54 protein-coding genes and 1 tRNA gene (1 of these 55 cut by a window edge) are annotated in these 57671 nt (G+C 36.0%); 41 read left to right on the top strand and 14 right to left on the bottom strand.

Going from position 1 to position 57671, the window contains the following annotated elements; genetic code table 11:
* From FGL66_RS01700 to FGL66_RS01710, 3 genes are all read right to left on the bottom strand, one after another.
* Positions 1-1263, bottom strand: partial view of a peptide MFS transporter gene (locus tag FGL66_RS01700; protein WP_180809898.1) — the 5' portion only. Its footprint begins 249 nt before the window's first position; the window shows 1263 of its 1512 coding nt (coding positions 1-1263); it begins with the start codon at positions 1261-1263; its stop codon lies beyond the left edge, outside the window.
* Between the two features lie 384 nt (positions 1264-1647).
* Positions 1648-2148 carry a preQ(1) synthase gene (gene queF / locus FGL66_RS01705; protein WP_180809899.1) on the bottom strand — a complete coding sequence of 167 codons (501 nt, stop codon included), beginning with the start codon at positions 2146-2148 and terminating at the stop codon, positions 1648-1650.
* A 27-nt stretch (positions 2149-2175) separates the two neighbouring features.
* On the bottom strand, positions 2176-3057 hold the full coding sequence (locus FGL66_RS01710) for a DMT family transporter (protein ID WP_180809900.1): 882 nt from the start codon (positions 3055-3057) through the stop codon (positions 2176-2178).
* A gap of 788 nt (positions 3058-3845) precedes the next feature.
* On the opposite strand from FGL66_RS01710, the gene nrdI reads away from it, so the two are divergent.
* From nrdI to nrdF, 3 genes are all read left to right on the top strand, one after another.
* Positions 3846-4244 (top strand): class Ib ribonucleoside-diphosphate reductase assembly flavoprotein NrdI, encoded by a 399-nt coding sequence (gene nrdI / locus FGL66_RS01715; protein WP_180809901.1) that lies wholly within the window; start codon positions 3846-3848, stop codon positions 4242-4244.
* The gene (gene nrdE / locus FGL66_RS01720; protein WP_180809902.1) at positions 4207-6312 is read left to right on the top strand and encodes a class 1b ribonucleoside-diphosphate reductase subunit alpha; all 2106 of its coding nucleotides are present in this window, start codon (positions 4207-4209) and stop codon (positions 6310-6312) included. The genes nrdI and nrdE overlap by 38 nt, the downstream gene beginning before the upstream one ends.
* 180 nt (positions 6313-6492) lie before the next feature.
* Entirely contained in the window at positions 6493-7455 is a 963-nt protein-coding gene (gene nrdF, locus FGL66_RS01725; protein ID WP_180810447.1) for a class 1b ribonucleoside-diphosphate reductase subunit beta, read from the top strand.
* 55 nt (positions 7456-7510) lie between these two features.
* Here nrdF and FGL66_RS01730 read toward each other — a convergent pair whose 3' ends face one another.
* The 3 genes from FGL66_RS01730 to FGL66_RS01740 form a co-directional block, all read right to left on the bottom strand.
* A complete protein-coding gene (locus FGL66_RS01730) occupies positions 7511-7825 on the bottom strand; it encodes a CHY zinc finger protein (RefSeq protein WP_180809903.1) in 315 nt (104 codons plus the stop codon).
* 6 nt (positions 7826-7831) lie between these two features.
* On the bottom strand, positions 7832-8755 hold the full coding sequence (gene murB / locus FGL66_RS01735; RefSeq protein WP_180809904.1) for a UDP-N-acetylmuramate dehydrogenase: 924 nt from the start codon (positions 8753-8755) through the stop codon (positions 7832-7834).
* Between the two features lie 81 nt (positions 8756-8836).
* Positions 8837-9352 (bottom strand): GrpB family protein, encoded by a 516-nt coding sequence (locus FGL66_RS01740; protein ID WP_180809905.1) that lies wholly within the window; start codon positions 9350-9352, stop codon positions 8837-8839.
* Positions 9353-9469: 117 nt separating this feature from the next.
* Between FGL66_RS01740 and FGL66_RS01745 the strand changes: the two genes are divergently transcribed.
* The 3 genes from FGL66_RS01745 to FGL66_RS01755 all read left to right on the top strand — a co-directional run bounded on the left by FGL66_RS01745 (position 9470) and on the right by FGL66_RS01755 (position 12160).
* Complete coding sequence (locus FGL66_RS01745; RefSeq protein WP_180809906.1) at positions 9470-10360, top strand: EMYY motif lipoprotein; 891 nt, start codon at positions 9470-9472, stop codon at positions 10358-10360.
* Positions 10361-10511: 151 nt separating this feature from the next.
* Positions 10512-10832, top strand: a complete 321-nt coding sequence (gene ytxJ, locus FGL66_RS01750) for a bacillithiol system redox-active protein YtxJ (protein ID WP_180809907.1) — start codon at positions 10512-10514, stop codon at positions 10830-10832.
* A gap of 209 nt (positions 10833-11041) precedes the next feature.
* Positions 11042-12160 carry a glycerate kinase gene (locus FGL66_RS01755; protein WP_180809908.1) on the top strand — a complete coding sequence of 373 codons (1119 nt, stop codon included), beginning with the start codon at positions 11042-11044 and terminating at the stop codon, positions 12158-12160.
* A gap of 54 nt (positions 12161-12214) precedes the next feature.
* On the opposite strand, the gene pepT is transcribed toward FGL66_RS01755, so the two are convergent.
* The 4 genes from pepT to gdpS all read right to left on the bottom strand — a co-directional run bounded on the left by pepT (position 12215) and on the right by gdpS (position 16032).
* Positions 12215-13438, bottom strand: a complete 1224-nt coding sequence (gene pepT / locus FGL66_RS01760) for a peptidase T (protein WP_180810448.1) — start codon at positions 13436-13438, stop codon at positions 12215-12217.
* A 15-nt stretch (positions 13439-13453) separates the two neighbouring features.
* Positions 13454-13957, bottom strand: coding sequence for a threonine/serine exporter family protein (locus FGL66_RS01765; RefSeq protein ID WP_180809909.1), 504 nt, complete (start codon positions 13955-13957; stop codon positions 13454-13456).
* Between the two features lie 15 nt (positions 13958-13972).
* Entirely contained in the window at positions 13973-14734 is a 762-nt protein-coding gene (locus FGL66_RS01770) for a threonine/serine exporter family protein (RefSeq protein WP_180809910.1), read from the bottom strand.
* A gap of 227 nt (positions 14735-14961) precedes the next feature.
* Positions 14962-16032, bottom strand: a complete 1071-nt coding sequence (gene gdpS / locus FGL66_RS01775; RefSeq protein WP_180809911.1) for a GGDEF domain-containing protein GdpS — start codon at positions 16030-16032, stop codon at positions 14962-14964.
* Between the two features lie 261 nt (positions 16033-16293).
* On the opposite strand from gdpS, the gene FGL66_RS01780 reads away from it, so the two are divergent.
* A complete protein-coding gene (locus FGL66_RS01780; protein WP_180809912.1) occupies positions 16294-17340 on the top strand; it encodes a glycosyltransferase family 4 protein in 1047 nt (348 codons plus the stop codon).
* 180 nt (positions 17341-17520) lie between these two features.
* On the opposite strand, the gene FGL66_RS01785 is transcribed toward FGL66_RS01780, so the two are convergent.
* Entirely contained in the window at positions 17521-18156 is a 636-nt protein-coding gene (locus FGL66_RS01785) for a YigZ family protein (protein ID WP_180809913.1), read from the bottom strand.
* 353 nt (positions 18157-18509) lie between these two features.
* On the opposite strand from FGL66_RS01785, the gene fakB1 reads away from it, so the two are divergent.
* From fakB1 to FGL66_RS01890, 21 genes are all read left to right on the top strand, one after another.
* Positions 18510-19388, top strand: a complete 879-nt coding sequence (gene fakB1 / locus FGL66_RS01790) for a fatty acid kinase binding subunit FakB1 (RefSeq protein WP_180809914.1) — start codon at positions 18510-18512, stop codon at positions 19386-19388.
* A 168-nt stretch (positions 19389-19556) separates the two neighbouring features.
* Positions 19557-20840, top strand: a complete 1284-nt coding sequence (locus FGL66_RS01795) for a DEAD/DEAH box helicase family protein (protein WP_180809915.1) — start codon at positions 19557-19559, stop codon at positions 20838-20840.
* 185 nt (positions 20841-21025) lie between these two features.
* Positions 21026-21502: a ComF family protein gene (locus tag FGL66_RS01800; protein WP_180809916.1), complete on the top strand. Its 477-nt coding sequence runs from the start codon at positions 21026-21028 to the stop codon at positions 21500-21502.
* Positions 21503-21565: 63 nt separating this feature from the next.
* Positions 21566-22126, top strand: a complete 561-nt coding sequence (hpf, locus tag FGL66_RS01805) for a ribosome hibernation-promoting factor, HPF/YfiA family (protein ID WP_180809917.1) — start codon at positions 21566-21568, stop codon at positions 22124-22126.
* Positions 22127-22346: 220 nt separating this feature from the next.
* A complete protein-coding gene (gene secA / locus FGL66_RS01810) occupies positions 22347-24875 on the top strand; it encodes a preprotein translocase subunit SecA (protein ID WP_180809918.1) in 2529 nt (842 codons plus the stop codon).
* A gap of 32 nt (positions 24876-24907) precedes the next feature.
* Positions 24908-26015, top strand: a protein-coding gene (gene prfB / locus FGL66_RS01815; RefSeq protein WP_180809919.1) for a peptide chain release factor 2 whose coding sequence is annotated in 2 segments (ribosomal slippage) — positions 24908-24979 and positions 24981-26015 — 1107 coding nt in all. Because the reading frame shifts where the segments join, the coding sequence is not laid out codon by codon here.
* A 796-nt stretch (positions 26016-26811) separates the two neighbouring features.
* Positions 26812-27567 (top strand): CHAP domain-containing protein, encoded by a 756-nt coding sequence (locus FGL66_RS01820; RefSeq protein WP_180809920.1) that lies wholly within the window; start codon positions 26812-26814, stop codon positions 27565-27567.
* Between the two features lie 88 nt (positions 27568-27655).
* On the top strand, positions 27656-28297 hold the full coding sequence (locus FGL66_RS01825; protein ID WP_180809921.1) for a YfbR-like 5'-deoxynucleotidase: 642 nt from the start codon (positions 27656-27658) through the stop codon (positions 28295-28297).
* Positions 28298-28302: 5 nt separating this feature from the next.
* The gene (locus FGL66_RS01830) at positions 28303-28542 is read left to right on the top strand and encodes a DUF2198 family protein (RefSeq protein WP_180810449.1); all 240 of its coding nucleotides are present in this window, start codon (positions 28303-28305) and stop codon (positions 28540-28542) included.
* A 174-nt stretch (positions 28543-28716) separates the two neighbouring features.
* Positions 28717-30699: an excinuclease ABC subunit UvrB gene (uvrB, locus tag FGL66_RS01835; RefSeq protein ID WP_180809922.1), complete on the top strand. Its 1983-nt coding sequence runs from the start codon at positions 28717-28719 to the stop codon at positions 30697-30699.
* Positions 30700-30704: 5 nt separating this feature from the next.
* Complete coding sequence (gene uvrA, locus FGL66_RS01840) at positions 30705-33548, top strand: excinuclease ABC subunit UvrA (RefSeq protein ID WP_180809923.1); 2844 nt, start codon at positions 30705-30707, stop codon at positions 33546-33548.
* Between the two features lie 2 nt (positions 33549-33550).
* Positions 33551-34399 carry a hypothetical protein gene (locus tag FGL66_RS01845; RefSeq protein WP_180809924.1) on the top strand — a complete coding sequence of 283 codons (849 nt, stop codon included), beginning with the start codon at positions 33551-33553 and terminating at the stop codon, positions 34397-34399.
* A 202-nt stretch (positions 34400-34601) separates the two neighbouring features.
* Entirely contained in the window at positions 34602-35543 is a 942-nt protein-coding gene (gene hprK / locus FGL66_RS01850; RefSeq protein ID WP_180809925.1) for an HPr(Ser) kinase/phosphatase, read from the top strand.
* Positions 35540-36385, top strand: a complete 846-nt coding sequence (gene lgt, locus FGL66_RS01855; RefSeq protein ID WP_180809926.1) for a prolipoprotein diacylglyceryl transferase — start codon at positions 35540-35542, stop codon at positions 36383-36385. The genes hprK and lgt overlap by 4 nt, the downstream gene beginning before the upstream one ends.
* A gap of 1 nt (position 36386) precedes the next feature.
* Entirely contained in the window at positions 36387-36872 is a 486-nt protein-coding gene (locus tag FGL66_RS01860) for an acyltransferase (protein ID WP_258007295.1), read from the top strand.
* A gap of 15 nt (positions 36873-36887) precedes the next feature.
* Entirely contained in the window at positions 36888-38327 is a 1440-nt protein-coding gene (locus FGL66_RS01865; RefSeq protein WP_180809928.1) for a tetratricopeptide repeat protein, read from the top strand.
* Positions 38328-38390: 63 nt separating this feature from the next.
* Complete coding sequence (gene trxB, locus FGL66_RS01870; protein ID WP_180809929.1) at positions 38391-39323, top strand: thioredoxin-disulfide reductase; 933 nt, start codon at positions 38391-38393, stop codon at positions 39321-39323.
* A 190-nt stretch (positions 39324-39513) separates the two neighbouring features.
* Positions 39514-40428, top strand: coding sequence for an RNase adapter RapZ (gene rapZ, locus FGL66_RS01875; RefSeq protein WP_180809930.1), 915 nt, complete (start codon positions 39514-39516; stop codon positions 40426-40428).
* Entirely contained in the window at positions 40425-41417 is a 993-nt protein-coding gene (mgfK, locus tag FGL66_RS01880) for a gluconeogenesis morphogenetic factor MgfK (protein WP_180809931.1), read from the top strand. Before rapZ ends, mgfK begins: the two co-directional genes overlap by 4 nt.
* 27 nt (positions 41418-41444) lie before the next feature.
* A complete protein-coding gene (gene whiA, locus FGL66_RS01885; protein ID WP_180809932.1) occupies positions 41445-42389 on the top strand; it encodes a DNA-binding protein WhiA in 945 nt (314 codons plus the stop codon).
* Between the two features lie 230 nt (positions 42390-42619).
* Entirely contained in the window at positions 42620-42979 is a 360-nt protein-coding gene (locus tag FGL66_RS01890; RefSeq protein ID WP_180809933.1) for a DUF1304 domain-containing protein, read from the top strand.
* Between the two features lie 55 nt (positions 42980-43034).
* Here FGL66_RS01890 and FGL66_RS01895 read toward each other — a convergent pair whose 3' ends face one another.
* Positions 43035-43235, bottom strand: a complete 201-nt coding sequence (locus FGL66_RS01895; RefSeq protein WP_180809934.1) for a cold-shock protein — start codon at positions 43233-43235, stop codon at positions 43035-43037.
* Positions 43236-43606: 371 nt separating this feature from the next.
* Positions 43607-43678, bottom strand: a tRNA-Arg gene (locus tag FGL66_RS01900).
* Positions 43679-43803: 125 nt separating this feature from the next.
* Here FGL66_RS01900 and clpP point away from each other — a divergent pair.
* Together clpP and FGL66_RS01910 are read left to right on the top strand one after the other, a co-directional pair.
* Positions 43804-44388, top strand: a complete 585-nt coding sequence (gene clpP / locus FGL66_RS01905) for an ATP-dependent Clp endopeptidase proteolytic subunit ClpP (protein ID WP_180809935.1) — start codon at positions 43804-43806, stop codon at positions 44386-44388.
* Positions 44389-44662: 274 nt separating this feature from the next.
* Positions 44663-45151, top strand: a complete 489-nt coding sequence (locus FGL66_RS01910; RefSeq protein ID WP_180809936.1) for a GNAT family N-acetyltransferase — start codon at positions 44663-44665, stop codon at positions 45149-45151.
* 42 nt (positions 45152-45193) lie between these two features.
* On the opposite strand, the gene FGL66_RS01915 is transcribed toward FGL66_RS01910, so the two are convergent.
* Positions 45194-46096, bottom strand: a complete 903-nt coding sequence (locus FGL66_RS01915) for a TIGR01777 family oxidoreductase (RefSeq protein WP_180809937.1) — start codon at positions 46094-46096, stop codon at positions 45194-45196.
* A gap of 448 nt (positions 46097-46544) precedes the next feature.
* On the opposite strand from FGL66_RS01915, the gene FGL66_RS01920 reads away from it, so the two are divergent.
* From FGL66_RS01920 to FGL66_RS01970, 11 genes are all read left to right on the top strand, one after another.
* On the top strand, positions 46545-47213 hold the full coding sequence (locus FGL66_RS01920) for a hypothetical protein (protein ID WP_180809938.1): 669 nt from the start codon (positions 46545-46547) through the stop codon (positions 47211-47213).
* Positions 47214-47660: 447 nt separating this feature from the next.
* The gene (locus FGL66_RS01925) at positions 47661-48689 is read left to right on the top strand and encodes a sugar-binding transcriptional regulator (RefSeq protein WP_180809939.1); all 1029 of its coding nucleotides are present in this window, start codon (positions 47661-47663) and stop codon (positions 48687-48689) included.
* Positions 48690-48721: 32 nt separating this feature from the next.
* The gene (gap, locus tag FGL66_RS01930) at positions 48722-49729 is read left to right on the top strand and encodes a type I glyceraldehyde-3-phosphate dehydrogenase (RefSeq protein ID WP_180809940.1); all 1008 of its coding nucleotides are present in this window, start codon (positions 48722-48724) and stop codon (positions 49727-49729) included.
* A 200-nt stretch (positions 49730-49929) separates the two neighbouring features.
* A complete protein-coding gene (locus FGL66_RS01935; RefSeq protein ID WP_180809941.1) occupies positions 49930-51120 on the top strand; it encodes a phosphoglycerate kinase in 1191 nt (396 codons plus the stop codon).
* 49 nt (positions 51121-51169) lie between these two features.
* Positions 51170-51931: a triose-phosphate isomerase gene (gene tpiA, locus FGL66_RS01940; RefSeq protein ID WP_180809942.1), complete on the top strand. Its 762-nt coding sequence runs from the start codon at positions 51170-51172 to the stop codon at positions 51929-51931.
* Positions 51932-53449, top strand: a complete 1518-nt coding sequence (gene gpmI, locus FGL66_RS01945; RefSeq protein WP_180809943.1) for a 2,3-bisphosphoglycerate-independent phosphoglycerate mutase — start codon at positions 51932-51934, stop codon at positions 53447-53449.
* Between the two features lie 123 nt (positions 53450-53572).
* A complete protein-coding gene (gene eno, locus FGL66_RS01950) occupies positions 53573-54877 on the top strand; it encodes a surface-displayed alpha-enolase (RefSeq protein WP_180809944.1) in 1305 nt (434 codons plus the stop codon).
* Between the two features lie 199 nt (positions 54878-55076).
* Positions 55077-55814, top strand: coding sequence for an NUDIX hydrolase (locus FGL66_RS01955; RefSeq protein WP_180809945.1), 738 nt, complete (start codon positions 55077-55079; stop codon positions 55812-55814).
* 76 nt (positions 55815-55890) lie between these two features.
* The gene (locus FGL66_RS01960) at positions 55891-56358 is read left to right on the top strand and encodes a hypothetical protein (RefSeq protein ID WP_180809946.1); all 468 of its coding nucleotides are present in this window, start codon (positions 55891-55893) and stop codon (positions 56356-56358) included.
* 68 nt (positions 56359-56426) lie between these two features.
* Positions 56427-56660 carry a preprotein translocase subunit SecG gene (secG, locus tag FGL66_RS01965; RefSeq protein ID WP_180809947.1) on the top strand — a complete coding sequence of 78 codons (234 nt, stop codon included), beginning with the start codon at positions 56427-56429 and terminating at the stop codon, positions 56658-56660.
* 237 nt (positions 56661-56897) lie between these two features.
* On the top strand, positions 56898-57638 hold the full coding sequence (locus FGL66_RS01970; protein WP_180809948.1) for an alpha/beta hydrolase: 741 nt from the start codon (positions 56898-56900) through the stop codon (positions 57636-57638).
* Positions 57639-57671 lie beyond the last annotated feature (33 nt).

Raw genomic sequence — 57671 nt, forward strand, 5'->3', positions numbered from 1 at the left:
AAGTTCACCTAATGTTACAATGAGGAAACTTGCAACTAACCAGAATGGATTAATTAATTCTACACCACTTGATAGTGGGATAACCATAATCAGATAAGATACACCTGCAAGTAAAACACCAATCGCAAACTTAATAACAGTCGGTGGATTGTAGCGCCCCAGTTTTACCCATAATATTGAGAATACAGGCGCTAGTGCTACGATGAATAATGGATTCAATGATTGAAACCAAGCAGGTGGGATGTGGAAATCGATAAGCCCTCCTGTAACTTTAGCAAGATTTAACTGTGTTTTAGTATCTGCAAATTGTGCAAGAACAGTTGAGCCTTGTTCTTGGATCATCCAGAAAGCAACAGACGCGATAAATAAAGGAATATAGGCAAAAACACGTTTGCGCTCAAAATCAGCTGTTTTTTTACTTAAAATAATTTTAACAAAATAGAATAACGGTAAACCAACGCCTAAAAAAGTAACAAAGTTTGCAAAGTTTGCGATTGTGAGTTGACCGTTCATGTTTAGAATGACACAAACTATGATAATAATTGCAGTGACAGTAGCAAGAATTTTAATGAATTTTGTGCGTTCTTCTTTTGATAATGGATCAGGAACTTCCAATCCAGCTAAACCTAAATATTTTTTGTTTGTAATGAAATATGTAAGTAAACCTACGAACATACCAACCGCTGCAATTGAAAAGCCAGCATGGAAGCCAACATTAATTTGTGTCCATCCAATAATTAAAGGTGAGATTAATGCACCTAAGTTGATTGACATGTAAAAAATGGTGAAAGCTGAGTCCATACGAGGGTCATTCTTATCATACAGTAAACCAACAGTTGAAGAGATGTTCGGTTTAAGTAGTCCTGTCCCGATAATTAAAAAGAGTAAAGCAAGTAATAACAATGCAAAATTATTTGGTAATGAGAGTAGAATATGACCAATCATTATTAAAATACCACCGTAGAATAATGCATGGCGTGTTCCAATAAGACGGTCGGCGATCCATCCACCAATAACACCACTCATATAAATCAAAGCACCGTACATAGATACGATTTGTAGTGCGACACCTTGATCAAGACCAAAGCCACCCTTTGCGACAGAGTAGTAAATATAATACGCTAATATAGCTTTCATGCCATAATAGCTAAATCGCTCCCAAAACTCTGTGAAGAATAGGGTGCTTAGCCCTTTAGGATGTCCGAAGAAACCAGTACGTGGTGTACTGTTTAATATTTCTTCCCTTGTGTAATGTTTGCTCATAAAACTTCCCCTTTCCTTTCGTTGAGTTAAAACTATTTTATAACTATTACTTATTTTAAACAAGAAAATTCTGAAAATAGTTGTGTCAGTTTTATAGCAGTTTTAAGAGTCTAAGTTGAAAATGAGGACTAGAAGTGAGGGGAATGCACTCAAAGTGATAAATTACAAAAATGGAGTAGGGCGGAAAGCTTATTTTTGCAAAGCGCTTTCTGTCTACTCCTGTTCAGCTAGTGAGATTAAAACTAAAAAAGGCGTTAAAACATATTTCACTTCAACCATTTACGAACATTACAGATATTTGTGCGCTGATTCAGGTCAAAATTCTGATGTCTGTTTCGCCTTAGTAGTAGCTAAAGCAAAACTCTTGATTAAATGATTATACTACTAGCGATTATCGATTGTTTCTGGATAAAGGTCATGGTTCATCATGCGGTATTCAGCCATTTGTTCATATTTTGTATTAGGGCGACCATAATTGGTATATGGATCAATAGAAATACCACCTCGTGGCGTAAATTTGCCCCAAACTTCGATATAATGAGGATCCATCAAGTTAATCAGATCGTTCATTATAATATTCATGCAGTCTTCATGAAAATCTCCATGATTACGGAAACTGAATAGATAAAGCTTTAAAGATTTAGATTCTACCATTTTAATGTTTGGAATGTAGGAAATATAGATTGTTGCAAAGTCAGGTTGACCTGTAATAGGGCAGAGTGAGGTGAACTCTGGACAATTAAATTTCACGAAATAATCACGACCTTGATGCTTATTATCAAAAGTTTCTAAAACATCAGGGCGATAGTCAAAATGATAAGTGTTGTCTTGATTACCAAGCAGTGTGATATCTTTTAAGTTTTCTTTTGAGCGTCCTTCAGACATAATTAAGTTCTCCTTTGATATGTAGAATTAAGAATGATTGTTGTTTGTGTTAGACAAAGATGTCGTACGTCGTGCACGTTCGAACATGTAGTAACTTGCGCCTAAAATAATGACATACCCGATGAGTGCATAACGATCGGGCGTTTCTCCAAATAATATAAAACCAATCAAAGCAGTAAATAAGATTGAAGCGTAAGTAAAAATGGAAATGTCTTTGGCAGGCGCATAACTATATGCTACGGTAATACCAATTTGCCCAACTGCTGCCGAAAGTCCAGCTAAGATAAGATAAATAATTTGTGTACTTGTCATGGGTTCATAAGTCATCAGTACGATAGGTAATAATGCAACAACAGAAAAGAATGAGAAGTAAAACACAATAGTGTAAGGTGCTTCACGTGTACTCAATGCACGAACAGCTGTATAAGCAGCAGCGGCAAAAACCCCTGAAAGTAACCCCATGATTGCTGGAAGTATATCCGATGAGAATTCAGGCTGAACAACAAATAGCATCCCTATGATTGCGATCACCATAGCTGTAAGTTGGTATTTTTGAATATATTCTTTTAAGATAATTAAACTGAGCAGTATTGTCCAAAAAGGGTTAAGCTTCATTAAAATATCTGCGTCACTCAGAACCATATGGTCAATTGCATAAATATTGAGCAGCACACCTGTTAAACCCAATAGAGAGCGTGTTAACAGTAAGGGCTGACTGCTTAATTTACCAAAAAAGGGTTGTTTAAATTTAAGTATGAAAAAAAGTGGAATAAACATCGCTACTAGATTTCGTGCCAATGATTTTTGGAAGACAGGTAAGTCTCCGGCAAGGCGAAAAAAAACTGCCATAAAGCTGAAACCAATAGCAGAAATCAAGATTGCGATAATGCCTTTCATTTTTGCATTCATTCAATCGCCTCTAAATATTAAAATTTTAACGTATCTATCGTAGCATAAAAAAAATAGATGTGCTAGATAACAAATTTTTGAGTTTATAATGATAAGCATGATAATCTTAAAGCATTGGTTTTTGATAGAATATATAGAGCTAAGAACATATGTTCTCTTTTGTTGTCATTTTACAGACAGGTAGAGGACAAAAAACCTTTGGCATTTTGTGTTCAAATAAATTTCTTAAATGTTGTAAGTATTGTCGCTATCACTGTTGTATCTATTACAGTACGACAGTTTAATATTTTCTTCTTTCTTTTCAATAATTTGTTATGTATAATGAAACACATAATATGGTAGTAAAAATCAGAAAAGTATACTATATATTGTGTTTTTTCCTAGTTATAGAAATGACGAATATACAAAATCAATAGAGGATTACACAATAAAACACATTCTATGTTAAATGTATTTTGAAAAGTAGTCCATTTTATATATCGACAAGTAGTAAATGTTCACAATCAACATTTTAATACTTGTCGATATATGTGTGAGTTAAAACGAAATGTATGTTCGTATTGATAAGAAACATCCATACATTGTATTTCAATCTATCACGTTGAGTTGTAAGAAAAACAGTAGATGACTCAGTTCAAATAGGTCGTCTGTCTTTTTATCTTCGTCTACGGTATCAGAGTAGTCGTGAAATCTTTGTTTAATGGTTGGGCGTTCGTTTTATTTCTATACAGCTTTTAAGAGATTTGTGGTAGGTTGCTACAATACAAGTGCGAAGGGTGGTTATTCTAATGAAAGTCGTTTTTTATTCTTTTACAGGTAACGTTAGACGGTTTATTAAACGTACAGAGTTAGAAAACATATATGAAATTACCGAAGCAGACGCAACAATGCACATGACAGAACCATTTATTTTAGTGACAGGAACGATTGGGTTTGGAGAAGTGCCTGCACCTGTCGAACAGTTTTTAGCGGTAAATCATACACTTTTAAGAGGTGTAGCTGCAAGCGGAAATCGTAATTGGGGAAATAACTTTGCTAAAGCAGGGGTTACCATTTCAGAAAAGTACCACGTGCCATTATTATTGAAGTTTGAATTGCACGGTACATCAAGTGATACGTTGGAGTTTAAAGAGAAGGTGGTTAATTTTGATGAAAGCTATGGAAGAAAAGCATTACAATCATATTGAATTAAACAATGAAGTCACAAAGCGTAAAGAAAATGGCTTTTTTAATTTAGAAAAAGACCAAGAAGCATTGCGTGTTTATATGGAAGAGGTTCAAGATAAGACAGTATATTTTGATAGTGAACTGGCACGTCTTCGCTTCTTAGTCGAACATCAATTTTATTATAATGTATTTGATGATTACACAGAAGAACAATTAACAGATATTATAGATTTTGCAAATAATATACCATTTCAATTTGCAAGTTACATGTCAGCAAGTAAATTTTTTAAAGATTATGCATTGAAAACCAATGATAAATCACAATACCTTGAAAATTATCATCAGCATATTATGATTGTATCACTTTACTTGGCTAAAGGAGATGTCCCTCTTGCTAAGCGTTTAATACAAGCGATGATTGATCAACGTTACCAGCCTGCAACACCTACTTTTTTAAATGCAGGTCGTGCAAGACGTGGCGAACTCGTGTCATGTTTCTTACTCGAAGTAGATGATAGTTTGAATTCTATTAATTTTATTGATTCAACAGCCAAGCAATTGAGTAAAATAGGAGGCGGTGTAGCAATCAACTTATCAAAGCTACGCGCCCGCGGTGAAGCGATTAAAGGGATTAAGGGTGTTGCCAAAGGTGTACTACCCGTTGCTAAGGCATTAGAAGGTGGATTTAGCTATGCTGACCAATTAGGTCAACGTCCGGGTGCTGGGGCAGTCTACCTGAATATTTTTCACTATGATGTCGAGGAGTTTCTCGATACGAAAAAGGTGAATGCAGATGAGGATTTACGTTTATCTACAATTTCAACAGGTTTAATCGTACCGTCTAAGTTCTTTGAGTTAGCTAAAGAAGGAAAAGACTTTTATATGTTTGCACCACATACCGTAGCACAAGAGTACGGTATAACTTTAGATGATATTAATATTGATGAATATTATGATCGTCTTGTTGAAAACCCTAATATTATGAAGAAGCGTAAAGATGCGCGTGAAATGCTCAATATGATTGCGCAAACACAACTGCAATCAGGATACCCTTATTTGATGTTCAAAGATAATGCAAATCGCGTTCATGCCAATAGCAATATCGGTCAGATTAAAATGAGTAACTTATGTACAGAAATCTTCCAACTTCAAGAGACATCAGTCATTAATGATTACGGTGTTGAAGATGAAATTAAGCGTGATATTTCATGTAATTTGGGTTCGTTGAATATTGTCAATGTGATGGAATCAGATAAGTTTAGAGACTCTGTTCATACAGGTATGGATGCATTGACTGTTGTAAGTGATGAAGCCAACATACAAAATGCGCCAGGTGTAAAAAAGGCAAACAGTGAGTTACACTCTGTTGGTCTAGGTGTGATGAACTTGCATGGTTACTTAGCAAAAAATCAAATCAATTATGAATCTGAAGAGGCCAAAGATTTTGCAAATGTCTTCTTTATGATGATGAACTACTATTCTCTTGAGCGTTCAATGCAAATTGCAAAACAGCGCGGTGAAACATTTAAAGGTTTTGAACAATCTGATTATGCAAATGGACGTTATTTTGAGCGCTATACAACACAAGATTTTGTGCCACAGTCGGATAAAGTCAAAGTACTTTTTGAAGGTCATCATGTACCGACACGTGAAGATTGGAAGGCATTAGAAGCAGATGTTAAGCATTACGGTCTTTACCATGCCTATCGCTTAGCCATTGCACCAACACAAAGTATTTCTTATGTACAAAATGCGACAAGTTCTGTTATGCCAATTGTTGATCAAATTGAACGCCGAACTTATGGCAATGCAGAAACATTTTATCCAATGCCATTCTTATCTCCTCAAACAATGTGGTACTATAAGTCAGCATTTAATACCGATCAGATGAAGTTGATTGATTTAATTGCAACAATCCAAACACATATTGACCAAGGGATTTCAACAATTTTATATGTAAACTCAGATATCTCTACACGAGAGCTGGCACGTCTTTATGTATATGCTCATCATAAAGGCTTGAAATCACTATACTATACACGTAATAAACTGCTTAGTGTAGAAGAATGTACAAGTTGTTCTGTATAACGAAACCATCAAATGAACGTGTTCCGAGGTATGATGTTCGAGTTGAGGATAACTGGATTGCAACAAGTGAATTTTAATCCAGTCCCTTACTGTTAATACTGACAAAATAAACTTAAAATCATCTTGTGCATCATATCCAAAGACATTTTGATAAATTATAGATAGGAGATTTTTATGTCAATGATTGCTGTGAATTGGAATACTCAAGAAGACATGACGAATATGTTTTGGCGACAAAATATCGCACAGATGTGGGTAGAGACAGAGTTTAAAGTTTCTAAAGATATTGCGAGTTGGAAGACATTAACCGAAGCAGAACAAGAAGCATTTAAAAAGGCATTAGCAGGTTTAACAGGTTTAGATACACATCAAGCAGATGACGGCATGCCATTGATTATGATGCATACAAAAGATTTACGGAAGAAAGCGGTATACTCTTTTATGGGAATGATGGAACAAATTCATGCCAAGAGTTATTCTCATATTTTTACAACGTTGTTACCTTCTAAAGAAACCAATGAACTTTTAGATCAATGGGTGCTAGAAGAACCACATTTAAAGTTTAAATCTGAAAAAATTGTGGGCAACTATCATAAATTGTGGAAAAAAGAAGCATCTATTTATGATCAGTATATGGCACGTGTTTCAAGTGTGTTCTTAGAAACATTTTTATTCTATTCGGGGTTTTATTATCCGTTGTATTTGGCAGGTCAAGGGCGTATGACAACATCTGGCGAAATCATTCGAAAAATTTTGCTGGATGAATCAATTCACGGTGTTTTTACAGGATTGGATGCGCAAAGCTTGCGTAATGAGCTATCTGAAAGTGAAAAGCAACATGCAGATCGAGAAATGTACAAATTATTAGAAGCGCTTTATGCCAATGAAGAATCCTATACACGTAGTTTATATGAGCCTATTGGTCTGGCTGAAGATGTGCTTAACTATGTACGTTACAATGGTAATAAAGCATTAGCCAATTTAGGGTTTGAACCTTATTTTGAAGAGCGTGAGTTCAATCCAATTATTGAAAATGCGTTAGATACAACAACAAAAAATCACGATTTCTTCTCCGTAAAAGGTGACGGTTACACATTAGCACTAAATGTAGAAGCATTACGTGACGAAGACTTCATATTTTAAATATCAAAAAAAGCGGTGACTACTATTACAGATCGTCATCGCTTTTTTATTAAGGTTATATTTCAAAATAGTGATGATAATGAAATTTGCAACGATGATTGAAATGAGCCTTACATTGTGGACATACTTCTGTCATCATGTATGTATCAATCGACATTTCATATTGGCATATGCCACAAAGAATGGCATGTATGTCAAATTCATGAGTCTTCCATCGTTTAATCGCATGTTTTTCTGCTTCATTATGGCATTTAAAGCAAGGATAGTACTTGTTACAACATTTGAACTTAATTGCGATAACATCTAATGGTGAATGATAGTGTATACAACGTGTTTCTTTGTCGACAATAGCACCGTGCACAGTGACCATGCTTTATCACTCCTCAGATTGTACGGGCTCACCAATAATTCGAACTTCTCGCTCTAATGTGATATGAAATTTATCTTTGACGACTTGTTGTACATATTGAATAAGTTTTTCATAATCTGTTGCTGTACCATTTGCGACGTTAACCATAAAGCCAGCATGTTTTTTAGAGACTTCGACGCCCCCGATACGATGCCCTTGAAGTTCGGCATCTTGAATAAGTTTACCAGCAAAGTAACCGGGTGGGCGGCGAAAAACACTGCCACAAGAAGGATATTCAAGAGGTTGTTTGGATTCACGACGTTCTGTTAAATCATCCATAACACTTTGAATGGCTTGCTGTTCTCCCGGTGTAAGTGTGAAAGCAGCTTCAAGTACGACATAATGTTCGCTTTGAATAACACTATTACGATAATCCAGTTCAAGTTCATTGTGTGTAAGTTGTAACATTTCTCCTTTTTCATTGATGACACGAGCATAGTCGATAATATCTTTCATTTCTCCACCATAGGCACCTGCGTTCATATAAACAGCTCCTCCAACAGAACCTGGAATACCACAAGCAAACTCTAGACCTGTCAAGGATAAGTCACGCGCTTTACGTGAAACATCAATAATCGCTGCACCGCTTCCTGCGACAATTGTCGCATCCGAAGCATCAATATGATTAAGTTCAAGTAAACTTAATACAATGCCACGAATACCTCCGTCACGGATAATAATATTTGAGCCATTGCCTAAGTATGTCAGTGGAATATTATGGTGATAAGCATATTTCACAACACGTTGAACGTCTTCATAGTGTTTTGGAGAAATATAAAAGTCAGCGTTTCCTCCAGTTTTTGTATAAGTATAGCGTTTTAAAGGTTCATCTACTTTAATGATGTCTTTTGGGATTAATTGTTCAAGATCTTGCAAGATGTTAGTACTCATTCTTGTTAACATCCTTTCTTTTTATCATTATATCTATTGTAACCGTTCTAGCAGTTGAAAGTCATGTATGAGATGTCATCATTACAACATTGTATAAAGCTGAGAAAACAGTTGTTGTTTGTATGTTTCATATGCCCGAATAGTGGTAGGGGGTTGGGCTAATGCTTGTTTTTGTTGATTGAAAAAAGCAATAGCAGCTTTATCGTTGTGCAGCAATGTATCTACCGCAATGTATTGTTCGAATGTTGGCGTATGATGTTGAATGATATGTAACCGAACATGCTGTTTTAAATCAACAAGGTTATTGAATTGAGCCATTACAACTTTTTTATGATAAGCGTGATGTAAGCGATAAAAACCTGCATAGTTTAAACGTTTTTCGTCAAGAGCGGTAATATCATGTAGATTATTTACGCCGACGAGAATATCAAGAATCGGTTCTGTCGGATAATTGAAATGTTTTGTCCCACCGATATGTTGTGTAGATTTAACAGGTGAATCAAGCAACTGAAAAAGCAACGCATGATAGTATTCATACTGTTGGGTATAATGCTGTGTAGAATCTTCTGTGATGAAAGATTGAACATGCGGGTACACGTGGCAACCTCCTCATAGTTATAACGTAATATGTACATAATTCTGCATAACTATAACACATATTATTTTCAAGATAAATATGTTTCGGTATAATACGGGATGTTAAGGGGTGCTGTGATGAAAATATTTAAAATTATTGTTGTTGTTTGCTGTATGGTGGGACTTGTTGCATGTGGGAATCAGGCTAAACAGGATAAAAAGGATTTTGATCAACAGATGACAAAAGTCATACATAAAGAACAAGTGTTTAATAAAACTTTAGATGAGATGTCATTGGATCAGTTGTCCCATTTGAGTCGAGAAGAGATAACAGATAAGAATAAAGAAACTTTTAAAAATATAAAAAAGAAAATAAACAGAACATTAAAACCGCAGTTTGATGATTATAAAAAGGAAGCAGAGGCGCTTCCGGATACCAATGAAGATTTAAATTCAGTAAAACAAGCATATTTGATGGGGATTAAGGGTAAAGAACAAGAAGTGGAACAATTAGAACGCTTTGTTACATTATGTATTTCATCCATAGATACGAATGAACATATTCTGGAGAACACACAGCAATTTGAAAAACATCGGTCTAATGTTGAAAAGTATATGAAAAAAGCACAATCCACTCAAGAAGGTGTTGATGAAAGTCGTGCTTTAGAAGAAATACTAGAGTCAAATAATAATGAAATTCAAAAAAGTGTAGAAGACGCTATGACGCATGATAGTGATGAAGACCAAGCAAAAGTATTCAAAAATACAACAATCCCATTGATTCAACAACAAATTAAAACATTGAATCAAAAACAATTGAGTGTTCATGATGTCAGTCTTGCACGGCAAAGTGCAATTGAAATGTACTATGATTTGGCACATTATTATCAATCACGCATTAAAACGATTGAGTATAGTAAGGCATTGTCAGAAATAGATGTTCATACATTAATTCAATCATCTAAGGATTTGAAACATTATGATGAAGCATTCCAAGAGAAGTACGAAAATATTGATGAAGCGAATTAAAACTTGTAATTCGATGTAGCGTACGAGTCAATCTAAAATTTAAGGTTAACAAAGGTATGTTTAGTGTGTATAATGGTAAACATTAAGAAAAGTGCGTGGCATTAATTGTAAGAGAAACGAATTGAAATTTTACTTAGAGGTGAAGTACGTAATGGCTATTAAGCTAACGTCAATAGACCAATTCGAACAAGTGATTACACAAAATCATGATATTTTTATTTTAAAACATAGCAACACATGCCCAATTTCAGAAAATGCATTAGATCAGTTCAATAAATTTTTATACGAACGTGATATGGACGGTTATTATATTGTCGTTCAACAAGAACGTGAACTTTCTAATTATATTGAAGAAAAAACAGGCATTAAACATGAGTCTCCACAAGCATTTTATTTTGTGGACGGTGAAGTGAAATGGCATGACAGTCACAAAAATATTAATGTATCCTCATTAGCTAAAGCAGAAGGATAATGAAAAAATAAGAGGACATCACAAGGTTTTAAAAAGTAGAGTGATGTCCTCTTTTGTGTGGATTAATATAAAATGACTAATAGCAGTTGGAATGGTTATAATGGTGTTCGCTTTATATTGAGTATTTTGAATGTTTATATTCGACTTTCTGTTTCGTATGCTGTCCATATGTTAAAATGAGTAAGCAATTGAAAGAATGAGGTGACAAAATGAAAGTACTCGTAGCGATGGATGAATTTAGTGGTATTATTTCAAGTTATGATGCTAACCGCTTTATCGAGGAAGCAGTGGCGAGTCAAGTTAAAGATGCAGATATTGTACAAGTTCCCCTTTTTAATGGTCGTCATGAATTGTTAAACGCCGTCTTCTTATGGCACTCTGGGACACAGTATCGTATGAATATACATAATCCTAATATGGAGCCAATCGAAGCAGTATATGGGCGAACAGATAAAGGATTAGGCGTTATAGAAGCTGAACAATTTTTAGTAAGTGATGAACCTATTCCAACACAGACAAGCTATGGATTAGGGGAAGTAATCGGTCATGCATTAGATAAAGGTGTGAGACATCTTGCAATTTCTGTGGGAGGTACAAGTGTATTTGATGGCGGTGCAGGAATGTTACAAGCTTTAGGTGTCCGTTTTTATGATGATGAAGGACGCAGTGTTGATATGCGTGAAGGTGCAGAAAAGATTAAGTATATTCGTCGCATAGATGTTTCTCAGATGCGAGATGACTTGCAAACATGTCAGCTACAAATTTTGAGTGACTTTGACTGTAATGTATATGGTAAAAATAGTGAGATTATGCAGCGATATGAAGAAATGGGCATTTCGCGTGACACAGCTGTTGAAATTGATAATTTACTTTGGTATTTCAGTGAACTATTCAAAAATAACTTACATATTGCACTAGGACCTGTCGAGAGAGGTGGTGCAGGTGGGGGTATTGCGGCAGTAGCTCAAGCATTGATGAATGCAGAAATTATAACGAGCCATGCGTTAGTAGACCAAATTATGGGACTGGATACATTAATACAACAAGCAGATTTAATTATTTTTGGTGAAGGAATTAATGAAAAAGACCAACAAATAGAGACATCATCTTTACGCATTGCAGAACTTGCGAATCAATATCATAAAGTCTCAATAGCCATTTGTGGGACATCTGATAAATTTAATTACTTTGAAAATATGCAAGTGACAGGAATGTTTAACACATTTACCGAGATGCCAAAAGCTTATCCAGATTTTAAGATGGGCATACAGTTACGTCAATATACAACACAAGCACTCAAATTATTACAAGCGCAAATTAAAATGTAATTTAAAAGGTGTGGCATTTAAAGCGATTTTAGCTGTGCCACACCTTTAATTTTTCTAATATTCCGTTGCTTTACGTACAATACCAATAATAACTTGTACGGCTTGAACCATAACGTCAATAGAGGCATACTCATAAGGACCGTGGAAGTTATCACAACCTGTAAAAATATTAGGGGTAGGTAATCCCATGAAGGAAAGTTGTGAACCATCTGTACCACCACGAATTGGCGCAGTATTTGGTGTGATACCAAGATCGGCAAATACTGCTTTGGGTAAATCAATGATATGTGGATAAGGTTTAATTTGTTCTGCCATATTATGGTATTGATCATTAATTACAATATTGACAGGTTGATATGAATAGCGTGCATTAAGATCGCGTTGTATATTGATTAACTGTTGTTTACGTCCTTCAAATTTTGTGCGGTCGTGATCACGGATAATATATTGCGATGTCGCTTTCTCAACGTTACCCTCCAGTTGCATTAAGTGGAAGAAACCTTCGTAGCCCTCTGTATGTTCAGGTACTTCTGATTCAGGTAAGCGCTGGTTAAACATAGTCGCTAAGTTCAGTGCGTTCACCATTTTGTTTTTAGCAGAACCAGGGTGTACATTTACACCTTCGAAAGTAACTACTGCTTCTGCCGCATTAAAACTTTCAAATTGTAATTCGCCAAGTTGACTTCCATCCATTGTGTAAGCAAAGTCTGCATCAAAACGTTGAACGTCAAAACGATGTGGTCCGCGACCAATTTCTTCATCTGGTGTAAAGGCAACCCGAATGCGACCGTGTGGCACATCAGGATGTTTAACGAGATAATGAAGTGCTTCCATAATTTCTACAACACCTGCTTTATCATCCGCCCCAAGTAAAGAAGTCCCGTCTGTTGTCATAAGCGTATGTCCCTTAACTTTTTGCATGTCAGGGAAAACCTCAGGGTCGATATAGCGCTCAGAAGTCCCCAGTTGAATGACACCACCATCATAATAATCAATGATCTGTGGTCGTACATTGTCGGCATTGAAGTCTGGAGAGGTGTCGACATGTGCTAAAAACCCAATTGTAGGAATCTTTGTATCAACATTAGCGGGTAAAGTTGCAAATAAGTAGCCGTGTGAATCTATATCCGTTTCTAAACCTAAATCTTTTAACTCTTCTTCCAGTAGTCGTAACAAATCCCATTGTTGAGATGTTGAAGGTGTCGTGTCACTATTAGGATCTGATTGTGTGTTAATTGTAACGTAGCGTGTGAGCCTTTCTATAATTGCATCTTTCATCATTTGTACACTTCCTTAAATTCGGTTGTTCATATGATAACCTTTACGATATGTTTTGCCTTTTAGTTTACCATACCCATGCTTGATGCGTGTATAAATATAGTAAAAGATTTCAGCACATAAAATACCGAATGCAATGGCACCTGATGTGAGTGTTACTTCTAAAAATTGATTGACTGCAGGTGTATAAGCATTGGTTACTAATAAACGAGTGGCTTCGTATGCCGCCCCTCCGGGAACGAGTGGGATAATACCCGGGACGATAAAAATAATAACCGGACGTTTATAATGCCGACTCATTGTGTGACTCATCATACCTAAAATAAAACTTCCTAAAAAAGCAGCCATTACAGTACCGTAGTTTAAATCAATGGTAAATTTATAAATAATCCATCCCATGGCACCAACAAATCCTGATGCCAGTAAGAGGCGTTTAGGCGCATTGAACAGAATTGAAAAAAGCATTGTTGAAATAAAGCTAATGATAAATTGTGCGACGTAATAAAAAATGAACGTCATTGTGTAATCTCCTTTCTAAAAGATTAATAAGACGATAGCAACACCTGCACCAATCGCAAATGCTGTTAATGCTGCTTCAACACCTCTTGACATACCTGCAAGTAATTCGCCAGCCATAAGATCTCGAATTGCATTTGTAATTAAAATACCGGGTACAAGAGGCATAACACCAGCAATTGTAATAATATCTTGGTTTATTGCCCATCCAATCTTGGTGAAAAAAGCAGCAATCACAATAACGACCATCGAGCTGATAAACTCAGAGAAAAATTTTATTTGAATAAAGCGCTGTACAATGTCAAATGTTAAAAATGCTCCGGCTCCAGCGAGAACGGCATATAAAAAGTCGTGACGAACACCGCCAAACATAAATAAGAAGAAGCCCGATGCAATCGCTGCAGATAGAAATTTTATAATAAAAGAATATTGTAAAGAGGCTTGTTCTAAGTGGATGAGTTCTGATTTCGCTTCATCTAAAGTTAATTCATCTCGCGAAATTTTACGTGAAACATTATTGGCGATAGCTATTTTCTCTAAGTCTGTTGTTCGCTCACGTACGCGAACGAGTCGCGTATTTGTGCGGTCATTCAGGGAGAATATAATAGCTGTCGACGTTACAAACGCATAAGTGTCTTCAAGTCCAAAACTTGCGGCAATGCGTCCCATTGTATCTTCTACACGGTATGTTTCGGCACCACTTTCTAATAGAACTTTACCTGCCAGTAATACGACATCGATGACTTTGTTTTCATCTATAATCGTCAATGATTCAGCCATGAGAGGGCCTCCTTTTGTTTTTATAGCTCAAATCAATTGTCAGTCTACATGGGAATACAAGGAGTTGCAATACATAAAGATAAAATAGTCTAATTGTGAGATGAAATTTTATGTATCGTCATGATATTTCACAATTGTCTATTTATAGCGTGTGCAACTTTATATGTCATTCCCAATGAAAAAGGACTGGAAACATTATGAGGGGAATGTTTCTAGTCCTTAGTAGGTTATTGAAGTTTAATAATTGGATTGAACATCACTTTGTTGCGCCCTTCGTTCTTAGCAACATGTAACATATCATCCGCATCTTTAAATACTTTGCGCTGTGATTTATAATCTTCATCTGTTAAATAACCCACCCCGATAGAGACGGAGAGTTTAATGATCGTTTTGTCTGGCAAATGAAAGCTCGACTTTTCGACCGCTGTACGAATGCTTTCTGCTAATTTTACACACTCATCTAATGAATAATTGCGTAAAACAATCGAAAACTCTTCGCCCCCATTACGAAAAATTCTTGTTTTTTTAGGAACATAATTTTCAAGTAAGTGTGCCATTTGTTTCAAAACAGCATCTCCAGCACTGTGTGTATGCGCATCGTTGACATCTTTAAAGCCATCAATATCAATCAACAATAAACTTAAGCTTTCAGAATGCTTATGTGCAGCTTGAGTCATCATGTTGAGATGGCGATCAAATTCTTTTACATTACCAAGACCGGTCAAGTAGTCTAATGTTTCTTCATTTTCATAGCGTTCAATCAAGTTGAAAAAATGATGAAGATCAACAAAAAATAGTGTAGTTACCAATGTTGCAACGATGGAGAGAGGGATTAAATAAATAACAGCCATGACATCATAATTAGAGAATAGTAGTGCGATTATCAATAAAATGACAATACTGATGATATTTAGAATTTGTATAGCGATGATATGGTTATATTTTATGAATGGTCCAATTGTACTTGTAACACTTGCGATAATGATAAGTGCAAGTGCAAAGACAAGCGACATACTTAATGCAAAATAGCCGACCAATGCAATGATGACTGCAGAGGTGAAAGTGTAAAATGTATTAGTATATCGACCTAAGAATAAAAGCGGTACAAATGAGAGTTGAAGTGCGTACTCTCCGATAGTAACAGGGTACAACGCAAGCAGAAGCCCCACAATAGTCATTAACACAGTGATGTAACTCTTGGAGAATCGAAAATCATGCGACTCAGCATATTGAAGGCGATGAAATACATAAATACCTGCGATTGTGACTGAAATATTATAAATAATTGCTTCGATCATAAGCTACGTCTCCTTTACACTAACTTCTATTGTATTGGAAAAGCATCTGTTTGTCATCAACTAAGATAGTAAAACATAATAGAAGCATTATAGTATTTTAAGAGGCTTTGTATAGTGAGATGTGGTAAAATAATGAAATTAGAGTATAGAACATAATTAGAGGTATCCATATGTTTCGTATGCTAGAATACGACGAAGCATAGTATTTTAAGTATAAATCATAAAAGTAAAAGATTTTATTTTAGTTGTGAAGGTGAACTGATGTACACATTAACACTTATTGTCGTTTCCATGATAATCAGTTTAATAGTAACACCGATTGCGATTGCTATATCAAAAAAACTAGATATTGTGGATAAACCCAACATTCGTAAAGTACATACGAAACCCATTTCAATGATGGGAGGGGCTGTCGTTTTAATTTCATTTTTTATTGGTGTATGGTTAGGAAATCCAATTGAACGTGAGATTAAGCCACTGTTATTAGGTGCTATCGTTATCTATTTAGTAGGGCTGATAGATGACTTATATGATCTGAAACCTACTTTAAAACTACTAGGTCAGATTGTTGCTGCTTCAATTGTGGTGATGTATGGTGTGACTATTGATTTTATTTCATTACCAATGGGGTTAACCATTCATTTTGGGTGGTTAAGTATTCCAATTACGATTCTTTGGTTTGTTGCAATTATTAATGCGATTAATTTAATAGACGGTTTAGATGGTTTAGCGGCAGGTGTATCAACCATTGCACTCATTACTGTCGCGTTCATTGCTATTTTGCAAGGGAATATTTTTATTATTATGATTTGTAGTGTGCTAATTGGGGCACTATTAGGATTTTTAGTGTTTAACTTTCATCCTGCAAAAATCTTTCTAGGAGATAATGGTGCTTTATTACTGGGGTTTATTATCGGCTTTGTTTCGTTACTCGGTTTTAAAAATATTACACTCATCTCACTGTTTTTCCCTGTCGTAATCTTAGCAGTACCATTTATTGATACATTGTTTGCGATGATACGCCGTTTTAAAAAAGGTCAACATATTATGCAAGCGGATAAATCACATCTACATCATAAGCTACTTGCACTCGGCTATACGCACCGCCAGACAGTAGTGCTTATCTATGCGATTGCTATTATGTTTAGCGTGGTAAGTATTATCTTGTATTTGTCGCAGCCGTGGGGTGTATTTTTGATGGTTATTTTGATTGTTATTACAATTGAGCTGATTGTAGAGTTTACGGGGCTTGTGGATGATGATTATCGTCCGTTGCTTAATCTTATTACACGTAGTAACGAGCGTTAATTTTAAAATATTGATAATGGTTAAGCGACGTGTTAAGTCTATCGAATTGGTGAGAGGCTTTTGAATGACTCATAAGTATGAGGTGTGAGGGGACAGAAAGTTTGTTTTTACAAAGTGCTTTCATAGTCCCCTCCTCATCTTAATAAAGCCATTAACTATCGTAGCTGTTTGTAACAACGGTTAATCAATATCAAAAGGAAGACGTTTAACGGGATCTTCTATTAAAGAAAACTTTGCTTGAGTATGTGCATTCAAAAAGGAAATAAAGGATGCTCTCTCCTCTTCAATAACGTCGATATGATATGTCACTTTATCTGTATAAACAGTATCTCTTAAAAAGAATGGAGATGATTGTAATTCGTATTCAAACTTACCTGTTAAGTCATAATCGATGGTCACACGTGTCGGAATCGCAGGACGTAATTCAATGCGTCCAATATCTTGTATGACGTCTCTAACTGCACCGCCATATGCACGAATAAGTCCTCCTGTACCAAGTTTAATACCACCAAAATAGCGCGTAACAACGACTGCTGCATTATGAATGTCATGCTTTTTCAACATCTCCAGCATAGGTACACCAGCTGTCCCACTCGGTTCACCATCATCGTTTGCCTTTTGAATATGCATCGTATCACCAACTGTATATGCAGAACAATTATGCGTTGCTTCTCGATGTTCTTTCTTTTTTTGTTCAATAAAGGTTCTGGCTTCTTCTTCCGTTTGAACAGGTTGAATGTGTGCGATAAATCGAGATTTATTAATTACATTTTCAATAATATGCTCACCTTTAATTGTAATGACAGAGCGTGTCATAGAAGTCATCCTTTACATCATAGTTTAGTAAGATTATTATACTATATTTCATGACGAAAATAATAGCATGCATTATTTTGTATATAAAATAGTAAAGAACATCATGAATTATGAGTTTATAAAATAAATAGCATTAATGAATGAAATTTGATATAAATGAATGTATGATATAAATAGACTTGTTTTATGAGGCGAGAATATGAACTTTGAGATGACTGATTAGGTTCTACATAGAAGTATTATTGTAGAGTTGGGAAGTGCAAGGATTTTAATCATTGGACGTTTATCCCACTCTTAACAAATTGTAACATGAGGAAAGATCACATTTGATATTCATAGAGGAGGACGATGAGATGAAAATAGCTGTGATGACAGATTCAACAAGCTATATCCCTCAATCTATCTTAAAACAACATAATATACGCACCGTGCCATTGAGCATTACATTAGAAAATGGTGAAAATTATAAAGAGAATGAGACAATCTTTGCAGATGAGTTTTTTTCGATTTTAGCACAATCAGATACTATCCCAACAACAAGCCAACCAGCAATTGGTGAAATGATTAATGCTTATGAGGCGTATAGAGAAGAAGGTTACACGGATATTATCGTGGTACATTTGTCCAGCGGTATTAGTGGTGCGTACCAAACGGCTGTACAAGCAGCTGATATGGTAGAAGGAATTAATGTATTTCCATTTGATTCTAAGATTGCTTGCTTGCCAGAAGGTGCTTTTGCTTTACGCGCTATCAATCTTATTGAAGAGGGTAAAGATGTACAGGAGATATTAGCAGACCTTGAGGAAATGCGTGATCATACAGGTGCTTATTTAGTTGTAGATGATTTGAAAAACCTTCATAAAAGTGGACGTATTACAGGGGCACAGGCATGGATTGGTAATCTATTAAAAATGAAGCCCGTATTGACTTTTGAAGATGGTTTAATAGTGCCTTATGAAAAAGTACGGACGAAAAAACGCGCTTTAAAGTTGATTGAAGAACAAGCAATTGCGTTATCGGAAAAATTTGAAACAGCAACAATTATGATTATTGGTGGCGATAATAAAGAAGAATCGCATAGTGTATACCAAGATATGGTTATGCGTTTCCCTGAGAAAAATATCGTGTTTTCAGAATTTGGTCCTGTTATTTCTTCACACTTAGGTTTAGGTAGTTTTGGTATAGGGGTGACAAATCGTTATATCCAAGTGCCAGAATATGAAGAAGAATAATATAAATACAAAATTAAGCATAGCGATGAGATGTTCTATATTCATAGAATATTTCATCGCTTATTTTGATTGTTTGGCGCTGTGATCAACGACTTAATAACTAAAAATGAAAAATTCTAAAGTAATGATTGAGAAAAAAACGTGTACATATATAAAGGGGGGATAGAGATGTTATATGGAAGGCTGGTGCATAGTCAAACTTTATTAACAACGGAAGAAATACGGGAAGAAAGTTCAGGCGTTATACGGGAGCGAGAGACTTGGTATTGTAAGCAATGTGGCACAAGGGAAAAAGAAGATTTTTATACATATATCGCTTTAAATACATCCATACCGATTACATATTGTCGGCGATGTATTCAAATGGGGCGTATGTCGACAGTCGATAAGATATGGATTACACAAAGTAAACAGTCATGTTCAAAAGGTTATTATTCTATACCGTTTAAATTATCAGAACAACAGTGTTATGCATCAGAACGAATATTGGAGGCAGTACGTGACTATCGTTCGCTTTTGTTGCATGCTGTGACTGGTGCGGGAAAAACAGAGATGATTTTTGCCGCGATCGCTTATGCAAGGCAGCGTGGTGATAATGTTGCGGTTGTATCTCCTAGAGTAGATGTAGTGATTGAAGTGAGTAAACGTTTACGTGACGCTTTTAAAGATGAGATGATAGATGTGTTACATCAACAGAGTCAGCAGCGTTATAATGGACATTTTGTTGTCGCCACAGTTCATCAACTTTATCGATTCAAGAAGCATTTTGATGTGTTATTCGTTGATGAAGTAGACGCTTTTCCACTTTCAATGGATCCATCTTTAATGCATATACTTCATTATGCGAGTAAAGCGCAAAAAAGTGCTGTTTATATGACCGCCACACCACCTCATACATTGAAGCGACAATTTTGTAGTGAAAGTATCATCACATTGCCTGCACGATTTCATAGACATCCTCTAGTTGTACCTACATTCAAATATTTCAAAGTGCGCTATCATCGTATTCAATTTTATTTACTTCATCAAATTCGTCAACAACAAGCAATGGGGAGGACGACGTTGCTATTTTTTAGCAATATTCGACAGATGTGTCAGTTTTATAAGGTTTATCAATCTGTCGTGTCAAACATATGCTTTGTTTATAGTGAAGATCCTGAGCGTTTATTAAAAGTGGAAGCGTTGCGTAAGGGTGAATATTCCGTAGTTTTGACGACAACTATATTAGAAAGAGGCTTTACAATGGCATTTTTAGATGTGTGGGTTATGGAGGCGCACTGCCATTCATCATCAACGCTTATTCAAATAGCTGGAAGAGTGGGGCGTAAGGTATCTTGTCCAACAGGAATAGTTCATTTTTTTCATGAGGGGAGAACATGGTCAATGTATCAAGCACGTGCCAATATTAAGTTTATGAATAAGTGTGCCCTAGAAAGAGGGTGGATTGATTAGTGAGGTGTTTGTTCTGTCAAAATATCATTATATCCGAGTTATCGTTCCACAATTTTTTTGAGTCGCGTTCAATATTATGTCAAAGCTGTCAAGAGCGCTTGAATATGTGCAAAATGAATAGCGATGTATCATGTACATATTGTCATGGGATACTAGAGAACGGTCAATGTCTGAGTTGTATGCATATGTCATGTAGTAGCATTCGTTTTAATCATATTTATAGTTGCTATCGTTATACAGGTATTATTCGTGAGATGTTGCAACAATACAAATTTATGAGAGACGTAGCTTTAGCAGAAGTTATCGCGCAGTATATGGTATTTCCAAGAAAACGATATGATGTTATTGTACCGATACCGTCTTCTCCGAGTAACGATATAATACGAACTTTTAATCCTGTAAAGTATATTTTAGACTTTAAAAAAATAGAATATAAAGATATTTTAGCTATGACCGATCGTCCAAAACAATTTAAATTAACACAAAAAGAAAGAATGAATATCAAAAATTCAATGCGGATCAAAAAGGAAATAAAACTTGAAAATAAAAGTATATTACTTGTAGATGATATTTACACAACGGGGAGCACAGCGCATCATGCTGCTGCTAGGCTATTTCACAAAAAAGTCAGAAGATTGGATATGTTAACGTTTGCACGTTGACATAAACATGGTAAAATATAAGTAAGAAAGATAATAAAACAGAGGTTGAAAGGAGCGAGCACTATGATTAACTTTGAAATTCACGGAGACAACCTCACAATCACAGATGCTATGAGAAATTATATCGAGGAGAAAATCGGTAAACTTGAACGTTATTTCACAAACGTGCCAAATGCAACAGCACATGTGAAAGTAAAAACGTATCAAAATTCTAGCACTAAAATAGAAGTGACAATTCCACTTAAAAATGTGACACTTCGTGCAGAAGAACGTCACGATGACCTGTATGCAGGTATTGATTTAATCAACAATAAATTAGAGCGTCAAGTACGTAAATATAAAACACGTGTTAACCGTAAAAATCGTGATCGTGGTATTGAAGAAGATGTTTTTGTAGATGCTGAAGCAACACAACCAGATTTAGAAAATGATACAACAGAACCGGATATTGAAATTATCCGCTCTAAAACATTTAATTTAAAACCAATGGATCCTGAAGAAGCAGTGTTACAGATGAATCTTTTAGGACATGACTTCTTCGTATTCAACGATCGTGAAACAGATGGTACAAGTATTGTATACCGTCGTAAAAATGGTAAATATGGTTTGATTGAAACAGAATAAATGTTTTTGAAAAATAAAAATGAATGATAAGCATGGGAGTTAGGGTGTATAGCGCATAAGGCACTCTAACTCTTTTTGTATTATCAATAATATAATGATATGATACGTGAAACTGAGACATTACCACTTACTAAGAGTATATCAGTATAAATTTATACTTAATAATGGTATGATGGATTGTTGTAAGCGACAGAGTTTTTGAGCTAAAGGAGCGAAAGGAATGGGTATTTTATCTAAACTGATTGACGGAAACAAAAGGGAAGTCAAACGTTTAAGTAAAATTGCTGATAAAGTCATTGCATTAGAAGATGACATGTCAATTTTAACAGACGATGAAATTAAACAAAAAACACAAGCATTTCAAGAAGAATTACAACAAATAGATGATATAAAAAAACAAAATAATAAGTTAGATGAGATTTTACCAGAAGCTTTTGCGCTTGTGCGTGAGGCAGCTAAGCGTGTATTTAATATGAGTCCATATAAAGTACAAGTTATGGGTGGTATTGCAATTCATAATGGTGATATTGCAGAGATGAGAACAGGTGAAGGTAAAACATTAACTGCAACGATGCCGACCTACTTAAATGCACTTACTGGTCGAGGGGTACATGTTATTACGGTAAATGAATATTTATCATCTGTACAAAGTGAAGAGATGGCAGAGCTGTATAACTTTTTAGGCTTATCAGTAGGACTTAACGTCAATAGCCTGTCGACACCTCAAAAGCGTGAAGCGTATGCACGAGATATTACCTACAGTACGAATAATGAGTTAGGCTTTGATTACTTACGAGATAATATGGTCAATTATAAAGAAGATCGTGTGATGCGCCCATTAAACTTTGCTATTATTGATGAGGTCGACTCGATTTTAATTGATGAGGCACGTACGCCATTAATTATTTCTGGAGAAGCAGAGAAGTCAACATCACTGTATACACAAGCAAATGTATTTGCAAAGATGTTAAAGGGTGAAGAAGACTATAATTATGATGTACAAACGAGAAACATTCAGTTAACAGAGCAAGGTATCGATAAAGCAGAGCGTATGTTTAAAATTGATAACTTGTATGATGTGAAAAATGTAGACATCATCCATCATATCAACCTTGCTTTACGTGCTAACTATACGATGCAGCGTGATGTTGATTATATGGTTGCAGGTGGCGAAATATTGATTGTTGACCAGTTTACAGGTCGTACTATGCCGGGACGTCGTTTTTCTGAAGGTTTACATCAAGCGATCGAAGCGAAGGAAGGCGTTCAAATCCAAAACGAATCTAAGACGATGGCTTCTATTACTTTTCAAAACTATTTCAGAATGTATCGAAAATTATCCGGTATGACAGGTACTGCTAAAACAGAAGAAGAAGAATTCCGTAATATTTATAATATGACAGTGACACAAATCCCAACAAATCGACCTGTACAGCGTATGGATCGAAGTGATTTAATTTATGTGAGTCAAAAAGGTAAATTTGACGCTGTTGTGGAAGAAGTTATCGAAAAGCATCGCAAAGGTCAGCCCGTCTTACTTGGTACAGTAGCAGTTGAAACATCAGAATATATTTCTAACTTATTGAAAAAGCGCGGTATTCGCCATAGTGTCTTAAACGCGAAAAATCACGAAAAAGAAGCTGAAATTGTTTCAGGCGCTGGTCAAAAAGGTGCTGTAACGATTGCGACAAACATGGCAGGTCGTGGTACAGATATCAAGTTAGGTGAAGGTGTGGAAGAATTAGGTGGCCTAGCCGTTATTGGTACAGAGCGACATGAATCTCGTCGTATCGATGACCAACTACGTGGACGTTCAGGTCGTCAAGGTGATAAAGGAGATAGTCGTTTTTATCTTTCTTTACAAGATGATTTGATGGTAAGATTTGGTTCAGAACGTATGCAATCAATGATGAATAGATTGGGGATGGACGACTCAACGCCAATCGAATCTAAAATGGTGTCTCGTGCAGTTGAATCTGCTCAAAAACGTGTTGAGGGTAATAACTTTGATGCGCGTAAACGAATTCTTGAATATGATGAAGTGTTACGAAAACAACGTGAAATTATGTATGAAGAACGCAATAAAATCATTGATGAGGCAGAAAGTTCAGAGCTTGTCGTTCAAATGATCAAATCTGCATTGGATCGTACCATTGCATATTATATCAATGAAGACGATGACAATATTGATTATGAACCACTCATTCACTATGTTGAAGATGTATTTTTACATGAAGGTGAATTGACAGAATCAGAAGTGAATGGCAAAGATAAAGAAGATATTTTCGATATCATTTGGAAAAAAGTGGATAAAGCTTATACACATCAAAAAGAGCAACTCGGTGAACGCATGCCAGAGTTTGAACGTATGATTCTTTTGCGCTCTATTGATAATCGTTGGACTTCCCATATCGATACAATGGATCAGCTGCGACAAGGTATTCATTTACGTTCATACGGTCAACAAAACCCACTACGTGATTATCAAAATGAAGGGCATCAGTTGTTTGACGATATGATGCAAAGTATTGAAGAAGACGTTAGTAAATATATTTTAAAATCTATTGTAACAGTAGATGATGATGTTCAGCGTGAAAAGACGAAAGAATTAGAGGGTAAACACGTATCAGCTAATGATGGCAAAGAAAAAGCAAAGCCTAAACCATTTGTTAAAGAACAAGAAGTAGGACGCAATGATCCTTGCCCATGTGGTAGTGGAAAAAAATATAAAAACTGTCACGGTCACTAAGAAAAACAGTAGATGTAAAGGAGCGAATTGGGATGGAACTGTCTGAAATTAAGCGTAATATTGATGTATATCATTCAAAATTAGAACAACTTAGGGGGTCTCTTTGACTTAGAAAACAAGGAGACGAATATTCAAGAATTTGAAGAAATGATGGCTGAACCGACCTTTTGGGATGATCAGCAACGTGCACAAGAAATTATCGACCAAAATAATGCACTTAAAGTTGTAGTGACAACATATTATGAGATTGAATCAGAAATTGAAGATATGACTGCCACACACGAACTATTACAAGAAGAGTGCGATGAAGAAGTCAAGGCTGACTTGGAGGAGACAGTCGTTAGTTATCAAGCTAAGTTGGATCGTTTTGAGTTACAATTACTGCTTAATGGTGAACATGATGCGAATAATGCGATTTTGGAGCTCCATCCGGGGGCAGGTGGAACAGAATCACAAGATTGGACAGAGATGTTGTTGCGCATGTACCAGCGTTTTTGTGAGCAACAGGGATTTAAGGTAGAAGTTGTAGATTATCAGGCAGGCGATGAAGCAGGTGTTAAAAGTGTTACGCTCATTATCAAAGGCCATAATGCATATGGATACCTAAAAGCAGAAAAAGGTGTACATCGTCTTGTGCGCATCTCACCATTTGATTCGTCTGGTCGACGTCACACTTCTTTTGCATCATGTGATGTTATTCCAGAGTTTAATAACGAAAAAATTGAAATTGAAGTTAACCCAGATGATATTACAGTAGATACATTCCGTGCATCAGGTGCAGGTGGACAGCATATTAATAAAACAGAGTCTGCCATTCGTATTACGCACCATCCGACTGGCATTGTTGTAAACAACCAAAATGAACGTTCACAAATCAAAAACCGCGAAGCAGCAATGAAAATGTTGAAAGCTAAATTGTACCAGCTTGAAATTGAGCAAAAAGAACGAGAACTTGCTGAAATTCGTGGCGAACAAAAAGAGATTGGTTGGGGCAGTCAAATTCGCTCATATGTATTTCACCCATATTCTATGGTAAAAGATCATCGTACCCAAACTGAAACAGGTAACGTTAATGCAGTAATGGACGGCGATATAGGCATGTTTATTGATGCTTATTTAAGAAGCCAAATGAATCGTTAAACGAAAGACATTGAGATATTGATATACTCCGAGAAGTTGGACGTAAACCTCTAACTTTTCGGGGTATTTTTATGAGGCTCGTCACCTTTTTTGTTATACAAACAGCGCAATCATTGATTGTTCACCCATCATTCTGCTCAACCCAATACATATTAATAGATGAATTTAAGCGTATCATTCCATTTTATAAAAAACACTTACCTATCATTCAATCAGCGATGAACCACCCACAATTCAATAATGGCTGTATCAACGCCCCGTCAAGGATAGACTCACACGTTATGTTGCTTAAATGTTACGTAGTAATAGCTAGAACGATTTCTTGTGTTGTCGTATGTATTTAGAATCAAGAAACGATAGTACTGAAAAAGCGCACAATCCATCAAGATTATACGCTTCGACATGCCTAGCCATTTCTACGTATATGAAATTATCATAAAAATAAAACTAAGTACTTTTAATGATCTGTCCACCACAGAAGATGGACAGCCTAAAGTATGATATGCATTTTGTATTTGTTGTTATCAAGCCAATAGGAGCTTTTTCTTGTATATATATTGTTTGGATGGGTTTATAGTGTTTTTTGATAAAAGGAGTTTCAATCAATGGATTTGTATTAATTTTAGATAATATATTTCATCTTTTTCACAAATAGAATGTACGTATTATTTTAGAATAGTGACTGTGTTATGCTTTGGACACATACTATGCGTTAAAGGTGATGATATTTGTGATTTTTCAGTATGCGTGTTCTGTCGCAAAAGCCATGACCCTATTGCCCCTTTTGTTTTCTCACATGATGTCACAACAACACTATACATTGTTAGAAGACACATCACTCTCTGATCTTGCACATCAATTTGCCACGACACCTCAAACGATCAAGGAACTGAATCATCTTGAACCTGAGCAATATCGCTTAAAAACAAGACAAACTATTAATGTCCCTACGCATCACGTTTTAATAAAGCCACCTCATCTTGACCTACCTCATTTTCTTAAGCAACATCATCTTTCTTATGAGCGTATTAAAGCATTTAACCCACACTTCTTGTATGAAACTTCACCACAATGGATAGCTTTAACTGAAAAAGGAATGGCACATTTACCATTGATGTCACTTACAGCAAAATCGCTATACTCACCCTATAATCATAGGTTATCACAGCCAGAGATTGCGGTGTCATCTAGGCAATTGGACTTTAAAGAAGCGGCTAATCGATCAAATGGTTTTTACAGTAACGGTTATCGTCAAGGACAGTGTACAGCATATGCATTTGAACGTCGTATTACATTAGGAAGAGCGATTCCATTGCATTGGGGAGATGCTAAATATTGGGCGAAGCATGCACGACGGGAAGGCTTTGTCGTATCTCATATACCTAAAGTTGGTGCGATATTGGTATCTGAAGCCGGTCAATATGGACACGTTGCAATCGTAGAAGCATGTTTGAAAAAAGGAGTTTATATATCAGAAATGAATTGGAAGGGTGAGGGTGTTATAAGCACAAGATTCATTGGAAATATAGATGACTATCAATATATTTACTGAAGGCTTATATTGTTTAAGGTGCGTTATTAAACAAAAGTATGTTATATTATCATAAAATATATTGCACGTTGCAGAGGAGGTTGCATCAATGGGTGTCCATCAATATTTTAAAAGATTATCAGACTTAGAAAAGCTCATACGTTTGCCGGGGAAATTTAAATATTTTGAACATAATGTAGCAGCACACTCCTTCAAGGTAACAAAAATTGCGCAGTATCTCGGTACAGTTGAAGAATTTCATGGGAAAGAGGTAGATTGGAAAAGTCTATATGAAAAGGCATTGAACCATGATTTTGCTGAAATTTTTACAGGTGATATTAAAACACCGGTGAAATATGCGAGCAGTGAGTTGAAGAAATTATTTGCACAAGTAGAAGAAGAAATGGTGGATACATTTATCAATGAGGAATTTCCAGAGCGTTATCGCACGATTTATCGCCAACGCTTGCAAGAGGGAAAGGATGATTCATTGGAAGGGCAAATTTTATCAGTTGCAGACAAAATTGATTTATTGTATGAGACATTTGGTGAAATTCAAAAACGTAATCCTGAACCACTCTTTTTTGAAATTTACGAAATGAGTTTAGAAACAATTATGCAATTTGATCACTTATATTCAGTACAGGACTTTATAGATAATATCATTCCAGAAATGCTCACTGAGAACTTTATTCCGCGTAGCGAGTTACGTGAAAAAACAATGCAATTATTAAATAAAAGAAAGCAGTGATGAATGTGATATGGTATGCATTAGCCGCTTTTTTTCCATGTATACTCGTTGTAATATTCAGTGCAATTACACGCAATAAATGGATAGGCACACTGATTACATTAATAATCATTGGTACTTCAGTGTATAAAGGTTTTTTTCACAACGAATGGATTATTTTTATTGATGTTGTTTCAATATTAGCGGGATATATTATTGTAGATACACTTCATACACACTATTATGACGAACCTAAAGAACGTTGATACCTACCACTTCCTTTTTAGTACGAGAGGAAGTGTTTTTTTGCGTGTATGTGCAAGGATTTGTCAAAATACTTTGATGTCGAAAGAGAATGGTGAACGAACAGATGTTTGTATTTCGAGGCGTAGTTTTGTTAAAATAATAGTACGATTATTGTGATGAGGAGAAGAATAGGTATGGAGCATCATGATTTTAAAGTGAGATCAAAATTTCAACCACAAGGGGATCAACCTAAAGCCATTGATGAGTTAGCAAAAGGTATTCGTGAAGGGAAGCGTCACCAAACATTACTTGGTGCAACAGGTACGGGGAAAACATTTACAATGAGTAATGTCATTAAAGAAGTAGGTAAGCCTACATTAATTATCGCGCATAATAAAACACTTGCGGGTCAGTTATATAGTGAATTTAAGTCTTTTTTTCCTGAGAATAGAGTAGAATATTTTGTAAGTTATTACGATTATTATCAACCTGAGGCATATGTACCCTCAACGGATACATTTATTGAAAAAGATGCATCAATTAATGACGAGATTGATCAATTGCGTCATTCAGCAACAAGTGCATTATTTGAACGTGATGATGTTATTATTATTGCGAGTGTGAGCTGTATCTATGGTTTGGGTAATCCAGAAGAATATAAAGATTTAGTCGTAAGTATTCGTACAGGGATGGAAATGGACCGTAGTGAGCTTTTGCGTAAACTTGTAGATGTTCAATATACACGTAATGATATAGACTTTCAACGTGGTACGTTTCGAGTGCGCGGTGATGTCGTTGAGATTTTTCCAGCCTCACGAGATGAGATGTGTATACGTGTTGAGTTTTTCGGTGATGAGATAGATCGTGTGAGTGAGATTAATTACTTAACAGGTGAAATTTTACGTGAGCGAGAGCATTTCGCGTTATTCCCAGCTTCTCACTTCGTCACACGAGAAGAAAAAATGAAAGTCGCAATCGAACGCATTGAACAAGAGTTGGCTACCCAACTTGAGAAGCTGCGTAGTGAAAATAAATTATTAGAAGCTCAAAGGTTAGAGCAGCGTACAAACTATGACCTTGAAATGATGCGAGAGATGGGATTTTGTTCAGGGATTGAAAATTATTCCGTACACCTTACTTTACGTCCATTAGGTTCGACACCCTATACGTTGCTAGATTATTTTGGTGATGATTGGTTGATTATGATTGATGAGTCTCATGTGACACTTCCTCAGATTCGGGGGATGTACAATGGAGACCAAGCACGTAAAAATGTGTTAGTAGAACATGGTTTTCGTTTGCCAAGTGCATTGGATAATAGACCATTAAAATTTGAAGAATTTGAAGATAAAGCACATCAACTTGTTTATGTATCTGCAACACCTGGACCGTATGAATTAGAACATACGGATGATATGGTTGAACAAATCATTCGTCCGACAGGTTTATTAGATCCTAAAATTGAGGTGCGCCCTACCAAAAATCAAATTGATGATTTGTTAAGTGAAATTCAAGAGCGTGTTGAAAAAAATGAACGTGTTCTTATTACAACATTAACTAAAAAAATGAGTGAAGATTTAACGACATACCTGAAAGAAGCCGGGGTTAAAGTGAATTACTTACACTCTGAAATAAAAACATTAGAACGTATTGAAATTATTAGAGATTTGCGTATGGGGACTTTTGATGTGTTGATTGGTATTAATTTGCTACGGGAAGGGATAGATATTCCTGAAGTCTCTCTCGTTGTAATTCTTGATGCCGATAAGGAAGGCTTTTTACGTTCGGAACGTTCATTGATTCAAACTATCGGCCGCGCAGCACGTAATGATAAGGGTGAGGTCATTATGTATGCAGATAAGATAACAGATTCAATGCGTGTTGCAATAGATGAAACAGAGAGACGCCGCGAAATCCAAGAGGCATATAATGAAGCGCATGGCATTACACCACAAACCATTCATAAGCAAATTCATGATGTGATTAGTGCTACGGTTGAAACAGATGAAACAAATGAGGCAAAACGTAAAGAAGTGCCGAATAAAATGACGAAAAAAGAACGTCAAAAAACAATTCAAAATATTGAAAAGCAAATGAAAGAAGCAGCTAAAGCACTTGATTTTGAAAAAGCGACAGAGCTTAGAGATTTATTATTTGAATTAAAATCAGAAGGGTGACATAAATGAAGGGACCATCAATTGTAGTGAAAGGGGCACGTGCCCACAATTTAAAAAATATAGATATCGCACTACCTAAACATAAATTTATTGTGATGACAGGGCTATCTGGTTCAGGGAAATCTTCACTTGCTTTTGATACGATTTATGCTGAAGGACAACGACGATATGTAGAGTCATTGAGTGCTTATGCACGTCAATTTTTAGGGCAAATGGATAAGCCAGATGTTGATACGATTGAAGGATTATCACCTGCTATTTCTATTGATCAAAAGACAACAAGTAAAAATCCACGTTCAACAGTGGCGACTGTAACAGAAATTTATGACTATATTCGTTTATTGTATGCGAGAATTGGCAAACCGATTTGCCCAGAACATGGAATAGAAATTGAATCACAAACCGTACAGCAGATGACAGATCGCATTATGGCGTTAGAAGAACGTACAAAAGTACAGTTATTAGCACCAATTGTTAACCATCGTAAAGGGAGTCATGAAAAGATTTTAGCAGATGTGAGTAAAAAGGGTTATGTGCGTGTACGTGTTAATAGTGAAATTATGGATATTACAGAAGTACCAGCACTGGATAAAAATAAAAATCACACCATTGAAGTTGTGGTGGATCGCCTTGTTGTTAAGCCAGGTATTGAAACACGATTGGCAGATTCTATTGAAACCGTTTTAGAACTTGCAGAAGGACGTCTTGTTGTAGATGTTATCGATGGAGAACCATTGGAGTTTTCGGAAAAGCATGCTTGTCCGATTTGTGGTTTTTCTATCGGTGACTTAGAGCCTCGAATGTTTAGTTTTAATAGTCCGTTCGGTGCTTGTCCAACATGTGACGGCTTAGGTCAAAAGTTAACAGTAGATATTGATCTTGTCGTGCCAGATAAAAGCAAAACCCTTAATGAAGGGGCCATTTTACCATGGGAACCGAAAAGTTCAGATTTCTATCCGACTTTATTAAAACGTGTATGTGAAGTCTATAAGATTAATATGGATAAACCGTTCCGCCAATTAACTGAGCGCCAACAACGTATTATTTTACATGGTTCAGGTGATAAAGAAATCACATTTACGTTTAATTCTAGATCTGGAGAACAGCGTAAGCGTACAATGGTATTTGAAGGTGTTGTGCCTAATATCGAGCGTCGTTTTAATGAATCACCTTCTGAATATGTGAGAGAAATGATGCGAAAATATATGGCCGAACAGCCTTGTGAAACGTGTAAAGGTCAACGTTTGAGTAAAGAAGCACTTTCAGTCTATGTAGCTGGTAAAAATATTGGTGAAGTGGTATCACAGTCTATTCACGAAGCTTTAACTTATTACGAAGAGATTTCATTGTCTGAACAAGACGCTCAAATTGCACATTTAATCTTAAAGGAAATTACAGCACGTTTGTCGTTTCTTAATAATGTCGGTTTAGATTATTTAACTTTGGATCGTGCATCGGGGACGTTATCTGGTGGAGAGGCACAACGTATTCGATTAGCAACACAGATTGGATCGCGTTTATCAGGTGTACTATATGTGTTAGATGAACCTTCTATTGGGTTACATCAGCGAGATAATGATCGCTTGATTCAAACCTTAAAAGAAATGCGAGATTTAGGTAATACATTAATTGTTGTTGAACATGATGAAGATACGATGTATGAGGCAGATTATCTTGTTGATATTGGTCCCGGTGCAGGTGAACATGGTGGTGAAGTTGTTGCGAGCGGCACGCCTAAGCAAGTCATGAAAAATAAAAAGTCGTTAACCGGACAGTATCTAAGTGGTAAAAAATACATTCCAGTTCCAGAACATCGACGTGATATAACAGCACGCAAAATTTCTATTAAAGGTGCACGTAGCAATAATTTAAAGAATATTAACGTTGATTTCCCATTGTCAGTGATGAATGTCGTTACAGGTGTTTCGGGATCCGGTAAAAGTTCACTTGTCAATGAAGTGTTGTTTAAATCTTTAGCTAAAGTGATTAATAAATCCAAAGTAAAGCCGGGTGACCATGATGAAGTGAAAGGTATCGAAGAAATTGATAAAATTATAGACATTGATCAATCACCTATCGGTCGAACACCACGATCTAACCCTGCAACATATACAGGTGTATTTGATGATATTCGAGATGTTTTTGCCTCAACCAATGAAGCTAAGGTACGTGGTTATCAGAAGGGGCGCTTTAGCTTCAATGTAAAAGGGGGGCGCTGTGAAGCATGTAAAGGTGACGGTATTATCAAAATTGAAATGCATTTTTTACCGGATGTCTACGTACCATGTGAAGTATGTGAAGGAAAACGCTATAATAGAGAGACGTTAGAAGTAACGTATAAAGGTAAAAGTATCGCTGACGTATTAGCGATGACTGTTGAAGACGCCACACAATTTTTTGGAAATATTCCTAAAATCAAACGTAAATTACAAACATTAGTAGACGTTGGATTGGGGTATATTACATTAGGACAACCGGCAACGACATTATCTGGGGGAGAAGCCCAACGTGTCAAACTTGCGTCAGAACTACATAAACGTTCTACAGGTCGTTCTATATACATTTTAGATGAGCCGACAACAGGATTACATGTTGATGATATTCAACGTTTACTTAAAGTTTTAAATAAACTTGTTGAAAATGGTGATACAGTTGTGATTATTGAACATAATTTAGATGTGATTAAGACAGCAGATTATTTAATTGATTTAGGTCCTGAAGGCGGCGACGGTGGCGGAACTATTGTTGCTACCGGGACACCTGAAGAAATCGCAAAAAATAAAGCATCTTATACAGGTCAATATTTGCAACGTATTTTAGCCAGAGATCAAGCGCGAATGGAGAGATAGTCATGCAAGAAGCAAAAGTAAAAGCATTATTAACAGAATTTGTAGTAAATGGTAAAATCAATGCGGAAGAGGCAGCAACTCTATTAGATGCCATATCATCTTTAAATGATTCACAACAACAAACGACAGAACATGATAGCAAGAATTTGGGAAGTGAAACAGATGAAATAAGAAAAGCAAAAGCATCATTAGTAACAAAACTTATAATAGATGATAAAATCAATTTTGAAGAGGCAGCAACTTTATTAGATGCCATGCTTTTCAATGATTCACAACAACAAACGACAGCATATGATAGCAAGAATTTGGAAAGTGAAACAGAAGTGTTATTTGAAACAAGTGAAGTAAAAAAATTAGTATTAGATCTTTTAATAGAGGGTAAAATCAGTAAGGAAGAAGCAGTAACTCTATTAGATGCCATATCTTTAAATGATTCACAACAACAAACGACAGCATATGATAGCAAGAATTTGGAAAGTGAAACAGAAGCAAGTAAAGTAAAAAAATTAGTAACAGACCTTTTAATAGATGGTAAAATCAAATTTGAAGAAGCAGCAAGTCTATTAGGTGCCATGTTTTTCAATGATTCGCAACAACAAACGACAGAACATGATAGCAAGAATTTGGGAAGTGAAACAGAAGCGTCATTTGAAACAAGTATAGAGGATTTTGTACGAGATACATTTCAAAGTGTGACGGATATATTACGTAAAGGTGTAAAGGCAGCTGATGATCAATGGCAAAGAGCCAAAAATAAAGATGATGATCATACAACGATAGATCCTTTTCAGCACCTTGAAAAAACACTACAAGAGTTAAGTGAACGTTTGAAAGCGAAAAACAAAGAATAACGAACTTTACTTTTATTCACTATGAAGATAAGCCACTGACTGAGATGATACATAGAATCGATAAAGTGCTCTATGGTCATTTAAACGTCGGTGGCTTTTAACTTGAAAATAATAAAATTTATGATTTGATTATAACATTGCTATCCTGCAACAATAACAATTTGATATGATAGAGTGGAATGACATAAAATGAGGTGAAAAAATGTTAACAACACAAGATGTCGTTGAACGTTTCAAGTTGAACGTTGTAGCGGGAAAAGGCGGTTTAAATCGTCCAATACAAAATACAGATATATCTCGACCGGGGTTAGTAATGGCGGGTTATTTTTCACATTATTCATCTAACCGCATTCAAATATTGGGAACAACAGAATTGTCTTTTTATAACTTATTAAGTGATGAAGAGCGTAGTGGCCGTATGCGCAAATTATGTCAGCCTGAAACGCCAGCAATCATTATTACAAGAGGCTATAAAGCACCAGAAGAGTTGCTTTGTGCATCCGAAGAAACGAATACACCTTTGCTTTATGTAGAAGAAGCGACAACGCGGGTAATGGGAAGACTGACCTCCTATTTAGAACATGAGCTTGCGAACTCCACATCGATTCATGGTGTGTTAGTCGATGTTTACGGTGTAGGCGTGTTGATCACAGGGGATTCAGGTGTCGGTAAAAGTGAAACAGCACTTGAACTGGTCAAACGCGGTCATCGTCTGGTAGCAGATGATAATGTTGAGATCAAGGAAGTTGTGAAAGATGAACTGATTGGTAAGCCACCAAAAATCATTGAACATCTGCTAGAAATTAGAGGCCTGGGAATTATCAATGTTATGACATTATTTGGTGCGGGATCCATTTTGACTAAAAAACGGATTCACTTGAACATTAATCTCGAAACGTGGCGTGAAGGTAAACTTTATGATCGAATCGGTTTGAGTGAAGAAACATTGCAAATTCTTGATACCAACATCACCAAAAAAACAATCCCTATCCGACCAGGACGTAATGTGGCAGTTATCATTGAAGTCGCAGCGATGAACTATCGCCTGAATGTAATGGGGATTAATACAGCAGAAGAATTTAATCAAAGACTTAATGCTGAAATTATGAAAAACAGTCAAAAGAAACAAGGTGAAGATGCATGATAATGTCATATATTGATCCGGTAGCAATACAGTTGGGTGGTTTGTCGATACGTTGGTACGGTATTATTATTGCAACTGCTATTCTAATTGGCTATGCAGTTGCTCAGAAGAGTGCAAGACATATAGGGTTTAAAGAAGACGATATTGTTAACTTATTAATTGTTAGCGTAGTTGTAGCAATCATAACAGCACGTTTATATTTTGTATTGTTTCATTTAGATTATTATAGCCAAAATCTTTTAGAAATCCCGATGATTTGGCAAGGAGGCATTGCAATTCACGGTGGTTTATTAGGGGCCTTTGCTATGGGAACTTATTATTGTTATCGTCGAAACTGGCACCCTTTACAAGTTGCTGATATTGTGGCACCAAGTATTATATTAGCTCAAGGTATTGGACGTTGGGGTAACTTTATGAATCATGAAGCACACGGAGGACCTGTTACAAGAGCATTTTTAGAAAATTTATCATTGCCTAATTTTATTATCGAAAATATGTATATTGATGGTCAATACTATCACCCCGCTTTCTTATACGAATCTATGTGGGATGTCTTAGGATTTATACTGCTGATCACATTACGCCGCCATCTGCGTGTCGGAGAGACATTTGGGTTATATCTCATTTGGTATTCGATTGGGCGCTTTTTTATCGAAGGATTGCGTACAGATAGTTTGATGATTGGAGAGGTTATTCGCGTTGCACAACTGATGTCTATCACACTAATTATTGTAGGGATTTTACTTATTCTGATTCAACGTTTTAAAGTAAAAGCGCCATTATATCGAGAAGTGAAGGTCTTATCATGGGCACAATATGAAAAGTCAAAGGAGCGTAAATAAAGTGTCAAGACGGCTCAATACAATCCAAGCACAGCAGCATAATCCACTTTGGCATATTTATCGTTATATTCGTTTTACTAAAATGTTCAAAAATACAGTAATTATTGAGATCTCACGTTTTATTCCTAGCATTAGCTGGAAACGTTGGATTTATCGTCATATATTAAAAATGTCAGTTGGGGAGCAGAGTGCATTTGCGTATAAAGCGGTGCCAGATTTACTATATCCAGAGCGTATAACCATTGGCAAGCGAGTAATTATTGGCTATAATGCTACGATATTGACGCATGAATTTTTACCGGACGCCTTGCGTATAGGGGATGTGAAAATTGGAGATCATACGATGATAGGTGCAAATGTTACGATACTTCCCGGTGTGACAATCGGTCAAAATGTTAAAGTAGGTGCAGGTGCAGTTGTTTCCAAAGATATTCCAGATGGTGCAACGGCTTATGGTACACCTTTACAAATTTATTTAAATCAATAGAAAGGGGTGGCAATGATGACACACCAACATAATATTATACATTTTCATCAACAAGATGAAAAACTGTATCAAAAAATAGCATCTCAAAAGTTTAAGCAGCAAGAGTATTCTAAAGCAAGCCACTATTTAAACAAAGTGTTGGCATTGTCACCCGATAACTTTGAGGTACGACGACAACTGGCAATGTGTTATATAAAATTAAACAAAGCACAACAGGCAGAAGCGTTATACTATGATGCGATTAGTGAAGGGCATGAACTTGAACAATCCTTCTATGAACTCAGTCAGTTAAATATTAGGTTGAGCGAACCGAATAAAGCGTATCTATTTGGTTTACAATATGTATTTATGTCGGAAGACGAAGCATATCGTGATGAACTTGAACGTATGTTTGATGTTTCATATCATGAAGAGGACGAATTGCGACAAGAATGTCAGCTGTTTACGATACAAGTGATCTTTCAATACTTATTTGGTGAAGGACGCTTACTTGAAGCGCGTACTTATATTTTAAAACAAGATCACCAACTTCAAGATACGCGAATTGTCCGTAATCTTTTAGCGATGTGTTATTTATATTTAAATGAAAATGATGTCGCAAAAGAGATGTTTGAACGCTTACTTCGTGAAGATGCAACTGATATTTATGCACTGTGCCATTACACCTTGTTACTACATAATAGAGATGAACAACAATTATTTGAAAAATATGTGCAAATCTTAAATAAAGTCATGCCAATGAATGATGATGAGTCGTTTAAGTTAGGTATTGTATTAAGTTATTTAAAACAATATCAAGCCTCTCAACAACTCCTGTTGCCATTGCATCGCAAAGGTAAATTTCAAACCTTTCAACTCTTTCACGCATTATCTGTCAATTTTTATTACCTGGGAAACGTCGAGCAAAGTAAATCATTCTGGGAGATGTTGTCGACATTTAGTCATGCACATCCAGGGTTGCCACCTTGGATCATTGAACAACGTATCGCTTATTTTGATCGGCATATTGCACCGCTTTTGATGAGTGAAGATCAACATCGTCGTTTGTATGGGCTTTTTTTACTGAATCAACTGAATGGGAAAGAAGTTTTGATGACCAAAGAAGTATGGTCGATTTTAGAGACATTAGGAGACTATGAGAAGTTGTATCTCTCCTACTTGATCCAAGGGCTTCAGTTGACCAAGCTCGATTTTGTTCATCGTGGGTTACTATGTTTATATGACGTAGTAGAGGTGCGTGAAGAAACAGACTTGTTTTTACGTTGGATCGCTTATGCAGAAGATTTATTAGCTTTAGATATTGATAAAGAGAAAGTCTCACCTTATGTAGCAGCAGTTGTATTTTTGTATTTTAATACGACTTCAGAACATAAAGATGAATCACTTTATTGTGAATGGTTTAATGTATCACTCACTCAACTTCAAGAAGCACTTAAAGTATTGATGAGCATATAAGTTTAGACGACCTAGGAAATGTCGTAAAATAACTATGATTAAAATAAAGAGGAGGAACCATCCATGTCAGAACAAGTAAGATATGATGTTGCGATTATCGGCGCAGGTCCAGCAGGTATGACAGCTGCTGTTTACGCATCACGCGCAAACTTAAATACTGTAATGATTGAACGTGGTATGCCAGGTGGTCAAATGGCAAATACAGAAGAAGTTGAGAATTTCCCTGGGTTTGAAATGATTTCTGGTCCAGATCTTTCCAATAAAATGTTTGACCATGCTAAAAAGTTCGGTGCAGAATATAAGTATGGAGATATTAAAGGTATTGAAGATAAAGGAGATTACAAAATCATAGACCTCGGCTCTAGTCAAGTTGAAGCTACAGCCGTGATTATCGCAACAGGCGCAGAGTATAAAAAGATCGGTGTTCCGGGAGAAGAAGAGCTTGGCGGTCGTGGCGTAAGCTATTGTGCAGTATGTGATGGTGCATTCTTTAAAAATAAAAATGTATATGTTATCGGTGGCGGTGACTCTGCTGTTGAAGAAGGAACATTCTTAACAAAATTTGCAGATAAAGTTACAATTGTACACCGTCGTAACCAACTGCGAGCACAGAAAATTTTACAAGACCGTGCATTTAAAAATGAAAAAATTGACTTTATTTGGAATCACACATTGAAATCAGTAAATGAAAAAGATGGTAAAGTGGGTTCACTTACACTTGTATCTACTGAAGATGGTACTGAACAAACAGTTGATGCAGATGGCTTATTCGTATATATTGGTATGAAGCCTTTAACACAGCCATTTGCCAATCTAGGTATTACGAATGATGCCGGATATATCGTCGCAAATGATGATATGAGTACAGCTGTTAAAGGAATTTATGTTGCAGGCGATGTCCGCGAAAAAGGATTGCGCCAAATTGTAACAGCCACAAGTGACGGTAGTATTGCTGCTCAAAGCGTTCAAGCATATATTGAATCATTAGAAGATTAAAAGTTTAAAATTTCATAATATCATAATATCATTCATAAGGCTGAACAGCGAACTTTCTAAGGTGTTCAGTCTTTCATTATGTGAGGAACTAAAGATAAAGAGGTAGAAATAATAATTATATATCATGACTACTACTTGAGGTGGATTTCATGTACACTAAAAGAGAATATGATGGGACGGGGGTTAATATATGCAATATTTAGAAGAAAAAGAAGTGATTAAACGGGAATTAACGATTGTAACGGGATTGTCAGGAGCAGGTAAATCAGTTGCAATTCAAAGCCTAGAAGATTTGGGATATTTTTGTGTGGATAACTTACCTCCTATTTTACTTCCAAAGTTTATTGAGTTAATGACAGAAGGTAATCCTTCTCTTCAGAAAGTAGCAATTGGTATTGATTTACGGGGAAGAGAGTTTTTTACAAATCTTATTGAAGAAATTGACAACGTTCAACATCATGCACATATTCATTTAGAAGTACTTTTTGTCGATGCCGAGACCCAAAAGCTTGTTTCGAGATATAAAGAAACACGACGCCAACATCCGTTGCAAAAACATCATGATTTAACATTACTAGAAGCAATCAATGAAGAGCGAGAGTTATTATCTGAAATTCGTAGCTTAGCCAATCATACAGTAGATACCACCAAGTTAAGACCAAAAGATTTAAAAAAACGAATCACACAGATTTTTAATGTAAAAGATGCCTCTACGTTTACAATTAATGTAACAAGTTTTGGTTTTAAACATGGTATCCAAATCGATGCTGACCTTGTATTTGATGTCCGCTTTTTACCTAATCCCTATTATGTAGAAACATTACGTCCATTAACAGGGATGGATGAGCCGGTATATAGCTATGTGATGAAATGGAAAGAAACACAAACTTTTTATGAGAAATTACTTGATTTGTTATTATTTATGATTCCCGGATATAAAAAAGAAGGGAAATCACAATTGGTGATTGCAATTGGTTGTACAGGAGGTCAGCATCGTTCTGTTGCATTAGCACAGCGATTATCAGAAGATCTCCAGAAAAAATATGACTATAATATTTATGTGCGTCATCGTGATGCACATATTGAAAGTGGCGAGAAAAGATGAAACAACTCAAATTAGTGCTAATAGGTGGAGGAACAGGCCTATCTGTATTAGCAAGAGGTTTAAGATCATTTCCGATAGATATTACAGCGATTGTTACAGTTGCAGATGATGGTGGAAGTACAGGAAAAATTCGGCATGAGATGGATATTCCTGCACCGGGTGACGTACGTAATGTATTAGCTGCATTAAGTGATGCTGAACCTACACTGGAACAACTTTTTCAATATCGCTTTGAAGAAGATAAAATCAGTGGACACTCACTTGGCAACTTATTAATCGCAGCAATGACAAATATTACACATGACTTTGGCCATGCGATTAAAGAATTGAGCAAGATTTTAAATATTAAAGGACGTGTTATTCCATCAACAGTGTCTAGCGTTGCCTTGCATGCTGAAATGGAAGACGGAGAAATAGTTGTAGGAGAATCAAATATTCCGACAAAACATAAAAAAATTAAACGTGTTTTTTTAGAACCTGCTAATGCTGAACCTATGGATGAGGCGGTCGAAGCATTAAGAGACGCCGATATTATTGTGCTGGGTCCGGGTTCTTTATATACGAGTGTAATCTCTACACTTTGTGTGAAGGGGATTGGTAAGGCGCTTGTTGAAAGTGCAGCTAAAAAAGTATATGTTTCTAATATTATGACACAGCCGGGAGAAACAGATGACTATTCGGTTGTTGATCATGTTGACGCAATTCACCAGCAACTCGGTCAAAATGCACTTGATTTTGTTATTGCAAATGAACTTGAATTTAGTAAGGATATTTTAAAAAAATACGAAGAAAAGGGAGCAAAACCTGTACTTTATAATGCAGAATTATTAGAAGAACGAGGCGTTGAACTAGTGACAGGCAAAGATTTGGCGCTCATATCAGAAAATCACCACGTACGACATCGCACAGAAATTTTGGCAACAATGATCTATGAATTGGCATTGCAAGAGATTAGTACGATTGAGTTTGACCCTAGTCACCTTAAATAAAATGAGTAAGAAAGGATATCGATCACTATGAGCTTTGCATCGGATATGAAAAATGAATTAACGAGAATAGAAGTGAATAATGATAATGCGAAGGCAGAGCTCAGTGCGTTAATACGTATGAATGGTGCATTAAGTTTATCTAATCAACAGTTTGTTATTAATATTCAAACTGAAAACGCAACAACAGCCAGACGTATTTATTCACTAATTAAAAAAGTTTTTGACGTAGAAGTTGAAATTTTAGTACGTAAAAAAATGAAGTTAAAGAAAAACAATATCTATATTTGTCGTATTAAGATGAAAGCACGTGAAATTTTAGATGAGCTCGGTATTTTAAAAGAGGGTAGCTTTACACATGCAATTGATACTCAAATGGTAGAAACAGATGAAATGCGACGAAGTTATTTAAGAGGTGCTTTCTTAGCGGGAGGTTCAGTGAATAATCCAGAAACTTCATCATATCATTTAGAAGTTTTCTCCCTTTATGAAAGTCATTCGGCAGGTTTAACAGAATTGATGAATGAATATGGGTTAAACGCTAAAAAACTTGAACGTAAAAAAGGTTGGATTACATATTTAAAAGAAGCAGAACGTATTGCAGAATTTTTAAGTTTGATTGGTGGGTATCAAGCACTACTAAAATTTGAAGATGTACGTATTGTGCGAGATATGCGTAATTCAGTGAATCGTCTGGTCAATTGTGAAACAGCAAACCTTAATAAAACGGTTAGTGCAGCGATGAAACAGGTGGAAAGTATCCAACTTATTGATGAGGAGATTGGATTGGACAATTTACCAGATCGCCTGCGAGAAATTGCCAAATTGCGCATTGAAAATCAAGATGTATCATTAAAAGAACTTGGTGAAATGGTCAGTACCGGGACAATATCAAAATCTGGTGTAAATCATCGCCTAAGAAAATTAAATGAAATGGCAGATAAAATCCGTAGTGGTGAGCAGTTTGAAATTTAAAAATATTAAAGGTTTTGAGTATATGATGTTTTAGAAACATATAGTGTAAGATACGATAAGTGGTGAAGAAATCTACGATGATGGGTCGCTTCACTACTTTTTTTATTTGTTGAGTTTATATATTGTATTAAGTGCAATTTTTTAATAAAATAAATTGAAAGTTCTATAATAAGATGATGATTTATAGGACTTTCATAGTTATTCAAAGGAAAGATAGGAAGGTAAGCGATATGTCCATTTTATCAATCATTCTTGTTACACTTGTTTCGTTTGAATTTTTCTTTATTATGTATTTGGAGACAATAGCAACAACATCAGAAAAAACGAGTAAGGTTTTTAATATTTCACAGCAAAAACTTAAAGATGAGACAATTAGTACATTGCTTAAAAATCAAGGTATTTATAATGGCTTGATTGGTATATTATTATTATATGGTGCATTTATTTCAACACATCCTAAAGAGTTATGTGTAGCGTTACTTATTTATATTATTGGTGTAGCTATTTATGGTGGTATTTCTAGCGATAAAAGCATCTTTTTTAAACAAGGAACATTACCCATTCTTGCATTAATAAGTATGCTGATTTAATGATAAAAAGAGAGACACTTCACTGTGAAGTGTCTCTCTTTTATGAATGTTTTGATTAGCGTTTAATTACGTTAGCAGCTTGGTCGCCACGATCACCTGATACGATATCAAATTCTACTTGTTGACCTTCTTCTAATGTTTTGTAGCCGTCACCTTCGATTGCTGAAAAGTGAACGAATACATCGTTACCTTCTTCACGTTCGATGAAACCAAAACCTTTTTCTGCATTAAACCATTTTACTGTACCGTTATACATATAGAATACCTCCGTGTGCTTATGCACGTAATTATTTCTGTAAAAAAATTCTTTCATCAAAAGGAGTATATTCTTAAAAATAAACTACAATTTAATTACACGAGCTTTAATACGATAGCTTTAACTATACAGTGCTTTAGCAGAGAAGTAAAGAGAAATATTGAATATTATTAAAATAAATCGTAAACCTAAGAATTTTGATAGTAAAAATACGATGATTCGTATATGTATGGTTGATCGAACTGATGTACAAAAAGCAAAAGATTAAAAAACGAGCCGAAAAAAATAAACCCCACCTGAAAAGCAGGTGGGGTTTTTAAAGCTTGTTGGTCACAAAACACCTATAAACCTTGTTATATCAATACCTGTAACCCCCTCGGAAGGAATCGAACCTTCATTGTAAGAACCGGAATCTTAAGTGTTATCCATTACACTACGAGGAGTTAATCCGAAAAGTTATACGAGCATTATAACATGAAAAAAGGTTAGTGTTTAATTTTTGACCATTTTTGACTTTTGAGTTAAACTATATATAAATCAATCAAGCTAAATGAGGAGGAAGTAACTTATGAATTTAATTCCGACAGTTATAGAAACAACAAATCGTGGTGAACGTGCGTATGATATTTATTCACGCTTGTTAAAAGATCGTATTATTATGCTAGGTTCTGCGATTGATGATAATGTTGCAAATTCAATTGTATCACAACTTTTATTTTTACAGGCACAAGATGCTGAAAAAGATATTTATCTATATATTAACTCACCAGGTGGCAGCGTAACAGCTGGTTTTGCGATTTATGATACGATTCAACATATTAAACCCGATGTACAAACAATTTGTATTGGTATGGCAGCTTCAATGGGATCATTCTTACTTGCAGCAGGTGCTAAAGGCAAACGCTATGCATTACCAAATGCAGAAGTGATGATTCATCAACCACTTGGTGGCGCGCAAGGTCAAGCAACAGAAATTGAAATTGCAGCTAACCATATTTTGAAAACACGTGAAAAATTAAATAAAATTTTATCTGAACGTACAGGTCAATCTATTGAAAAAATTCAAAAAGATACAGATCGTGATAACTTTTTAACAGCAGAAGAAGCAAAAGAGTACGGTTTAATTGATGAAGTTATGAATCCAGAACAATAATGTTTTGTTATATCGAACTAGAGTATTTGCACGATAATGTGTGATACTCTAGTTTTTCTTATTCATCATCCATAATGAAATAGAGAAGTAATGACATCGCTTGATGATATAATAAGAATGATCAATGAATCAAACAACAGTTTATTAAGTATGAATATCATGTTATTGACATGTATTTGAGATGAGTAAAGATAATTAAATGAACTTTATCAAGTGTTATAAAGGGGAGTTTGCATTTGTTTTACAGTAAAATGAGTAGTGGAGGCGTGTTGAGATGATTAGAGAAGCCATGACAAATGATTTGCCAGCTATTTTAGAAATTTATAACTATGCTATTCGTCATACAACAGCAGTATATACATATGAAGAGACAACACTGGAAGAACGTCAGGAATGGTATACCGATAAAGTGTTAGCAGGTATTCCAATTTATGTTGATGTTCAAGAAAATCAAGTTGTCGGCTTTGCGACATATGGTACATTTCGTAATTGGCCAGCGTATCAATATACAGCAGAGCATTCAGTTTATGTTCATCCAGATGCACAGAGAAAAGGTGTTGCTTCTCGCTTGTTAAAAAAGATTGAAGATACACTGTTAGAACGTGGTTATCAAACATTAGTAGCTGGAATAGATGAAGATAATAAAGCAAGCCGATATCTTCATGAACGATATGGCTATGCTTATGTTGGAACTTTGGAAAAAGTCGGATTCAAATTTGATAGATGGCTGAACCTTGTCTTTTATCAAAAACAGCTAAAATAGTACATAATCAGTTAGAAAGATTATCCTCTTTAACAATTAGTGCTACATGTTATAAATATGACACAGCGCTTCTTTAAGATGAGGAAATTGGAATGGAAATTCTAACTGCTTTAGACGATGGGGCAACACATATTGTGTATCAAGCATAAGCGTAGACATGTGCCCTAGAGCAAGTCGCATCAATAGTCCAGGCACACGCATATAATGAGGACGATACAGAACTTGACCGAGTGTCTGACCGAACTCATGTTGTGTTACCGGATAAGGGGCCGTCAAATTGTAAGCACCCTGAGCAGTAGAATGATGAACTAAATAGATAATAGCAGTTACTAAATCTTCAATATGAATCCAAGAATACCATTGTTTGCCATCTCCAATCTTGCCACCGACCATTAGACGATAAGGCAACGCCATTATAGGCAGTGCGCCGCCATCTTTTGAGAGAACTAGACCAAAACGACCATAGATGACACGAGTACCCAAATGGTTAAAGAGATCAGCTTGTCGTTCCCATTGATAGACGATTTCGGACAGGAGATCATGTGGGTCAGCTTGAGTGTTTTCAGTATATATCACTCTTTTTGAAGGGGGATAATAGCCAATAGCACTCGCATTAAACAGAACAGATGGTGGGTTAGGGCGTGTGTGAAACAAATCGTATAAGGCACGTGTTGCTTGTATACGGCTGGTCATCATATCTTGTTGATGTTGTTTTGTCCAATAGCGACTCAGCGTAGCCCCAGCCAAATTAATGACGATATCTATATTTGGAATATCTTTTTCCCAGTGAGGATTGGACCAGTTGATATAATTGACGGAAGATTTATGGTTTGGTGGCTGAGCGCGTGTGAGTACATAAATATGGTTCTTGTTGTCTTGGAGAAGTCGGTGTATGAGTTTTTGTCCTACTAACCCCGTCCCCCCACTTATTAGATATGTTGTCATTTTAAATCATCCTTTCGCAGTGAATGTATGCAGTGTTTTTGTTACGTAGAGTAGTTATCGCAGGGATTTGATTTTCTGTTCATACTTCTGACAAGAAACAGTCATATAAAATTCAAAGTAAATATGTTTATTTTTTCACAAATTAGGTTATAATAGAAATACCTTCGAAAATAATTAATACATCTCTTAATTAAACAGTATACCCCATAATATACACAGCGAAGGTTATTTTGACTCCCTTTAGTAGAAAGACTGGAATGATGCAGCGTTCCAGTCTTTATTTTTTATCCAAATTTTTATTTGTGTAAACAATGTTTTATAAAGTTAAAAAGGTTGATTTTCTAATAATGGGGTATGATAATCTAATAAGTAAATTTCTTTTTTGCGTGATATTACATTGTTGTAACTGTGTAAATAAACGAAAGGATAGAAGAAATGAGGGAACATTATGACAGCACCACAAAGAAGTAATCAAGGACCTAAGTATAGAGATGATGGCAAAATTTCAGGGAAAAAGAAGTTGACAGGTTGCCTAAGTATTTTAGTGATTTTAGGATTAATGGCTGGACTCTTTTTTGCAGTTTTTGCTTACGTAGATCAAACACATAAAGGGAACGAGCGTCTGGAAGAACAGAAAAAGCAAGAGCAAAAAGAAAAGCGTGAATCAGAGATTAAAAAGAAAAAAGAAGAAAAAGAAAAAAAAGAGCAGGAAGCGTTAAGAAAGCAAGAAGAGCAGCAGGCATTGCAAGAGCAACAAGCAAGAGAGGCAGCCGCATTACAACAAGCACAAAGACAACAAGCGACACAATCACAACAACGTTCAAAGGCGAATACACAGAAAAAACAAACGCAACAAAAGGATAAAGAAACTCAAGAAAAAGACGAAGAAACATCAACAAATGATAAAAAAGAGCAGCAAAAAGAGAACAATGCACAGCGTAATACACAAGTACAACAGCCATCGCAACAGCAACAACAATCATCCAATACATCACAGCAACAGCAGACCAATCGTCAGCAAAATCAACAAAATCAGCAGAGTCAGCAGAACAGTCAGGCCCAATCTTCACGTCAACAGTCAACACAATCACAACAAAACGCAAATAATAATCAATAGCAAACAAAGCACAGAGTCATAAAGCAGATGATTCTGTGCTTTTTAATTGTTAAAGAACGATAACTGAAGGAACAGTTTACAGGTGTCTCATCCAGATGCATTATGATTATTATTTGGAATTTGTATTATTGACGTGATTCGGACATTTATAGTAAGAAGACCATTTATTTTTTGTGATATACATTGTCACCTTTCTACTTTGTCATTAAAAAATGATGAGAGCGTCTGTGTTGTTACAATATGAGCGGAGTATGGTATGGAAAGGTTGGACGTAAAACGACCTATTAAATTTTATTGTGGGATTACTTTTGGCTTGCTTTTATATAAAAGGCATAGTATCATTATAAATGTAAACAGGTTATCTATTTTTTTAGCATTGATGGGACTTAAAATGTCACCCCTTGGCTTGAAGTTGACCCCCTGTTCACTATTAAGGAGGCGTAACTCTTGGAACGCATGATTCAAGTTCAACAAAAAATAGTGCCTGACTTGATAGATAAGATGTATCGACGGTTTTCAATTTTGACAGCTATTCAGAAATACCAGCCTGTTGGTCGACGTACATTAAGTGAAATGTTAAATTTAACAGAAAGGGTACTGAGATCAGAAACAGACTTGTTGAAGCATCAAGATTTAATTTTGGTGAAACCCACAGGCATGACACTGACATCTGAAGGCGTAGATGTAGTAGGGCAGTTGAGTGATTATTTCAATCATTATTCTGATTATCATCAGTTGGCTCAGTTCATACGCAAACACTATGGTATTAAAGAGGTTCATGTCATTCCTGGTAATAGTGATACAGATTTAAGTGTCAAAGTTGAGTTAGGCCGTATTACAGGACAACTACTTGAAAAGCAATTGTATGAAGAAGCAATTGTTTCGATTACTGGAGGTTCTACAATGGCATCGGTAAGTGATGCGATGACAGAACTACCATTCAGTGTCTTGTTTGTCCCAGCCCGTGGCGGATTGGGCGAAAATGTAATCTTTCAAGCAAATACGATTTGTTCTACAATGGCGCGACGCACAGGTGGGAGTTACACTACACTGTATGTGCCAGATCAAGTAAGTGAACAAACATACCAAAATTTAATGCAAGAACCTTCTGTTATACAAACGTTAGACAGAATTCGACAGTCGCAATTTATCGTACATGGCATAGGTGATGCGCTGAAAATGGCGAAACGTAGACAATCGTCATCAGAAGTCGTGATAAAACTTCAACATCATAATGCCGTAGGTGAAGCCTTTGGTTATTATTTTAACCAGCAAGGTGAGATTATTCATAAAGTTAAAACGATTGGGCTTCAACTGGAAGAGGTACAATCTAAGCAACACATTTTTGCTGTCGCAGGCGGTGCTTCAAAAGGTAATGCAATTAAAGCATATCTTGAAATTGCACCGAAGAATACAACACTTATTACAGATGAGAGTGCAGCAAAAATTATTACGCAAGGTCTTTTAAAACAATAAAACACAATTACATTTTAAAGGAGGCCATTAAAATGGCAGTAAAAGTAGCAATTAACGGATTTGGTAGAATTGGTCGTTTAGCATTTAGAAGAATTCAAGATGTTGAGAATATCGAAGTAGTAGCAGTTAACGATTTAACAGATGATGATATGCTTGCACACTTATTGAAATATGACACAATGCAAGGTCGTTTTACTGAAGAAGTAGAAGTAATTGACGGTGGTTTCCGTGTTAATGGTAAAGAAGTTAAATCATTCTCAGAACCAGAACCATCAAAATTACCATGGGCTGACTTAGGTGTAGATGTTGTATTAGAATGTACAGGTTTCTTTACTTCTAAAGAAAAAGCAGAAGCGCACATTGAAGCTGGTGCGAAAAAAGTATTGATTTCAGCGCCAGGAACAGGCGACTTAAAAACAATTGTATACAATGTGAACCATGAATTATTAGATGGCTCAGAGTCAGTAGTATCAGGTGCATCTTGTACAACAAACTCACTAGCACCAGTAGCAAAAACATTACAAGATTCATTCGGTATTGTTGAAGGTTTAATGACAACAATTCATGCATATACAGGTGATCAAAATACACAAGATTCACCACACCGTAAAGGTGACAAACGTCGTGCACGTGCAGCAGCTGAAAACATTATTCCAAACTCAACAGGTGCAGCAAAAGCAATCGGTTTAGTTATTCCTGAAATTGCAGGTAAGTTAGACGGTGGCGCACAACGTGTACCAGTGGCAACAGGTTCATTAACAGAATTAACAGTTGTATTAGAAAAAGAAGTAACAGTGGACGAAGTAAACCAAGCAATGAAAGACGCTACAAATGAATCATTTGGTTACACTGAAGATGAAATTGTATCATCAGATGTTGTAGGTATGACATTTGGTGCATTATTTGACGCAACACAAACACGTGTAATGACTGTTGGTGATCGTCAATTAGTTAAAGTTGCATCTTGGTACGACAACGAAATGTCATATACTGCACAACTTGTTCGTACTTTAGAATATTTAGCAAGCCACGCAAAATAAGCGTGTAACATAATAAGTTCAGTAAGTACATGACGAGTGCTTCTAAACTGACGTGTAGCATTATAGTAGGCGGGGAGGCACAAAACGCTTCTCCGCTTATTTTTAAACAAAATCGTGGAAGGTAAGTCATAAATTTCTTAATAAAAAGTAAGATTTGTTTTAAACTGAAATTAACAACGGTTTTGAGGAGGAGTTTAAAAATGGCTAAAAAGGATGTAACAGATGTAGCATTAAAAGGGAAAGTGGTACTTGTACGTGCTGACTTTAACGTACCAATGAAAGATGGAGAAATTACGAATGATAATCGTATTGTGCAAGCATTACCGACTTTGAAACATATCCTTAATGAAGGAGGTAAGGTTGTTGTATTCTCACATTTAGGTAAGGTTAAAGAAGAAAGCGACAAAGCAAAGTTATCATTAGCACCTGTTGCAAAACGTTTATCTGAAAAATTGGAAAAAGAGGTAACGTTTATTCCTGAAACACGTGGTGAAAAGTTAGAGTCTGCGATTAAAGATTTAAATGAAGGCGACATCTTAATGTTTGAAAACACACGCTTTGAAGATGTTGAAGGTAAGAAAGAGTCTAAAAACGATCCTGAGTTGGGCAAGTATTGGGCTTCTTTAGGTGACATTTTTGTTAATGATGCATTTGGTACTGCGCATCGTGAACATGCATCAAATGTGGGGATTGCAACACATCTTGAAACAGTAGCTGGTTTCTTAATGGAAAAAGAGATTAAATTTATCGGTGGTGTTGTGGATAATCCAGATAAGCCTGTTGTAGCAATTTTAGGTGGTGCAAAGGTTTCTGACAAAATAGGTGTTATCGAAAACTTATTAAATATTGCAGACAAAGTGTTAATTGGTGGAGGTATGGCTTACACATTCTTAAAAGCACAAGGTAAAGAAATAGGTTTATCATTGCTTGAAGCAGATAGAATTGATTTTGCGAAAGATTTACTAGATCGTGCGGGTGATCAAATCGTATTACCGATTGACGGTAAGGTAGCAAAAACGTTTTCTAATGATGCAGAGATTACGGTAGTTTCAATGGATGAAATTCCTGCTGACCAAGAATCACTAGATATTGGTCCAAAAACAGTCGAATTATTTAAAGAACAGCTAAAAGGTGCACATACAGTCGTATGGAATGGTCCAATGGGTGTATTTGAATTTAGTAACTTTGCGCAAGGTACGATTGGTGTATGTGAAGCAATAGCCGAATTACAAGATGCTACAACAATTATCGGTGGCGGTGATTCAGCCGCAGCAGCAATGCAATTAGGCTTTGAAGAGGACTTTACACACATTTCAACAGGTGGCGGCGCATCTCTTGAGTATCTCGAAGGTAAAGAACTTCCGGGTATTAAAGCAATAGCAAACAAATAAGTGATGTAGTAAGTTGAAAAAGAGACATTAAATTATAGGAGTGTTTTAAGTGAGAAAACCAATTATTGCAGGTAACTGGAAAATGAATAAAACGGTACAGGAAGCAAAAGATTTTGTCAAAGGGTTACCAGCATTACCAGATACGAATGAAGTAGAAGCAGTTATCTGTGCACCAACAATTCAATTAGATGCATTAGTGACATTAACTCAAGAGGGTGTTGCACATGGTCTGAAAATTGGCGCACAAAACACATATTTTGAGGAAAGTGGTGCTTTTACTGGTGAAACATCACCTGTTGCATTAGCAGACTTAGGTGTGAGCTATGTTGTGATCGGTCATTCAGAGCGCCGTGAGTTATTCCATGAAACAGATGAAGATATTAATAAAAAAGCACATGCCCTGTTCAAACATAGTATGACGCCAATTATTTGTGTTGGTGAAACAGATGAAGAGCGTGAACAAGGTAAGGCCAATGATATTGTTGAAAGCCAAGTTGAAAAAGCATTAGCAGGCTTAACTGAAGAACAAGTGAAAGAAGTAGTAATTGCCTATGAACCTATTTGGGCAATTGGTACAGGCAAGTCATCAACAGCCAAAGATGCGAATGAAATGTGTGCAGCAGTACGTGCCACAGTCGCAAAACTCACGAACGAAGAAGTAGCTCAAGCTGTGCGCATTCAATATGGTGGTAGTGTGAAACCAAACAATATCAAAGAATACATGGCAGAAACAGATATTGATGGTGCATTAGTAGGCGGTGCATCATTAAAAGTAGAAGATTACGTACAATTGTTAGAAGGTGCAAAATAAATGGCAAAACAACCAACAGCCCTTATTATATTAGATGGCTTTGCAAATCGTGAAGAAGAGCATGGTAATGCAGTGAAACTTGCACATAAACCCAACTTTGATCGTTATGCGACAAAATATCCAACAACACAAATTGAAGCAAGTGGTTTGGATGTAGGCTTACCTGAAGGACAAATGGGTAACTCTGAAGTAGGTCATATGAATATTGGTGCTGGACGAATCGTTTATCAAAGTTTGACACGAATCAACAAATCTATCTCAGATGGAGACTTTTATGATAATAAAATTTTGAATGACGCAATGAACCATGTTCAGCAGCATCATGCAGCATTGCACGTTTTTGGTCTATTATCTGACGGTGGTGTACATAGCCATTATCAACATCTATTTGCAATCCTAGAACTTGCTAAACGTAAAGGGTTGGATAAAGTATATGTACATGCTTTTTTAGACGGACGTGACGTAGATCAAAAATCTGCACTCGGATATATTGATGAAACAGAGGCAGTTTTTCAAAAATTAGGCGTAGGTCAATTTGCATCAGTATCAGGTCGTTATTATGCTATGGATCGTGATAAACGTTGGGATCGTGAGCATAAAGCGTATGATGCGATTCGTGGTTTTAGCGACGTCAAATATAGCTCCGCACGTGAAGGTGTCGAAGCAAACTATGCACAAGGACTGACAGATGAATTTGTTGAACCGTTTGTAGTGACTGGTCAAAATAATGGTGTGGCAGATGGCGATGCAGTTATCTTTTACAACTTCCGTCCAGATAGAGCTGCACAACTTTCTGAAATATTTACAAATAAAGCTTTTGATGGTTTTCCGGTAGAACAAGTGAACAACCTCTACTATGCGACATTTACGAAATATAATGATAACGTAGACGCACAAATTGTCTTTGAAAAAGTAGATCTTAAAAATACAATTGGTGAAGTTGCCCAAGATCATGGCTTAACACAGTTGCGCATTGCCGAAACCGAAAAATACCCTCATGTGACATATTTCATGAGTGGAGGACAAAATGAAGAATTCAAAGGAGAGCGTCGACGCTTGATTGCATCTCCAAAGGTAGCAACGTATGATCTCCAACCAGAAATGAGTGCTTATGAAGTACGTGATGCATTGTTAGAAGAGCTAGATAAGGGAGATTTAGATCTTATTATCCTTAACTTTGCGAATCCAGATATGGTTGGTCATAGCGGTATGCTTGAGCCAACAATTAAAGCAATCGAAGCCGTAGATGAATGTCTCGGTGCTGTTGTAGATAAAATTATCGATATGGGTGGCCAGGCAATTATTACTGCCGATCATGGTAACTCAGATGAAGTGTTGACCGATGATGATCAACCGATGACGACACATACAACAAATCCAGTCCCTGTTATTGTAACAAAAGAAGGGATTACATTACGCAAAACAGGTCGCTTAGGTGACTTAGCACCAACACTCATTGATTTGTTAAATATTACGCAGCCAGCAGATATGACTGGTGAAACACTTATTCAGCATTAAAATATTTTGAGAAACGATATGCTATCGTTATAATATAAGCGAAGACACAATAAAATGACAGGTGTGTGGGTTGTAATATATTCCAATAAACCACTACCTTAACAAAAAGGAGATTTAACGATTATGCCAATTATTACTGATGTATATGCTCGCGAAGTTTTAGATTCACGTGGTAACCCAACAGTAGAAGTAGAAGTATTAACAGAAAGTGGTGCATTTGGTCGTGCACTTGTACCATCAGGCGCATCAACTGGAGAACATGAAGCAGTAGAACTACGTGATGGTGATCAATCACGCTACTTAGGCAAAGGTGTTCAAAAAGCAGTTGAAAATGTAAATGAAATCATCGCACCAGAATTAATCGAAGGTGAGTTTGCGGTGTTAGATCAAAACTCAATCGATAAAATGATGATTCAATTAGATGGTACACCAAACAAAGGTAAATTGGGTGCAAACGCTATTTTAGGTGTATCTATTGCCGTAGCGCGTGCTGCTGCAGACTTTTTAGGTCAACCTTTATACAAATATTTAGGTGGATTCAATGCAACAGTATTACCAACACCTATGATGAATATCGTTAATGGTGGTTCACACTCTGATGCACCAATCGCATTCCAAGAGTTTATGATTTTACCAGTAGGTGCTTCATCATTTAAAGAAGCTTTACGCATCGGTGCTGAAGTTTTCCACGCATTGGCAAAAATTTTAAAATCTCGTGGACTTGTTACAGCAGTTGGTGATGAAGGTGGTTTTGCTCCTAAATTTGAAGGTACTGAAGACGGTGTAGAAACAATCCTTGAAGCGATCAAAGCAGCAGGTTACAAACCGGGTGAAGATGTTTTCTTAGGCTTTGACTGTGCATCATCAGAATTCTATGAAGATGGCGTGTATGACTACACGAAATTTGAAGGTGACAAAGGTGCGAAACGTACTGCTGCTGAACAAGTAGACTACCTAGAAGAATTGGTTAACAAATATCCAATCATCTCTATCGAAGACGGTATGGATGAAAATGATTGGGAAGGATGGAAGTTACTCACTGAACGCATTGGTGACCGTGTACAATTAGTAGGTGACGATTTATTCGTAACGAACACTGAAATTTTACAAAAAGGTATTGAAAACAAAATTGGTAACTCAATCTTAATAAAAGTAAACCAAATCGGTACGTTAACTGAAACATTCGAAGCAATAGAAATGGCACAAAAAGCAGGTTACACTGCAGTAGTATCTCACCGCTCTGGTGAAACAGAAGATACAACAATTGCAGATATTGCTGTTGCGACAAATGCTGGACAAATCAAAACAGGTTCATTATCACGTACAGACCGTATTGCAAAATACAATCAATTATTACGTATTGAAGATGAACTATATGAAACATCAAAGTATGAAGGGTTAAAATCTTTCTATAACTTAGATAAATAAGATTAACGATGTCAATCACCTCTTATGTACACATTGTACATAGGAGGTGGTTTTATGTGTGGCTAGTGTATAATTCTTGATGCTTTCACATTATTTTTATTTTGGGTATAATAAAAAATTCAGAGTATTAGCGACCTTTGGTCAGGAAACTTTTATATTGTACATATTTTACGAAATCATTCATCTGGAGGTGTTATGCATGACGTACTTATTATTTAATGTAACATCTGTGGAACAGTCACATGTATTTGAGAACTTGTTTGAAATGTTGAACATTGGAAAAGTAATTGTAGTAGGGACACATGATGAAGAAGAAAAAATCAAAGCACTTACGCAACAATGGACAGTGGACTATGAGATTGTATGGACAGCATCGCTTGTTCCAGATGTCTTAACAACTATTGTTGAACAAGACCATATACAACATGCTGTAATTTTAAATCCTTCTGAGCGAGATGCGCATTATGTTGAGTATTGTATGACGCATGATATTGATATTGTGAATAACCCAACCATACAGCCTGAAGGACTTCGCTTTTCTGTAGAAGTGATCTTGGAACATCGAGGGCGCTATTTAATTTGTCAGAGACATCGTGACGCAACAGTTGCACCCAGTATTTGGAATGTGCCAGCAGGTAAAGTCAAGTTCAATGAACCCATAGAAGCCGCGATGTTACGAGAAACAAAAGAAGAAACGAATTTAACATTAGAAACAGTGCATTATTTGGGACATTTGTGGATTAACAATAAACATCAGCGACTCGTTTTTACATACTATGCGCAAGTCGACGATATAACATCATTGAAGATTGATGATGAAGAGTTCGAAACGTATGAATGGGTAACACCACAAGTGTTGGATCAATATTCATCTCTTAATCCACATATCGTCACACACATTCAGCAGCTCGGAGCAGGTACACATCCTAGCTTGTAATATTTGTGGCATAGTCGTTTCCTTTGAATGATGAATTTGATATATTGAATATAACAGTGTTTAAAGGAGAAAAAAGATGTCAAATTTAACAGAATCAGAGATGCGTGCTAAGCATACAGGACGCTTACTGGCATACATTTCATTTTTATTTGCAGTATGCCTTGTTGTACACCAAGTTACGATTGTAGATAGTCAAGTTATTAGTCATATGTTGGAGCAATCAGGTAATAAGGTATCAGAGAATGCGATTAATGCAATAAATAATAGTTTACGTTATACAGGTATTTTATACATTCTTGCATATTCAGCAGGTGTTGTAGCGATTAAGTTCCAACATCCATACTTATGGTGGTTTATGCTTGCAGTCTTTATATCACAAGTCTTTAATGCTTTGTTAAATCCACCGTTATTATATGTGAGTATTGTTAATGTCAAGGGATTTTTAGCTTTAGTCCCTTATGCTGTGGCAGTAATCGGTTCGATAGTTATGGCAGTGTTTATGATTATAACGAGTATTAAGCGTAAAACTACATTCAACCGTTAGTTAACATTGTCGGAATGATGGTAATGTGTTAAAATAGCTTTCGTATATGATGAATGGAGGACAATCTGATGCATACTTTTATTGTTGTATTACTGATTATTGACTGTATCGCACTCATCACGGTTGTTTTATTACAAGAAGGTAAGAGTAATGGCTTATCAGGTGCCATCAGCGGTGGGGCTGAACAATTATTCGGTAAACAAAAACAACGTGGTGTAGATTTATTTTTGCATAGATTGACAATTGTACTATCAATTATTTTCTTTGTATTAATGTTAGGTATCAGTTACTTTAATATGTAGAGGGACTGAGGCAGAAATTGTTTTGAACATATAATAGAGCCAGTATAAAAGCACAATGGTAGTCATTGACTGGATTAAATATGTATATTAACCTTTTCAATGTGAGTCATTTTTACCGGGGCAGGACAATGAAATCTTTTCAGTCATTAAGATTTCTATCCTGCTCCTTTTGTTTGTATCAATAATTATAAATAGATAGAATAATAATGTAACTTTTTAAGGAAGGATGAGGTTTTGATGAAAATACAACTCCCTAAGCCATTTTTGTTTGAAGGAGGCAAACGTGCAGTTTTATTATTACACGGTTTTACAGGAAATAGCTCAGATGTACGACAGCTGGGACGTTATCTTCAGAAAAAAGGCTATACCTCTCATGCGCCTCATTATGAAGGACATGCAGCACCACCTGAAGAAATTTTGGAATCTAGTCCACATGTTTGGTATAAAGACGCATTGGATGGTTATGATTATTTAGTCGAACAAGGTTATGATGAGATTGCGGTTGCAGGTCTATCACTTGGTGGTGTATTTGCATTGAAACTAAGCTTAAATCGTGATGTTAAAGGTGTTGTAACAATGTGTACGCCTGCTTATATCAAAACAGAAGGGGCAATGTTTGAAGGTTTTCTTGCATATGCACGTAACTTTAAGCGTTATGAAGGTAAAGACGATGAAACGATAGAACAAGAAATGAGCCACTTTCATCCGACAGAAACGTTAAAAGAGTTACAAGCGACATTAGAAGGTGTTCGTGAAAGCATTGATGAAGTCATGGATCCATTGTTGGTGATTCAATCTGAACATGATGAAATGATTAACCCTGACTCTGCAAATGTAATCTATGATGGTGCGATTTCTGAGCAAAAACATTTATCGTGGTACCATAACTCAGGTCATGTTATTACAATTGATAAAGAGAAAGAACAAGTATTTGAAGAGGTTTATCAGTTTTTAGAGGGGCTTGACTGGTCCGAATAGCATAAAATAAAAATGGAAAAATAGAGAGAAAGG

It is taken from the genome of Staphylococcus sp. 17KM0847 (assembly GCF_013463155.1).
In the GTDB taxonomy this organism is placed as follows: Bacteria; Bacillota; Bacilli; order Staphylococcales; family Staphylococcaceae; genus Staphylococcus.

Excerpts from the sequence above, each read along its gene's own strand:
- queF (WP_180809899.1), bottom strand. The coding sequence starts at position 2,148 with ATGTCTGAAGGACGCTCAAAAGAAAACTTAAAAGATATCACACTGCTT.
- FGL66_RS01710 (WP_180809900.1), bottom strand. The coding sequence starts at position 3,057 with ATGAATGCAAAAATGAAAGGCATTATCGCAATCTTGATTTCTGCTATT.
- nrdI (WP_180809901.1), top strand. The coding sequence starts at position 3,846 with ATGAAAGTCGTTTTTTATTCTTTTACAGGTAACGTTAGACGGTTTATT.
- nrdE (WP_180809902.1), top strand. The coding sequence starts at position 4,207 with ATGAAAGCTATGGAAGAAAAGCATTACAATCATATTGAATTAAACAAT.
- nrdF (WP_180810447.1), top strand. The coding sequence starts at position 6,493 with ATGATTGCTGTGAATTGGAATACTCAAGAAGACATGACGAATATGTTT.
- FGL66_RS01730 (WP_180809903.1), bottom strand. The coding sequence starts at position 7,825 with ATGGTCACTGTGCACGGTGCTATTGTCGACAAAGAAACACGTTGTATA.
- murB (WP_180809904.1), bottom strand. The coding sequence starts at position 8,755 with ATGAGTACTAACATCTTGCAAGATCTTGAACAATTAATCCCAAAAGAC.
- FGL66_RS01745 (WP_180809906.1), top strand. The coding sequence starts at position 9,470 with ATGAAAATATTTAAAATTATTGTTGTTGTTTGCTGTATGGTGGGACTT.
- ytxJ (WP_180809907.1), top strand. The coding sequence starts at position 10,512 with ATGGCTATTAAGCTAACGTCAATAGACCAATTCGAACAAGTGATTACA.
- FGL66_RS01755 (WP_180809908.1), top strand. The coding sequence starts at position 11,042 with ATGAAAGTACTCGTAGCGATGGATGAATTTAGTGGTATTATTTCAAGT.
- pepT (WP_180810448.1), bottom strand. The coding sequence starts at position 13,438 with ATGAAAGATGCAATTATAGAAAGGCTCACACGCTACGTTACAATTAAC.
- FGL66_RS01765 (WP_180809909.1), bottom strand. The coding sequence starts at position 13,957 with ATGACGTTCATTTTTTATTACGTCGCACAATTTATCATTAGCTTTATT.
- FGL66_RS01770 (WP_180809910.1), bottom strand. The coding sequence starts at position 14,734 with ATGGCTGAATCATTGACGATTATAGATGAAAACAAAGTCATCGATGTC.
- gdpS (WP_180809911.1), bottom strand. The coding sequence starts at position 16,032 with ATGATCGAAGCAATTATTTATAATATTTCAGTCACAATCGCAGGTATT.
- FGL66_RS01780 (WP_180809912.1), top strand. The coding sequence starts at position 16,294 with ATGTACACATTAACACTTATTGTCGTTTCCATGATAATCAGTTTAATA.
- FGL66_RS01785 (WP_180809913.1), bottom strand. The coding sequence starts at position 18,156 with ATGACACGCTCTGTCATTACAATTAAAGGTGAGCATATTATTGAAAAT.
- fakB1 (WP_180809914.1), top strand. The coding sequence starts at position 18,510 with ATGAAAATAGCTGTGATGACAGATTCAACAAGCTATATCCCTCAATCT.
- FGL66_RS01795 (WP_180809915.1), top strand. The coding sequence starts at position 19,557 with ATGTTATATGGAAGGCTGGTGCATAGTCAAACTTTATTAACAACGGAA.
- FGL66_RS01800 (WP_180809916.1), top strand. The coding sequence starts at position 21,026 with ATGTCATGTAGTAGCATTCGTTTTAATCATATTTATAGTTGCTATCGT.
- hpf (WP_180809917.1), top strand. The coding sequence starts at position 21,566 with ATGATTAACTTTGAAATTCACGGAGACAACCTCACAATCACAGATGCT.
- secA (WP_180809918.1), top strand. The coding sequence starts at position 22,347 with ATGGGTATTTTATCTAAACTGATTGACGGAAACAAAAGGGAAGTCAAA.
- FGL66_RS01820 (WP_180809920.1), top strand. The coding sequence starts at position 26,812 with ATGATGTCACAACAACACTATACATTGTTAGAAGACACATCACTCTCT.
- FGL66_RS01825 (WP_180809921.1), top strand. The coding sequence starts at position 27,656 with ATGGGTGTCCATCAATATTTTAAAAGATTATCAGACTTAGAAAAGCTC.
- uvrB (WP_180809922.1), top strand. The coding sequence starts at position 28,717 with ATGGAGCATCATGATTTTAAAGTGAGATCAAAATTTCAACCACAAGGG.
- uvrA (WP_180809923.1), top strand. The coding sequence starts at position 30,705 with ATGAAGGGACCATCAATTGTAGTGAAAGGGGCACGTGCCCACAATTTA.
- FGL66_RS01845 (WP_180809924.1), top strand. The coding sequence starts at position 33,551 with ATGCAAGAAGCAAAAGTAAAAGCATTATTAACAGAATTTGTAGTAAAT.
- hprK (WP_180809925.1), top strand. The coding sequence starts at position 34,602 with ATGTTAACAACACAAGATGTCGTTGAACGTTTCAAGTTGAACGTTGTA.
- lgt (WP_180809926.1), top strand. The coding sequence starts at position 35,540 with ATGATAATGTCATATATTGATCCGGTAGCAATACAGTTGGGTGGTTTG.
- FGL66_RS01865 (WP_180809928.1), top strand. The coding sequence starts at position 36,888 with ATGACACACCAACATAATATTATACATTTTCATCAACAAGATGAAAAA.
- trxB (WP_180809929.1), top strand. The coding sequence starts at position 38,391 with ATGTCAGAACAAGTAAGATATGATGTTGCGATTATCGGCGCAGGTCCA.
- rapZ (WP_180809930.1), top strand. The coding sequence starts at position 39,514 with ATGCAATATTTAGAAGAAAAAGAAGTGATTAAACGGGAATTAACGATT.
- mgfK (WP_180809931.1), top strand. The coding sequence starts at position 40,425 with ATGAAACAACTCAAATTAGTGCTAATAGGTGGAGGAACAGGCCTATCT.
- whiA (WP_180809932.1), top strand. The coding sequence starts at position 41,445 with ATGAGCTTTGCATCGGATATGAAAAATGAATTAACGAGAATAGAAGTG.
- FGL66_RS01890 (WP_180809933.1), top strand. The coding sequence starts at position 42,620 with ATGTCCATTTTATCAATCATTCTTGTTACACTTGTTTCGTTTGAATTT.
- FGL66_RS01895 (WP_180809934.1), bottom strand. The coding sequence starts at position 43,235 with ATGTATAACGGTACAGTAAAATGGTTTAATGCAGAAAAAGGTTTTGGT.
- clpP (WP_180809935.1), top strand. The coding sequence starts at position 43,804 with ATGAATTTAATTCCGACAGTTATAGAAACAACAAATCGTGGTGAACGT.
- FGL66_RS01910 (WP_180809936.1), top strand. The coding sequence starts at position 44,663 with ATGATTAGAGAAGCCATGACAAATGATTTGCCAGCTATTTTAGAAATT.
- FGL66_RS01915 (WP_180809937.1), bottom strand. The coding sequence starts at position 46,096 with ATGACAACATATCTAATAAGTGGGGGGACGGGGTTAGTAGGACAAAAA.
- FGL66_RS01920 (WP_180809938.1), top strand. The coding sequence starts at position 46,545 with ATGACAGCACCACAAAGAAGTAATCAAGGACCTAAGTATAGAGATGAT.
- gap (WP_180809940.1), top strand. The coding sequence starts at position 48,722 with ATGGCAGTAAAAGTAGCAATTAACGGATTTGGTAGAATTGGTCGTTTA.
- FGL66_RS01935 (WP_180809941.1), top strand. The coding sequence starts at position 49,930 with ATGGCTAAAAAGGATGTAACAGATGTAGCATTAAAAGGGAAAGTGGTA.
- gpmI (WP_180809943.1), top strand. The coding sequence starts at position 51,932 with ATGGCAAAACAACCAACAGCCCTTATTATATTAGATGGCTTTGCAAAT.
- eno (WP_180809944.1), top strand. The coding sequence starts at position 53,573 with ATGCCAATTATTACTGATGTATATGCTCGCGAAGTTTTAGATTCACGT.
- FGL66_RS01955 (WP_180809945.1), top strand. The coding sequence starts at position 55,077 with ATGACGTACTTATTATTTAATGTAACATCTGTGGAACAGTCACATGTA.
- FGL66_RS01960 (WP_180809946.1), top strand. The coding sequence starts at position 55,891 with ATGTCAAATTTAACAGAATCAGAGATGCGTGCTAAGCATACAGGACGC.
- secG (WP_180809947.1), top strand. The coding sequence starts at position 56,427 with ATGCATACTTTTATTGTTGTATTACTGATTATTGACTGTATCGCACTC.
- FGL66_RS01970 (WP_180809948.1), top strand. The coding sequence starts at position 56,898 with ATGAAAATACAACTCCCTAAGCCATTTTTGTTTGAAGGAGGCAAACGT.